This window comes from Chloroflexota bacterium, from assembly GCA_016219275.1.
GTDB lineage: Bacteria > Chloroflexota > Anaerolineae > UBA4142 > UBA4142 > JACRBM01.
Map to the genome: position 1 here is coordinate 1 of JACRBM010000045.1, position 57671 is coordinate 57671.

The window sequence follows — 57671 nt, forward strand, 5'->3', positions numbered from 1 at the left end:
CGTCATTTCACATAACCGATATGAGTAATTTTCACATAACCTCTGTTAGAATGAGTGTACCATTTCAATTCAGGAGGTTCACTCATGACGCGCACTTTAACTGTTCGCAAACCAACTCGGCGTGAAGTCCACGAACTCGAACTCATGCTTGAAGGTGATCTAACGCCCCAGGTCCGTCGGCGCGCCGAGACAATTTTGTATTACGGTCTCGGTTTGAATGGTCGGCAACTGGCGGAAGCCCTGCATGTGCACCCCAATACGGTCTATGCCGACTTGCAAGCTTTTGAACGTGAGGGACTGGCATGCGTGCGTCCCTTGCCGGTCGGTGGCGCACCCCGTCGGATTTCGGATCAGCAACTCAACGCGATCTGGAACTGGGCCGAATGCTTGCCGCGCGACCTGGGTTTGCCCGACCCGCGATGGACGTTGACGAACTTTCGGGAGTTCCTCATCACACGTCAGCGCGTGTTCAAACGAATCAGTCTGGAGCATTTACGCCGCGTGCTCAAAAAAAAGAGATTCGCTTTCGTCGCGTCGCGCGCAAACTCATCAGCAACGATCCGCAACGCCCAGCCATTTTAGCCCGTATTCGTCGGGTTTTTCAGCACTTGCCTGCCAACGGCGTCCTGGTCTTTTTTGATGTCAAGCCCGTGACGGTGAAAGCGTATGGGGGTCGGCGCTGGAGTTCCCAACGGCTCGTCTTGCGCAAGTATCAAAAAACGCGCGGACGCTTCTATCTCTTTGCACTCTATGATGTGAAGGAAGGTCGTGTGCGCTGGCGATATTATCATGGAAAAGATTCGGTCCAGGTGTGCCGCTTTATGCGGTGCGTCCGGCGTTGGTATCCTGGGTCTGAAGTCTGGGTCGTGTTAGACCAGGACAGTGCCCATCCGCGTAAATCGCATGAGACGCGACGCGTGATGCGTGAACTGCACCTGCATTGGATCAGTTTGCCCAAAGCAAGTCCCGATGATAATCCGTGTGAGACCCTGTTCAGTGATATTCAATCGAATGTGCAGGACAACAGTGATGATCCCGATGAACGCGCGATGCAAAAACACATCAGTCACCGGTTTGCACGGCGCAATCGTCGCCGGGATCGGTTCATTGAAATTCCCTATCTGTGGGATTCTCACAGAGGTTAGGTGAAATATATTCACATCGGTTATGTGAAATGACGGTTAACCAATGAACATCTCCAATCAGAATTTGGCGGACAACACACTGTTTCACGCATGGTCATCCAACGACCGGGACGATGAAAACCTGGTTGACAGGTCTAGCCACTGTGCTTATACTACAAACAGGATGGCTTGACACTCTGCTTGATGCCGCGCATTATTGTCCCTCGCAGTTACCGCTCACTTGACTAGCTACGCTCCATCCTTAATCTTGGAATCATCTTTGTGTGCCCGCCAAGCATCACACGGGAAAGGACCGGTTGTGGCAGACGTTAAGCATTTGACCTTGCTTCGCAAGGGCGTCCTGGTTTGGAACGAATGGAGGCGTAAAAATCTCGATGTTCTGCCGGATTTGTTTAGAGCAGAACTCAGCCGCGCTTATCTGCACAAAGCCAATCTGGCGCGCGCCAGTTTGTTCAAAGGAAATTTGACGGGCGCTGACCTCACCGAAAGCGATCTCAGCGGAGCGAATCTCAGCGGCGTCAACCTCAGCAACGCCGACCTGGGTCGTGCGAACTTGCGCCGCGCAATCCTGATCGAAGCCCGGCTCGTCGAAACGAAATTCGTAGACGCGAAACTCGTTGGCGCGAATCTATTCAAATCCGATCTCAGTCGCGCCAATTTTTTTAGAGCCGACCTGGGTAGCGCCGATTTGGAAGGCGCGATTCTCACGCGCGCCAATCTCAGCGAAGCCAATCTCAACGGCGCAAACCTCAAGCGCGCCAACCTCACCGGCGCGGACTTGATCAAAGCCAGTTTGGTTGAAGCGTACCTCAACGGCGTGTTGCTCAGCGACGCCGACTTGAGCGGCGCAAACCTCACCGGCGCGCTCCTCAGCGGCGCGAATCTCAGCGGCGCGGACTTGGACGAAGTCAACCTCAGCCGCGCCAATCTCGCCAAGACCAATTTCGCCGGCGTTGACTTGCATGGCGCGGATCTCAGCGGCGCGGATCTTTCCAGCGCCGATTTCGGCGACGCGAATCTTAGTCTGGCAGTCCTCGTCGAGACGAACCTCAGTCGCGCGCATCTTGGCAAAGCGCGCTTGAACCGCACGAATTTGAGCCACGCCGATTTCACTGAAGCCGATTTGAACGGCGCAGATTTGCGCGGCGCGAATTTGACCGGCGCGATTTTGTGCGACGCCAACCTCAGCGGCGCAGACCTCAGCGGCGCGAATCTCAGTGGCGTGAATTTGAGCGGCGCGGATTTGACGCGCACCAAAATTGTTGGCGCGGATATTCACGCCGCAAATCTGAGCCAAGCTCTGTTGTGGCAAACGGTCTTGATCGGCATCGAACTCGGTTCTGCCCAGGGCTTGGACGCGGTGACGCACCTCGGACCATCGCACATCGGACTCGACACCATCTATCTCTCCGGCGGCAAGATTCCATTGAGTTTTTTGCGCGGCTGCGGCGTGCCGGAAAGTTTTATCGCGTTTGCCCAATCACCCAGCGCCCACGTCAACGACTTTGAGTTTTGCGCGATCAGTTACTCGATCAAGGATCGCGCCTTCGCCGAGAAACTCCACGACTCGCTCGAAGAAAACGGCGTGCGCTGTTGGCTCGCCCCCGACGACTTGAAAACGAACGACCGCTTTCGCATTCGCATCGAAGAAGCCCTGAAAGTGTACGGGAAACTATTGATCGTCCTGTCCGAAAATTCGCTGGACAGTTTCTGGATCGAAGGCGAAATCGAAGCCGCGCTCAATCAGGAGCGCAAAGACAAACATAACGTGCTCTATCCAATTCGCCTGGATGATGCCGTCTTGTCCACCAAGCAACCCTGGGCGGTGAACATCCGTCAATCGCATCACATCGAAGACATGAGCACGTGGAGCGATTCCATGCGCTACCCAAAAGCATTCGACCAATTGATGCGCTCGCTCCAGACCCAGGAACCGCTTTCGGTTTAGACCGCGCGTCATGCCGCGCGGTTGAGAGGAACGCTCCGGCGAGCGTTCCCTACGCTGACCCATTGCGTGAATGCCACTCGGCAGAATTCTGACATCACCAACATTGCCGCTGCAAGGAATCCCTGCCCGTTTTCGTTTCGGAGGATTTATGGACGCGTCCTCGGCGCAAAAATTACCTGCCGAATCTCGCTCGGTCGAAGAGACGGGTCTCACGCTCGCCTTCCTTGCCGACCTGGCGCTCAAAACGATGTACACCCGCGGCTTTTTGCGCGGGCACGAAATCGCCGAGTCCATGCATCTGCCGTTTGCCAACGTCCTCGACAAGGTGCTGGACTATTTGCGCCGCGAACACCTGACTGAAGTGCGCGGTTCGACCGGCTTTGGCGAATCGTCGTACCAATACGTTATCTCCGACGAAGGGCGCGCGCGCGCGCGCGAATTGATGGAACAAAATCAATACGTCGGTCCTGCGCCCGTCCGTCTCGAAGCGTACACGCAAATGGTCAAATCGCAATCGCTCACCGGCCAAGCCATCACGGTGAACGCGCTCAAGCGCGTGCTATCGCACCTGGTCATCAACAACTCCATCGTCAATCGGCTGGGTCCCGCGGTCAATTCCGGCAAATCCATTTTTCTTTTTGGCGCAGCCGGCAATGGCAAAACCTCGATTGCCGAAGCGATTGGCGGATTGTTGCCCGGCGCGATCTGGGTGCCGTATGCCATCAGCGTCAACGAACACATCATTCGCGTGTTCGATTCTTTGCATCATCACGTCATCCCGGAAAAAACCGCCGGCGACAATTCGCCGGGCGGAATTCACCAAGGCGAACGCTACGACCGACGCTGGGTCATGGCGCAACGTCCGCTCATTGCCGTGGGCGGCGAGTTGGCGCTCGAAGACCTTGACCTGGTGCTCGACCCGACCTTAAAATGTTACGAAGCGCCGTACCAAATGCGCGCGAACGGCGGCGTGTTTTTGGTGGACGACTTTGGACGACAGCAAGTCGGTCCGCGCGAACTGTTGAACCGCTGGATTGTGCCGCTCGAAAAACGCGTGGATCATCTCACGCTCGTCACCGGGCACAAGATTGACATGCCCTTCGACGCGTTGATTATTTTCGCGACCAACCTCAATCCCAAAGAGTTGGTGGACGAAGCGTTTCTGCGACGCATTCGCTACAAAATCCATATCACCGATCCAAGCTGGGAAGAGTACCGCGAGATTTTCAAACGCGAAGCCGCCAAGCGCGCGATTCCCTATTCCGAAAACGGGTTGCGTCATTTGGTGATGGAACATTACATCAAAGCCAAACGACAACCGCGCGCCGTCCACCCGCGTGACGTTCTCGACGAGTTGGTAGACATTGCGCGTTTTCACGGCGTGCCGCCCACACTTTCAAAAGAGTTGCTCGACCTGGCATGTCAGGCGTACTTTATCGAAGGATAGTGATGCGCCGAATAACAAAAAAGTAGCCGGGAGGTTTGCTCCCGGCTACTTTGATTTTCACGCGCGCCATGCGCCTCATTAGTGAATTGTCCCTACCGTTTCACAATTCACTGTTTACTGTTTACTGTTCACTGCCCCACTACTTGACCGTCATCTCCACACTCGCGCTTCTGCCGAACACCTCTGGTTCGTACATCGGCGCGGCTTCGGCGGGCAACGCGCGGAACGTGCCGCTCGCCGTCGCGCGAATCAGGTATGCGTACGTGTGCTTGCCCTTCCACAACATCGTCGTGAAGAATATCGCGCGGTCATCGCGCAGATCGGGACGCGACCAGTAAAAACTCGATTTGCCGGTCGGCTCGATCCCGCTCGTGTTGAGCGAATAGTTGATCGCTTCAAAACCGGCGGGAAGCGGATCGGTGATCATCATGTACCAACTTTCGCGCGGCGCGTCGACCGTCAACTTGACACGCACCATATCGCCAACCTTGAACGACGACACCGGCTTGTTCGTCTTGGGATCAAGATACTCGCGCGTCACGTTGAACCCATCGAGCGATTTCGCCGCGCCAACCGTTTCGACCGATGCATAGTACTGCATCGCGCTGGCATAGTACACGCGCCCCGCGCCATTCTTGACGATGCGAACCGTGTGGTCACCCGGCGTGACCTTGAGCGCGATCTCTTTTTGTTGCGCGATATTTTCGCGCGTCACGGTTTGCTTGGCGATGCTATTGCCGTCAACGAACACTTCGTACGTCAGTCCGGCATCGAGTTCACCCGATTGCGCGAGAAAGTCGCTCAGCGCGATGATCGTCTGCGCGGTCTCTTGCGTCGAGCGCCAATAGCCACCAACGCGATTGAGCATCAAGTACCGCACCGTCTTGGGAATCAGCGGCGATTGCGGATCGAGCGCGAGCAACGCACGCAAGATCGTCGCGGTCGTGCGACCGTTGCTCGTATAGTAATCCCAGCGATAACGCATCGCGTCCGATTCTTTCCATGACGCAAGCTGCGTTGTCTCGACGACTTGCTTTTCGAGCGCGGTCACAATTTCTTTTGCCTTGGTATCTTCGGCAAGCATCTTGAGCGTGAGCGCGAGCGTCGCGCGCGAGTTCAACGACATCTTGTCCTGTTTGTCGAGCATTGCGCGCGCAAGCGCGGGGTCGCCCTGCCCCGCTTCGGCGAGCACGTACGCGATGTACACTTTCAAATCGTAATCGGTCGTGTTCACGACCGGCGTTTTCAAAAATTCGACCGCGCGTTTGATCGCGTTGGCGTCCACTTGATAACCGGTTTTTTTCGCTTGCAGCAAACCGTACAGCACGTACGCGGTCTCGTACTCGAGCGAATCGTCCGACTCCCACCAGCCCCAACCGCCATCGCCGTGTTGAAACGCATAGAGACGCGTCAATCCATCTTCAACTTGCTTGGGCAATTCCTTTTCGATTCTCTCATTCTTGAGTTTCAATTTGTCGAGCGATTGCTTGACGAGCACCGTCGGCAAGAACCGACTCATCGTTTGCTCGACGCAACCGTACGGATATCCGGTGAGATATTCGAGCGAGTCAATCAACCCTGCCGCGAGCGACGGCGACACACCCAGCTTTAACGACGCGAATGTTGCGTCGCGCGGCACATTGATCGTGAACTGGGATTGCGCGTCGTCAATCTGTCCCGCGTTCGCCACAACACGTTTTTCGCCAAACGGTTGAATCGGCAACGACAACTGCACCGCGTCGCTGACACCTCCGCCGCCCGCGCTCAACGTGATCGTCGTCGAGATCGGCATTGCGGAAACCGGTGAGAATGAATTTGCAAACGCACTCGCTTGCGGAACCGTCACGTTCCAATTCACGGTCGCCGATTGTCCCGCGCTGATCGTCAACGAACGCGTGATCGGCGTAGCCGTGTTCAACTGCAAACCATTCGTCGCGCTGAACGACACGACGACAGTTTGCGTTTGCTCGGTTGAGTTGCGGACAATCGCGCCGAGCGTGACCTTGTCGCCGACGTTCAAAAAGCGCGGCAGCACCGGACGCACGATCAACGGTTTGGTCACGATCATGTCGCTCGTGCTCTTACCGACCTGGGTCTGCGCGGTCACGCCGTTCGCAATCGCCGTCCACGTCGTCAGGTTATCGGGCAACGGCACTTGCACTTTCGCGTCGCCGTTCGCATCGGTGACAATCGCCGGATTCCAGTACGCAATGTCCGGAAAACTCTTGCGCGGCTCTTCGCCGCCGCCGCCGCCGCCGCCAAAGTCCTCGCGCTGATTCACGCGCGCGAGAAACACGGTGAGCGATTGCGACGTTTTCACCGCGAGATCGCGTTTGCCGTAGAATGCCTCGACGATGTCTGCGCCAAAATTTTGCGCGAGCGCGAGCACGGCTTTATCCACAACCGAGAGCGATACCTCGGCGCTCACCGGTTTACCGTTCGCGTCCGTCGTCTTGATGGTGTACGTCGCCTTGTCCTGCGGTGCGTATTGATCCTTCGCCGATGCGACATTCACGTTCAAGTTTTTTGCGGAGGACACGACCTTGATATTTCCCAGCCCCATCTTGAAACTGGGAATGCCATCCGCAAATCCGCCTCGCGGAATCAGCATGACGCCTACGTACACGTTGGGGAATTGGTCGTTTGTAATTGGAATTTGCACCGTCCCGCTATTCGAATCGAGCGCGACGAGTTGGTGCGAAAGAATCTTGCCGCGTTCGAGCGTGACGAGCGCGGTCGCTTTTTGGTACGGCGATTGAATCAACACCTTCGCCGTGTCGCCGATGACGTACTCTTTTTTGTCGAACACGAGCTCGATGCGATCGTTGTTGTCGAAACGCCACGACAGGAACTGCGCGCGGTCGCTGACCCAGAGCCAGGTATTGCCCAGCACGCGATTGCCGCGTGCGTCCTTGCCTTGCGCGTCGAGACGATACGAACCGCCCTTGGGCGGCGTGAACGCGAGTTGATACTTGCCGTTCGCGTCGGTCGTGAGATCGCCGCGTTGGATTTCCGTTTTTACTTCATCGCACTTCCAAATGTTGCGTCCTTTGTCGTCGCGCGTGCGGCGACAATTCCAATCAATCAAATTGATCGCATAACTCAGCGCGACACGACTCGCGGGCTTGCCATTCGTGTCGAGCGTCTGCACATCGAAACGCGCTTCCTTGCCTTTATCGGCAAGATAGTTCGTCGGTTTCATCCCGACGTAGAAATTGCCGCGATGAACCAACACCGCCGCTATCGCCGACTGGGGCTGATTCGATTCGTCAGTCACTTCAGCTTCGATGGTGAATATCTGACTACGTTCTTCCTGCGAAATGTTCGCGGGCAACTTGATGACGAATTCGCCATTCGCGTTCAGCGTTGCATCGCCCGATGAAACTTCGCGACCGTAACCATAGTAACGTTGTTCCGCCGCGTTGCCGAAATCCAAGTCGCCGCCCGCCCAATAGAAATAATAATCGTTCGCGTACAGCGTCCAATGCGTATTTGCGCCCGTCACCGCGCCGCCGAAAAAGTAATTCGCGCGAATCGTCGCGGTGATCGTATCGCCGTTGATGTACGCGTCGCGATCCGTCTTGACGCTGACGGCGTACTCGGGTTTGCGATATTCTTCGACCTGGATTTCGTTCGAGTACGTTTCGTCGCCGAGGGAGGCAGTGATTTGATATGTGCCCAACCCGGCTTCGGGATTGATGATGAACGAATCCGCGAGCGAGCCAAACGCCGTCGTCTTGAGCATCTTGTCGAACAGCACACGGTTTTGCCAATCGCTCACCTTGACGCGCACATCGGTGCCCGCCGGTGGTTGCGTGTACACTCCATCGTCGTCATTGCGGACGATGCCCTTGAAGTACACCGTTTGACCCGGACGATAGAGCGGGCGATCCGTGTAAACGTACACGCGATACGTGCGCTTGAGCGGATTCCATTGCCACGACACGCCATCAAAGCGCCACGGCTCGATGCCTTGTTCCCAGGTATCGCTCACCGCGGCGACGTCATTCTCGCGAATTCCGACGACATGCAGATCGGTTTTGGTCGGCGTGATCGCGCCCTTGAAAATACCATCCTTGTCCGTCGCGCCAGTCCCGACGCGTTCGCCTTTTGAGTTGTAAAAGGTCAGTAACAATTTTTCGATGGGTGCGCCATCATTCACGCTCGTCGCCCAGACGAGCACTTGATCGGTCGTGCGCTTGAGCGTCAGCGCGGTTTTCGTCGCGACGAGAACCTGGGTATCGTTCACGCCTTCCGCCGATTTCGCGACGAGATAGTACGTACCCGCCGGCAACGCGTCGAGTTGCAAATCCTGGGTCGTGTATTGATCAATTTTCGTCGGCGGCGAAATCGTCCAGGTCTTGATCGGATCGCCTTGCGGTTTGAACGCGCGCCACGCGTCGTACGAAAACGCAAGCGATTTGATGTACGTCTCGGTATCGAATTTGTAGAGCGCGACATCCACGCGCGACACGTTGACCGATTGCACTTTGAGCGTCGTCGGTTTATCCGCCGCGGTCAACCCATAGCGACCGATGTTGATGATCGCGAGGTACGGATATTGTTGCGTCGTCGTGAACGACCACGCGAAATCGTTTTGCGTCACCAATCCTTTAGAATCTTTCGCGCCGCTCGGAATCGAAATCCGATACGTCGTCGAGGGGCGCAGATTGCCGCCGACGATCAGTTGCTTGCCTTGCCACGCGAGCCGCATATTCGAAATCGCCGGCTCGATTTTCAGCCGCTGTTCAACCGATTGCGAATCCATCTCGCGATTGAAAATGATCGCCAAACGATTTTCGAGGTACGCGAATTGCGCGCCTTGGCGCGGCTCGGTTGCGACGACCGTCGGCGGAGCCAGTGTAGTGAACGACCACGCGAACTCTTTTTCCGCGCGGCGTTGCAGCCAACTGCGCGCCTCGCGCGTCACGGTGACGCTGACCGTCGTGCTGAGGGGCAATGATTCGGCTGGCGTGAATGTCACCGCGTTGCCGCTCCACGCGAACGAACCGCGAATGTTTGGCGAAATGCTGATTGCCGCATCGTTCGCAGTCATCGGCGTCAAAAAGGTAATCGTGATCGGCGCGGTCGGCGAAATCTCTTTCGCGTCGAACGCGGGACCGAACGCGAGCACTTGGGGCGCGCGCAGTGGACGCAAAACATCTTTGATGTTAGACGGCGTCATGCCGCGCAAGGCGCTCGTCACCGGCGCGTCGAGTTCGGTGAATTGGAAGAGAATCGCGCAAATGCCGAGAAGCACGACCGCGAGAATTGGAACGAGTAACAAACGTGGCGAAAGTTTCATTCAAACTCCGTAGGGGATTTTCGATTTTTGATTGGCGATTGGCGATTGACGATTTGGGAATGTTCTATTTTATCCGTCATCCTGACCATCATCGTCCGCGTCCATCTCGGTTGGGACAACCACTATTTCCGCGAATCGCGGGTCATCGCGAATCCACGCCAAGTCAGGATCGCGTTGCGCCTTTGCCGGATCAAACTCATCTTGCTCAGTTGCACGAAGCAGATACTCGAATGCAGTATCCGTATTCCCAAGGATGGACTCTAAACGCGCAAGGTTGTACAAATCATTGGGTAAAATCAGTTCACGCGCTTCGTCGCAATACTTGCGCATTGCCTCCGTATTGCCAATCTCTCTGTGAACGGAGGCGGCAACAAGTCGAGCATCGAAATCGTCGGGCGCATGCTGAATGATTATTTCAAGGAACGGTAAAGCATTACTTCTGATATTGCGCGGTGCAAGTTTACCGTCACTCTCGGTCATGATTTTATCTTGTACAAGGTATTTCAACGCACGCTTGATCCGTCGCTGTCGCGTTGCCTTCTGTTGCCGTTTGCCTTGCCACAACAACAAGGTAGTTGGCTCAACGATCCAAGGATACAACTCGATGCCAAAGTACTGTAACAATTCTATTGCATCGTACACATAGCACACTGCAGGGTACTTCGCAACCGCGCGTTCGTACACATCGCGCCACGAGCCTTCCAGTGTAGCAATGTAATTTGAAAGCGTCAACGATTGTTCCATCATTCGCACACGTCGAAGATTTGAAACAACATTGGCAAATGTGCCATCATTCTCACGAGCGATTCCGTCAAAGTCATTTTTCTCCGCTTGCACATTTCCGTTTGCCAACTCTGCGCTGAGCAGGTCAACAACCGCGCTATCTTTCGGAACAGGCAAATCGAATCGCGTAAAACGTTTCCAAAACCGATCTTTTGGGCTGTAGTTCAGCACTTGCCATGATTCTGTATCATCGCGCGCGGTTGCAATGACTCGAATTTCACTCTCGCCACACCAATCCTCAAAAGCATCTAGCGTTTCAAGCAAGCGGTCGTGATAAGACGCCAAAGTTGGCATAGGTAATTCGTCCGCTCGCCGCGGCTTCACCGACTCGCCAGTACGAAACAGGAAATTCAGGTCATCCACCAAAATCAAAATCCGCCGATGATTCTCCTGCAACCCGCGCGGAAATTCGCGCGGCACTTCAAGCAATCCACGTTTGATGCGAACGACGCGATAACCCTCCAACATCAACGCGCGCACCAGCATTGCGGCTTCACGCGTCTTGCCTAAGCCAGAGCGCCCGGTGATGAGTAAGTATCGGGTTTGACTCAAAGCCGCGCGGAGATCAAGTTGAACATCACGTTCGGGGTCGCGGGGTTGGTACGGGATGCGGTGATACGCCAACGGGTCGCCGTTGTTTTCTTCGTTGTAGAGTTTGGGCAAAATAAGATTGGAATCCGTAATCAATTCCCAGGATTGATCTTCTTCGCGCGGCTCAACCGATTTTTCCCAAACCGTTGCCGAACGTCGTTTATCGGCGAGAATCGCATCGCGTTCTTGTTGCGTCGCTGGTTGAATTTCGTCGCCACAACGGATAAAAACTGTCTGCTCTTGAAATCGTCGCTTGGGAACCCGGAGCGATGTTTTGGTCTCGTACAAATGCGGAGTGGGTGAAATTGTAATGACCAAGATTTTCGCACCGTCCAATGTCACCCAATCAGATTCGAGGTTCGGCAAACGCGGAGTACACGCACCGTTGATTTTGGCGAGCAAATCTTTTTTCTTGAGCAGGATGTGGCTCGCATCTTTCAACTCACGCGAGCCATCCAGTTTTCTCGTGTCACTCGCACCGATGACGAGATAACCGGGCAGATGCGAGAACCCAACGTTGCCGTTTGCCAGCGCGAGAATATCCTTGATGAGTTCATTCCATTCCTCATCGCGCGCAGGAGAACAGTCAATCTTGAAATCGAGTTTGGGATGTTCGTCTTGTACAAGGAGTTTACGGAGTTCGTTGGGCGTCATTCGTTCTCACCGAGAACAAGCAAGTATTCGTCAGGTGCAAGAATCACAAATCGCAAATCGTCAATCGCATATTCCGGTTACGCGCACTATGGTTACGCGTCCTCGTATGCTTTCAGGAAATCATCTCTCGATATACCGGACTGGGTGAGTATCGCGCGCAAGGTGGAGCTTTTCAGTGTGCGATGATTCGGTATCGTCAGCGGCGTGCGCGTTCCATCAAGATTCTCGCGCACAATCGCAATGTGGCTGCCTTCGCGAACGGTACGAAAGCCCAACGATTGGAGTGCCTTGATTACCTTGGCTTGAGGCGCGTGAATCGGGAACTTGGACGTTACACCGTCACCCCAGCTTCGGCTACAAATGCTTCCAGCACGACCGGCTCGCCGGCAATGACTTATTGACCAAACGTTTCAATGTGAAATCGGATCGCCGATTTCACATCGGCAAGCGCGTCCTCGTACGTGTCCCCTTCGCCAATCACAACGCCCTTCAAACCGAGCGGATATGCGATATAACCATCGGGATGTTTCTCAACAATTATCTTGATTTGTCTCGTCATCGTTTCCCCCTGAATGCCGGATTGCTACCAGCGTTTACCCAAAAGACGTCAAAACCCGCGAGCAAGTTCCAAAAATGGACTGCACATGCACTCGCGCAATTGTGTGACGATTCGCGAGCGCATCTTGTAGTGCCATCCGATCTCATCTCGCCGCGATTATACACCCGAAGCGCAACTGGCAAAAATAGAGGCATTCCTCCCGCGCGGGTATCGCGAGGTGGTCAAGCCAGGTCGCGCGCTCGCACCCGCGCCAACGTTTCGCGCGCTTGCTGTTCCACATCGCGCATACCATCGGCGATGAACGGAAACCACGCGAGTACGGTCGTGATACCAAACGCGATTCCCGTCAACCAACGCATCCACGAGTTGAACGAGCCGAACGCGTCACCATAATAAAACGACGCGGGAAAAAGGTTGCCGGTCAAAAACGCGAGCCACGCGTTCGTGTCGCGAAAACCCAAGCCGCTCGTGCCCGCGACTGCGTCGTTAATCATGTGCGTTACACCATCCACGCCCACCGGCAGGATGCCGAGAAAGAGCCACGCCACGAGTGACAATCGCCATGCGCTTTTTCGAATGCGCGCGAAGATAAGCGCGCCAAGCCATACACTCCCGTAGAATGAAATCATTCGGTCGCTCCACGCAACTTTCCAGCCCATCGCCGCGTTCCCGTTGAACTGACGCAAACCCAGGAAACCGTCGAGCGCCCAAACGGATTTGATCTGGTCGAGACTGTACATCGGTTCGGGACCGAAGAGAAAAATCGATCGCTCCGGCAATTGATGGCAAAAGAAACTGTAGAATGTGTAGACGCCATCTGCCGCGCCTATCGCGCCGGATTGCATAAAGATTGGCGCGAGGAACGGCGTCCACACCCACGCGCCGTACAACACGACGAACACCGCGAGCCAATGCCCGCCAAACCAATACGCGAATTTATCAATCGCGATAATCACATCGCGTTTGCGTCCAGTCACTCTCGTTTGTTGCATCATTACTCCTTGCGCGCACGAATTATACTGCGGTTACCGGCAGTCGGCAAGCGGAGCAGCCGCCTCGCTCCCCACGTGTTTGAATCCGCGCGGTGAAATCGAAAATCGCCGGATAGAAAAACGCTCCGCGGCAAATTGCCGTGGAGCGTTTTCGTTTGCGCGTGTGCGCGAATTATTTGATCTCGACGGAAGCGCCAACGTCTTCCAATTTCTTTTTGGCTTCGGCGGCTTCTTCCTTGGTCGCGCCCTTTTTGATGGACGCCGGCGCGGACTCGACGAGGTCCTTGGCTTCTTTCAAGCCGAGACCCGAGACGATTTCACGGACGACCTTGATCACCGGAATCTTTTGCGAACCGGCTTCCTTGAGGACGATTTCGAATTCGGTCTTTTCTTCCGCGGCGGCGGCGGGTGCTGCGCCACCAGCGGCAGGCGCGCCACCCATCGCTGCCATCGCGACCGGGGCGGCGGCGCTCACGCCGAGTTTTTCTTCGAGCACTTTGACCAGTTCGGAAGCTTCGATGAGCGTCAAGCCCTGAATGTCTTCCGCAATCTTGAGCAATTTTTCAGATGCCATGTTTGTATTCTCCTTATTTGATTTCCGTTTTCGATTACCAATTACACGCACTTGACGAGGTATTGGTAATTAGTAATTACGCCGCCGCGCCTTGCTTTTCGAGTTGCTCCGCGCGCGCCTTGAGCAAGTACAAAACCTGGCGGATGCCAGACGCGACCACCCCAGCAATCTGGGTGCCGGGAGCGATGATCGTACCGAGCAAGCGACCGAGTGCTTGTTCGCGAGTGGGCAAGTTCGCCAGCGCCGCGGTTTCCGCACCGCGCATAACGGTTTGACCCATGATCGCGCCGCGCACCTTGACTTCGCGATCCTTCAAGAAATCGTTGATCGCTCTCGCCGTGCCAGCGATGTCGGTGTAGCAGAACGCGATCACGTTCGGACCTTCGAGCAGATCCTGGGGCACGGGCAGTCCCGCACGTTCGAGTGCGAGCGCCACCAACGTGTTCTTCGTGACGTGCAAACCGCTCTTCATTCCGCGCAGTTGATTGCGCAACTTGGCGAGTTCCGCCGTCGGCACGCCGCGATAATCGGCAAAGATGAGTGCCTGCGATTTCTTAAACTCGGCGGTCAGTTCGGCGACCATTTCCTCTTTGATTTCACGAGTTACGGGCAAGTGGATTCACCTCCTTACGATTGGAGATTAGGGATTGGAAGTTGGAGGTTGGAGGTTAGAGGTTGGAAATTGGAGGTTGAAGGTTGGAGATCAGATTCCAACTTCCAACTTCCGATTTCCAATTCCAACATCCAATTACTAATCTCTAGAAATTGAAAAGTCTTTGTGCCATGCCGACACAAAGACTCGTTGATCAGTCAACCTAGATGACTGGACTATCTTTGCCTCGGCAGGCGCTTGGCATTAAGCGTCTTGCGACGCACCTGCGGTCATTGGCGATATGTGATTGTTACGACAACAGAATCGTTATTCCACCGCTTTGACGTTGGTCGCTTCGTTGACGTTGAGGCGGATGCCCGGTCCCATCGTATTCGTCACGACCATCTTTTTGATGTAGACGCCTTTCGCCGCGGCGGGCTTGGCGCGTACGATCGCTTCGATTATCGAAGTCAGGTTTTCGTGCAGTTGCTCTTCGGTAAAGTTCGACTTGCCGACGACGGTGTGAATGTTGCCGGTCTTGTCGGTGCGAAACTCGACGCGACCCTGGCGCAGTTCCTTAAGAATACGCGGCAGTTGATCCGCCGCCACGACCGTCCCAGCTTTCGGGTTCGGCATCAAGCCGCGCGTGCCAAGCACTTTGCCGAGACGACCGACCTTCGCCATCAATTGCGGTACCGCGACCGCCACATCGAAACCGAGAAAGCCGCCTTCGACTTGCTTGATCAAATCATCGCCGCCGGCGAAATCCGCGCCGGCTTCTTTCGCGATGCGTTCAGCATCCCCATCTGCAAACACCGCGATACGAATTTGCTTGCCCGTGCCGTGCGGCAGGAGCGTTACACCGCGCACCATTTGATCGGCTTGCTTGACATCTACACCCAATCTCAGGTGCAGTTCGACTGTCCCAGGAAATTTAGTGTACGCCGTCTTCTTAAGGAGGACGACCGCTTCCTTGGTCGAGTACTCCTTGTTAACATCCACGTGCTTGAGCGCTTCGAGATACTTTTTGCCGCGCTTGGACATGTTTGCCTCCAGTGGTTTTGGCGCGCGTTGTCGCGCTCCCACGTTTTGGAAGTTGGACGTTGGAAGTTTGATGTTGGATATCTAGACTCTAACTTCCAATTTCTAATCTCCAACTTTTACTCTTTTATTTCGATTCCCATACTGCGCGCAGTGCCTTCGACCATGTGCATCGCGCCTTCGACATCCACTGCGTTCAGGTCTTTCATTTTCATTTCCGCGATTTCGCGCACTTGCTTGCGCGACACCGCACCCACCTTGTTGCGATTTGGTACGCCCGATCCTTTTTCGATGCCCGCCGCTTTGCGCAGCAACACTGGCGCGGGCGGCGTCTTGAGGACGAACGAGAACGAGCGATCCTGGTAAATCGTAATTTCTGCCGGAACGACCATCCCCGCCATAGTCGCCGTCTTGGCGTTGTATTCCTTGCAGAACTGCATAATGTTGATACCGTGCGGACCGAGCGCCGTACCCACCGGCGGCGCCGGCGTCGCTTTGCCGGCTTGCACTTGCAGCTTGACGATTGCTTTGGCTTTCTTACCCACTATTCCTCCGAGTTTAGTCGGCTAGTCGCTCAGTCGCGTGGTCAATTCGTCGGTTGACTAGTTGACTACGCGACTAGGCGACTACCAGACTATTAAACTTTTTCAACTTGCAATAGATCGAGTTCAACCGGCGTCTCGCGTCCGAAGAACGAGACCATCACGCGCACCTTGCCCTTTTCCATGTTCACTTCGTCCACGGTGCCGCGAAAATCGGCGAACGGTCCGTCAATGATATGAACGACTTGACCAGGACGATACGTGACGCGCACCTTCGGTTGATCGGCTTCCATGCGCTTGAGAATCTTGTTCACTTCTTCTTCGCGCAGCGGCGCGGGCTTGTCGCCGGAACTGACAAAGCCGGTTACGCCCGGCGTGTTGCGCACGGCGTACCACGCCGCTTTCGCCGCCGGATCTTCGGCGCGATATTCGATCATCTCGACAAGCACGTAACCGGGAAACACGCGGCGTTGCACGACCTTGCGTTGCCCTTCGCGCAAATCGAGTTCTTCTTCGGTTGGCACGACAACGCGAAAGATGAGATTGTGCAATCCCGGTTCGGTCAACAGGCGTTGCTCCAATCCCTTCTTGACCTTGTTCTCGTACCCGGAGTAGCAATGGACGACGTACCACGCGCGCTTGGTCTCTTCCACTTTCGCCGGTTCGGTCGCTGGCGCGCTCGATTCCGGCGCGGGCGTAGTCTCAGTCTCCACCACGAGATCGCTCGGCGCGCTCTCGGTAGATTCTGACATCGGTTTTTGTTCTTCGTCGTTCAACACGGGGTCATCCACGAGCTCAACTCATCTTTCGGCGACGCGCGTTAGCGTCCCAGCAATACGCGCATCAACGCGGAAAACAAATAGTCCACCGCGCCAAAAAAGATACTCATCACAACAATCGTCATGACGACAATCGTCGTCAGATTGATGGCTTCCTCGCGCGTGGGCCACACCACTTTGCGAAGTTCGGCGCGCGTCTCGCGCAAGTATTGCGTAATTCGATTGTCTTTGCGAATTTCTTTTAACACGATCCACTCCCGACGCTAGAAAGGACATCCCACGCTAACAAACCAAGACACCGCCACGCGCCTGTCTCAGCGGAAGACGGTGCCCTGAAAAATCCAGTCCGATCTAAACGTTACTTGGTTTCGCGATGCAACGTATGCCGGCGGTCGTGCGGGCAATACTTTTTCAGTTCGATACGCGCAGTGTCGTTCTTTTTGTTTTTTACGCTCGTGTAATTGCGATTCTTGCACTCGGTGCATTCGAGCGTGACCACCAAGCGATTCTCTTTTTTCGCCATTCGTCTTTCACCCTCTCCGCAAAATGGAGCCTTCGCTGGGACTTGAACCCAGGACCCCGTTCTTACCAAGAACGTGCTCTACCAACTGAGCTACGAAGGCGAACGAAATTTTCGATTTGGGATTGCTGATTTTGGATTTGAAAAATCGAAAAGCAGCAATCGAAAATCCAAAATAATGTGTGGGGAGGGAGAGATTCGGACTCTCATAGCCGTACGGCATCGATTTTACAGACCGACGCGACTCACCGCCTTCGCCGCCTCCCCATGTTCGATTGTGGATGTGCCTTGCCGACCCAAGCCGGCGCTCGGACTTGAACCGAGAACCGACGGTTTACAAAACCGTTGCTCTGCCAATTGAGCTACGCCGGCAATGATAGTCTACGTATGTTTTTGAGCGGGTGCGATTATATACGTACTTGGACAAATTGTCAAAACGATTCGCACATCAGGGTCATTCAACCCCGCGAAAGTTTGCAGACCGATTGACAACTTTTGCAAGGATGGGCTGAATAGCGAAATGTGGTATAATCCGAGCATCTCATCTACCGGAGGTTCTCATGTGTATGTTTTGTGCGGCAGTCCCAGCCGTCGCGGCGATGGGTGTAGCCGCCGCCGGCGAACACCGCAAAAAAATTCAAGCCGCAGAAACGCGCGGCGAAACTCGACCGCGTCGCGCGTACCACATCGGCTCGCTAACCGTCATCACCATGATCGGCTTGTTCATCGTCTCCGCCATTTATCACTCTCAACGACTTGCGTGAACCAATGTCAACTCTTTCCAATTTGAAACAACGCGCGATCGCCGCGATTGACGCGCAGCGCGAGGAACTTGAACAACTCAGTATCACGATTCACACGCACCCCGAACTTGCATTTCAAGAAGTCGAATCCGCCGAGTATCTGTGCGACGCGCTCGAACGCGCTGATTATAATGTGACGCGCGGCGTCGGTACGCTGATCACCGCATTTCGCGCGGAACGCCGCGGCAAATCCGATGGCGCAACCGTCGCATTGCTCGCCGAGTACGACGCGCTGCCCGATATCGGTCATGCGTGCGGACATAACATCATTGGCACTGCCGCGATTGGGGCGGCGATAGGCGTGCGCGCCGTGATGGATCATCTGCCCGGTACGCTCGTCGTCATCGGCACACCAGCAGAAGAAGGCGGCGGCGGCAAAATTATCCTGCTCGAAAACGGTGGGTTTGCCGGCGTGGACGCGGCGATGATGACGCATCCTTCTGGGCGCACGATGGTCAATCGCGGCTCGCTCGCCTCGGTGCGACTCAACATCGAATTTTCCGGCAAAGCCGCGCACGCTGCCGCCGCGCCGGAGGATGGCATCAACGCACTCGAAGCCGTCATCCTCACCTTCAACAACATCAACGCGTTGCGTTTGCATTTGAAACCGGAAGCGCGCTTGCACGGCATCATCACGCGCGGCGGCTCGGCGGCAAACATCATTCCCGATTATGCCGCCGCGCAATTCAGCGTCCGCGCGGCGTCGCAAAAATACTCCCACGAGATTCTCGCGCGCGTGATTGAATGCGCTCAAGCCGCCGGTCTCGCGACCGGCGCAACGCTCAAACACTCGGTTAAACCCGGTTACGCGGAGATGATTCCGAACAGCGTGATGGCGCGCCTCTTTGCCGAAAATTGGAACGCGCTGGGCATCCAAGTTAAAGACGTGCGCCCGAACGAACGCATGGGCTCGACCGATATGGGCAACGTGAGTCAAACCGTACCGGCGCTGCACGCGTACATCGCGATCGGTCCCGAAGGCATCCCAGGTCACACCACCGAATTTCGCGACGCGGCGATTTCACCGGCGGGACATGCTGGGTTGATTCACGCGGCAAAAGGCATGGCGCTAACCGCGATTGATTTGCTGAGCGACGCCGCGTTGATGCAAGCCGCGCGAGACGAATTCGTTGCAATGATGAGCAAGTAGAGACGTTCGCGAAGCGTGCAATGTCTTTACCGCGTTCTTTTGACGAACCAGTTGTCACTGTGCTATAATCGCCACGCTTTGACGCTATGAATCATCGCCCAACCCTTTCCGTTGTTATTCCCACGCACAACGGCTCTGCCACACTTGCGGCGTGTTTGACCGCTCTCCGCGCGTCGTCTCTCCCGCCCGATGAAATCATCGTCGTGGATGATGCGTCGTCCGATGATTCGGCTCGCATCGCGGAACAGTTTGAATGTCGCATAGTACGACTGCGCGAAAACATCGGCGCGGCGCGTGCGAAAAATCGCGGCGCGGCAGTGGCGTCGAGCGATGTGCTTTTCTTCACCGACGACGACGTGATGGTCGCGCCGGACGTCATCGCCAATCTGGTCGAGAAATTCACGGACGCGCGTATCGCCGCAGTCGTCGGTTTGCTCGACGGCAGAATTCCGTTCAAGGATTTTGCCAGCAACTTTAAAAATTTGTGGATGCGCTTTACATACGAGCGCGTGCCGCGCGCTCGTATCGGCTTGTTCTACACGAGCATTGCCGCGATGCGTCGCGAGACGTTCGCGCAACTTGGCGGCTTTAACGAAAACTATCGCGGCGCGAGTATCGCCGAGGACACCGAGTTTGGTCAGCGCGCGTGGGGCGCGGGATACAACATCGTGCTCGATCCGCGCGTGACCGCCGCACATCACAAGCGTTACACCTTGCGCGAGGTCTTGCGAACCGATTATCTCCGCGCGCGCGCGCTCATGTTGATGCGCTTGCGGAAACGCGGACAACCCTTTTACACAAGCGTCCCAGTCTTTTACCAACTCGCCGTGCCAACCTTGTTCGCGGCGCTGGGTGCGTTGATGGGGGGATTGGTAATTGGTTATTGGTTATTGGCAATTTTGGGCGGCGTATTACTTTTAGCTTTTAACTTTTTATTTTCAACTTGGTTTTCGTATCTCGCGCGACAACGCGGCGCACCGTTCGCATTGCTCGCCGCGCTGTTTCAACCGATTGATGTGTTCGTCGTTGGGCTAGGAATGATGATCGCTGCCGCAGAGTTTGTGCGAGGGAGAAAATACTGATGCCTTCTCCATTTCCTGGCATGGATCCGTTTCTCGAAGGCGAGATGTGGCAAGAGTTTCATGGCACACTCGCCAACGCGATTCGCGCCCAGTTGATTCCACATCTCAAGCCGAAATATGTCGCGTTGTTGGCAAAGCGGTTCACCTTTGGCGACCCAGTTCTGAGTATAACCAGAACGATCTACCCGGATGTTCACGTCGTCAAGCAAACGCGCGCAGCGTATGCGCCCGCCGGCAATTCGGTTGAATTACAAAATCCATTGCCCGAACCTGTCCCGTACCTCGCGGTCGAGATTCGCGATGTCGCCGAGCGGCGATTGGTCACCGCCATCGAAATCCTGTCGCCTGAAAATAAACGCGGCAGAGGATTTCGCGAGTACGCGTCCAAGCGCATCGAGATTTTGGAGACGGACACGCATCTGCTCGAAATTGATTTGCTACGACTGGGTCAACGCCTCGAATTGATCGGCGAACTGCCGCGCGCGGCGTTCTATGTTTTGCTCAGCCGCTGGACGCGCCGACCAAACACGCAGGTCTATCCGATTCAATTGCGCGACCGATTGCCCATCGTCCCGGTGCCGCTCTTGCCACCCGACCCAGATGTGACGCTCGATTTGCAAGCCGCGCTCGACGCGTGTTTCGATCTCGTCGGCTACGAACGCCTGCTCGATTACACCCAGACACTCGCGGAGTTGAGTGAGGAAGAAACATTCTGGGTAAACAATACTGTCTTTGCGATGAAAACAGCATAGAGTTGGGAGTTGCACCTTGCCCATCGAAAACATTCGCTACTACATTGATCCAGAAACCGGATTACCACATATCTACAATCACAATGTTTCCGAAGACGCGATAGATGAGATTCTATCCAAGCCCACCGAAGATCGTCAAGGCGCAGAAGGATCACGAGTCGCGATAGGTCAAACTGAATCCGGTCGCATTTTGCGTGTGATCTGCAAGGAAAGGCGTTGACGGCATTTCACCGTCGCAGACGCAGGAGGTAACGATGAAAACGAATCGCTTTCCAAAAGGTTGGGATGAAAAACGCGTTCGCAAAGTTCTGCGACATTACGAAACCCAGACGGAAGATGCCGCTGCCGCCGAAGACGAAAAGGCATTCAAAGGACAAACGACGATGCAGATTCCTCGCGAGTTGTTGCCAATTGTCCGCGAGCTAATTCGTATATACCAAGCGCGCCCCACTAGCAAATCCTAAATCATAAATCGAAAATTCCCGAGGAGTAATCCTCGCCACCATAAGCACGACCCAGAAGGAGCACCGACCATGTCCCTGATGAACTATGTGAAATTCGCGCCGCGCATCTTGTACAAAAAAGGCGCGTCGCCACTCTACTTTGTCCTCTTCATCACCAAAAACTGCAACGCGCGCTGCGGGCACTGCTTGCTCGGCTCGCACGAACGTCACACCGGCGAATTGACGATAGACGAAATCGAAAAAGTCAGCCGCTCGATGGACGATATGATTTTCTTTACGCCGACCGGCGGCGAGCCATTCCTGCGCAAAGACCTGCCGGAGATCGTCAAGATTTTCCACAAGAACAATCACGCGCCGAACGTCGGCATTCCGACGAACGGCTCGCTCACGAGTCGCGTCGTGGACGGCGCGCGCGAAATGCTCGACGCGTGTCCTGATATGGATTTGCACATTGACATTTCGATTGACGGCGTCGAAGAAGACCACGACAAGTTTCGCGGCTTCAAGGGCTTGTTCGACCGCGCGATTCGCACATACCGCGAACTGCGCGTCCTCGAAAAACACTACCCCAGTTTTTCCGCGTGCATCCAAATCGCGGTCAGCGCGTACAATCACGATCGCCTCGAAGAGATTTACGATTATCTGCGGACGTACGTCGGCGTGAATACCGTGTTCACTCTCCTCTTGCGCGGCGGACCGAAAGACCCTGCCGCGAAATTCACACCGCCGATTGACCCGAAGGCGAACCAATTCGACATTGACAACTATATGAACTTTCACTATCACCTCGAACATGCGAACAAATCGCGCGAGTTGTCTGGGTATTACAAGCTGCCCTTCGGCGATTTCATCAACGCCAAACGCATCATTCGCCCCAAGCTCATCACCAAGATGGTCAAGGAACGCCGGTTCGTGATTCCGTGCTACGCCGGTTCGCTCGGCGGCGCGATGTACGCGAACGGCGACGTGCTCGCGTGTGAATTGCTCGAAGAAAAAATTCTCGGCAACGTGCGCGATTACGATTACGATTTCAAAAAGATTTGGTTCTCGCAAAAAGGCGATGAGGCGCGCGAGTGGATCAGCAAGACCAAGTGCTACTGCACGTACGAATGTTTCCTCACCGTTAACATTCTGTTCAACCCGCTGATGTATCCGGTGATTCTAAAAGAGTGGGCGAGTTTGAAATGGGCGCAGTTGCGGCATGGTCTCTCGCCCGAGGTGATGCAGTCCGCGCCGCGCCCGGCGGAAAGTTATCGTGTGGAAATATAAAAAACGCAGTACGCGAAACGTGTTGCGAAATTTGTGAGGGAGTCAATGCGTCTACAAGTATTCCTGCATGCAATTTTGCTCGTCACGCTCACCGCGTGCGCCGCGCCGTCAACGCCGACCGCGACAGCAGTCCCACCGACCGCAACGGTTGCCGTGGCAACCAAGCCAGCGGCACAAGCCACCACTCCAAGCAACGCGTCCAGCGCCGCGTCGTGCGCGATGACGAACGCCGCGCCGCTCGATAGTTTTCGTTCCGACGATCCGAAAAAACTCGACGCGTCGGCGAAACCCAAACTCGTCGAGTTCTTTGCGTACTGGTGAGGCACCTGCAACGCGTTGAAACCCGTCGTGCACGGGCTAGAAGCCAAGTATGGTGGCTGTGTAGATTTCGTCTATCTCGACATTGACAACACCGCGACCCAGGACGCGAAACGCAAACTGGGTTACAGCGTCCAACCGCACATGTTCCTGCTCGATGGCAAAGGTCAAGTTATCTGGAAGAAACTCGGTTTTGTCACCGCGCAGGAATTGGAAGATCAACTCAAGGCGGTCACAAAACCGTAATGTACAAAAATCATCGCATCTCCCTCGTGATGCCGTGCTACAACGAAGAGCACGGCTTGCCAGAAGTCTTTCGCGACCTGCCCACCATCGTGGATGAAGTAATCGCGGTGGACAACAACTCGACCGATCGTACATCCGAGGTCGCGCGTCAACTTGGCGCGACGGTCATCCGCGAATCCAAACAAGGATACGGCGCGGCGTACAAAACTGGGTTGCGCCACACGACCGGCGATATCATCGTCACGATGGATGCCGACGGCACGTATCCGCGTAATTTCATTCCGATTCTGCTCGACGTGATGATTGACGAAGGTTTCGATTTCATCACCTGCGACCGCACGGGTCACAAGGACAAACCAAGTAATTGGCTGCGCGTGTTCGGCAACGACGTGCTCAATTTCTTCATCTGGATTCTGTTCTGGTTTCGCGTGCGCGATTCGCAATCGGGCATGTGGGTGTTCCGCCGGTGGGTGCTCGAACACTTGACGCTCACAAGCGACGGCATGGCATTCTCCGAAGAGATCAAACTTGAAGCCATGTCGAAAAAGAAACTCATTCGCGGCATCGAATTGCCGGTCTATTACAAAGAGCGGCACGGCGTTAGCAAGCTCCGCATCTGGCGCGATGGATTTTACAATTTGTTTTTCCTTTTCCGCAAACGTTTCGGTTTGCTCGGCAGCGCGCCGCCCTTGGTCGAAGCACGCCGCGCGAATTTGCCAAAAGAATCGAATGTATAGAAAATGAGCGGGCAGTCACGCCCGCTTTTTGTTGTCACGCAATTCCCGCCATGTTATTTCAATCGCGTTGGATTACGCCACTCGCTCTCGCCGCCATCATCGCGCTCGGTATCCTGCCATTATTTCCACCGTCGCATTTTCTCTTTCTCGACGACGGCAATGGACATCTCTTCCGTTTCGCCGAATTCGATTGGATGTTGCGCGCCGGCGAGGTCTATCCGCGCTGGGCGCCCGACCTGGCTTATGGCTATGGCTATCCGGTTTTCAATTTCTATGCGCCGTTGACGTACTATCTCGCCGAGATTTTTCGCGTGATGGGCGCGGACATTCCAACAGCGCTTCAACTCACGCTCGCGCTCTTCGTCATCATCGGGACAACCGGCGCGTACGAAATGGGACGCGCACTATTTGCGAACACCGAATCGCCGCGTCTCGCCGGCATGATCGTCGCCCTCGCGTACGTATTCTTTCCGTACTTTCTGCTCGATATTTTTCTGCGCGGCGCGCTCGCCGAGGCGCTCGCCGCCGCGATTTTACCCTGGCTCATCTGGTCACTGCACCGCGTGATTCATCGTCGCACGTCCGGTGCGATGATCGTCGCCGCGTTCGTCGTCGCCGCGATGGTACTCGCGCACAATCTCACCGTCGTGTTGAGCGCGCCCTTTCTCGGCGTGTTTGTGCTCTGGGAATTATTTCGCGTGCCAAAGCCAAAACGCGTTCGCGCGTTCGTATCACTCGCCGTCGCGATTCTGTGCGGCGGTGTGCTCGCGGCGTTTTACTGGTTGCCCGCGGTGACCGAAATGTCCTTGGTCGCGGTGAGTCGCGCGAACAAACCACTCGTCGCGTTACTCGACGGCAGTTTCCTTTCGGTGTCCCAGGTCGTGCAATTTACTCTGCCCTACCAGTACACCGATCAACCGTATCCGCTCGGCATCGTGTCACTAATTCCGGTCGCGCTCGCATTGATCCTGGGATGGCGTCGCCGCGCGACGACCTGGCTTTTTGGCGCACTCGTGATCATCGCCGGTATCTTATTGCTCGATGTCACGCGCGAATTTTGGAAAGCGATGCCCCTGCTCAAGACGGTTCAATTCGCGTGGCGCGTGTCGGTCTTGATCGGCTTGGGCGTCGCTGTCACGACCGGCGGATTGATCGCGATGATTCGTCACACCGCGCTGCGCGTCGCGTTGGCGATTGCGTGCGCGGCGATCCTCGTATGGAATGGACTGGGGAACCTCGCGCCACAACGACTCGATTATCCGCGCGAGGAATTGACGCGCGGGCAGATGGCACGCGTCGAAACCAACACGCGCGGCTTGGGCTTTGGTTCGTTCGGCGAATTTCTGCCGCGCACCGTCCAGTCGCTCGTCACGCGCCTCGACTCGACGCGCACTGGCGCGACGCCAACAATTACGCTTGAGGAATTCGGAGCGACACGCTTCACCTTTCGCGTCGCGACAAGTGAAGCGCTCACGATCACACTGCGCGTGTTTCATTTCGCCGGGTGGCAAGCGACGGACGATGGTCAACCAACGGCAACGTTTCCCAACACACCGCTTGGTTTGGTCGCGATCAACGTGCCGGCTGGCGAACATCGCGTCGTGATTTTTTTCGGCGACACTCTCCCACGACAGATCGGCGCGCTCGCGTCCGGTATCGCCGCATGCGCGCTCGTTGGCGCGATGGTTATCGCGGCGCGTCGCCGCGGCGACGATTGGCGCATCGCGATGATGACGGGCGTGTTCGCATTGGTGGTCGCGCTTCCATCCACGTTTGTCGCGTTCACCGCGCCGGCACAAACGATGCAAACGAATCCGACCCAGGTCGCGCGCGAGTTGCGGTTGATCGGCTGGCGCGCCGAGCGCGTGAACGACACGCTGCAAATAAATGCGATTTGGCATGTCCAACAACCGGCGCGCGACGATCCCTTTACCTGGCGACTCGTCGGCGACGACAATCGTGTGTGGTCACAACGCGCGCAACATTCGCGTTACAACACCGGTTTTCCCGAAGCGTGGATCGCCGACGAAATCGTCGCGGATTATTTCGATGTGCCGCTCGCGCCAGGAATGCCAGCAGGAAAATATCAAGTTCAAGTTTCTTTCGGCGCGAACGCGTCCTTCACGCGCGTTGGCGAAATCGAATTGACGCGCGCAGTGGATACATCGCCCGAACCGACCTTCTCGCGCCGCGCGGACGCCCTCGTCGGCAACCGCATTCGCCTGCTCGGCGCGAACATGCCCGCGCGCGTGAACGCGGGCGAAGCATTGCCAGTCACCTTGTTCTGGCGCGCCGAACGCGATGTGTTCGAGGATTACACCGTCTTCGCGCAATTGCTCGACGCCGACGGCAACGTACTCGCGCAACGCGATAGCATTCCCCAGGATGGATTTTTGCCGACGATGTTGTGGATGCCTGGTCGCGTCATTGATGATTCGCGCCTTTTGAAAATCCCGCGCGATGCGACACCCGGCGTTTATCGTTTCATCGCCGGGATGTATCGTTTTGAAACGCTCGAACGATTGCCGGCTGGCTCCGAGGAACGTGTGGATTTGGGCGAAGTGATCGTGCCGGTGAACGCATCAAGCAAGCCGCGCGTCGCGCTGAACGCCACACTCGGCAACACAATTCGTCTCGAAGGATTCGACGCAGAACCGCGCGTGCGCGCCGGAAAATCGTTCGCGTTGACCTTGCATTGGCAAGCCATCGCGCCGCCGCAAAAAGATGTTCACGTGTTCGTGCACGTTCTCGACGCCCAGGGAAACCTGGTCGCGCAACAAGACAACACGCCGCGCCAGAATCGTTATCCGACGCGCATCTGGGACGCGGGCGAACGCGTGCCCGACTCGTACGCGTTTACGCTCAACACGCCGGGCGCGTATCGCATCGTTGCCGGTATGTACGATCCGCCAACCGGCGAACGTTTGCCGGCATTCGACGCGCAAGGCAACGAACTTGTGAATCGCCAAATCGTAGTGACAACATTCGAGGTGACGAGCCAATGAGCCGCCTGCCAAAATCGCTTGCGGTGTTGCTCGTCGTGTTCGCATTACTCGCCGCGTTTTACTCGATCATCATTCCGATCTTTGAAGGTCCGGACGAAGACGATCATTTCCGCTACGCCAAATTCATCGCGGACCATCGTGCGTTGCCGGTGCAGTCGTTCGAGCCAGGCGGCGGCGCGGCAGGACACCAGGGCTGGCAGCCGCCGTTGTACTATTCGCTCGTCGCGCTCGTCATCGCGCCGATAGACACATCGGATCACGAACAACAGTTGTGGCGCAACTACGAGGCGACGTTCGTCGGCGACCCAGCATGTTGCGGGCGAAACATTTATTACCATCCCGATTCGCAAAACTTTCCGTACACGCGCACCACACTCGCGGTGCATCTCGCGCGCCTGCTTTCGATTGCATTCAGTCTCATCACCGTCGCCGCAACCTTTTTCATAACTCTATCCATCACACGCGCTGCGCCCGAACTACAAATTACAAATTACAAATTACAAATTTCGCTTGCCGCCGCTTCCATCGTTGCGTTCAATCCCAGTTTCCTCTTCGCGAGCGCGCTCATCTCGAACGACGCACCGCTCACCGCGTTCTCGTCGCTCGTGTTGCTGATGTGGACACGTTGGTTGACTGAACGCGCAACACTCAACACGAAATCCGCCGCGCTCGCCGGCCTGCTCATCGGATTGGGCGTGCTGACCAAGACAACGGCGCTCGGTCTCATCCCATTCACGCTTCTCATTTTCGCGTACCTCGCGTTTCGCCGGCGATCCATGCGTTTATTCGTTTCTACTTCGACAATCCTGGGTGCTGTCATCGCATTCGTTGCCGCTTGGATGTTCGCGCGCAATCAAGTTTTGTACGGTGATCCGCTCGCACTCAGACTGATGACTGCGACCGCGCTCTTTCCGCGATCCGGCGAATTAACTCCACTAGAACTCTTCCAGATTTCGCTGCCCTGGCTTTGGCAAACCTTTTGGGGCGGTCCGACACCTAGCGATTTTTCGCCGATCATTCTTCTGGCGCTCGGCGCGCTCACTTTGATTTCATTGTTCGGCTTTGTCGTTTGGTTCTTGCGAATTACAAATTACGAATTACGAATTACGATTCTCTCCCTCGCCGCCTGGCTCGCCTTCATCCTCGTCGCGCAACTGCGATTCATCACGATGACGACCGGCGCAGACCAGGGTCGTTACTTGTTCCCGGCAATCTCCGTCATCGCATTGGTCATCACACTTGGCTTGCAAGAAATCACGCATCACGCATCACGCCTGACTCATTACCATTTACCAATTACCAACCTACTCATTGCCGCCTTCTTCACGCTCGCCCTTTTCGTTCCCTTCGCCTACACGCGTCCCGCGTACGCGCGTCCCGCGCTCGCATCCGCGAATGATCTCGCGCGCATCACAAATCCGGCGCGTGTGAATTTCGCGGACCAGATCGAATTGCTTGGTTATGATGTGGACGTGCGCGCGGTCAAACCGGGCGACACGTTGCGCGTGACGTTGTACTGGCGCGCACTCGCGCCGATGAGCGAATCGTACCGCGTGTTCGTGCATCTCATCGGACATAACGACCGCAGCGCCGGCGGCGCAGACGTGATTCCGGCACGCGGCGCATTTCCGACGGTGTACTGGAAACCCGGCGACGCGTTGCGCGATGAGGTGCGCGTACCGATTGACGCGAACGCGACGCCGGGCAAGTACGCGCTCGAAGTCGGTTTGTATCCGGTCGAAAAGAACGGCGAACGCTTGACCGCGATGGAATCTGGCGAAGATCGCGCGATGTTGGGCGCGATCAAGGTCGCACCGAGTACCCAGGTCGCGTACACGCCACGCGTGCGTGTCGCCGCACCGTTCGGCGACGCGATTGAGCTTGCTGGGTATGATGCGGACACGACCCAGGATGAAATTCGAATTGTGTTGTACTGGCGCGCGCGCGCGGCAATCGAGAGCGACTACAAAGTGTTCGTCCACGCGCTCGACGCGAACGACAAGATCATCGCGCAAGCCGACCGTCAACCGCAAGACGGCAACTATCCAACCTCAATTTGGAGTGCGGGCGAATTGATAAGCGACGAGTACGTGTTGCGTATGCCGGCGCAACCCAGTTATCGTCTCGCGCTGGGTTTGTATCGTCTCGATACCGGCGAGCGTTTGCCGGTTGGCGTGAGCGATCATCTTGAGTTGACCATCGGAGCGACGCGATGACACGCGCGGTGTGGATTCTGCTGCTCACGATTTTGCTGTGCGCGATCTGGCTGCGCGTCGCCTGGCTCGACGCGATTCCGCCCGGCTTGTATCACGACGAAGCGTTTAGCGGACTCGATGCGCTGGGAATTTTGAATGGCGCGGGGTTTCCGATTTTCTTCGAGGGCAACGGCGGACGCGAACCCTTTTTCATTTACGCGCACGCGCTCTCGTTGATGCTGTTCGGCGCGTCGCCCTGGTCGCTGCGGATTCCTGCCGCGTTTGTTGGAGTGCTCACACTCGCCGCGTTCTTCGCGCTCGCCCGCGCGATGACACCGGGCAAACGTTCGACCTGGGTCGCGCTCGTCGGCACTGCCGGGCTTGCGGTATCGTACTGGCATCTCAACTTTAGCCGAATGGGTTGGCGCACGATTTCGCTTCCGCTCTTCGCGACGCTCGCGTTCTACTTTTTCTGGTGCGCATGGCGCACACAGAAAACGCGCGATCACATTCTTGCCGGTTTGTTTCTCGGCGCGAGTTTGTACACGTACTTGTCCGCTCGATTTCTGCCGATTGTCATCGCGTTGTTTTGGTTGACCGAATGGTTCATATCATTGCGAGCCGCGAAGCGGCGAAATACTCAACCCCTCCCTGTCCCTCCCCTGGGCAAGGGGAGGGACACGGTAAAGACAATCCTCGAAATGACAACAGTCGTCGCGTCCGCGCTCGTCGTCTTTGCGCCGCTCGGCTATTATTTTGCGACGCATCCGAGCGCGTTCTTGTTTCGCGTGGGCGACGTCGCGCTCGCCGGCGGCACGAGCGATTTGGTTGCGAATGCGTGGCGGGTCGCGCAAATGTTTTTCGCGCGCGGCGATGCCGAGTGGCGGCACGGCATCGCGTATCGCCCGGTGCTCGATTGGTTCACCGGTATTCCGTTCGCACTGGGTTTGCTCGGCGCGTTATGGCAATGGCGACAACCGGCGAAACGATTCGCGCTGATTTGGTTTGTTCTCTTGCTCGTGCCGACGATCCTATCCCAGGACGCGCCCGACACGCAACGCGCGATTGGCGCATTGCCCGCGATGTTCGTGTTCGTCGCGTGGGGCTGGGAGATGATCGCGACGCGTTGGTCGCCACAGCGTGCGCTCGCACTCGGCACACTCGTCACGCTGCTTGGCAGTGGCGCGTGGAGCGCGCGTGATTATTTCCTCGTGTGGGCGAATCACCCGCGCGCGTACTATGACTATCAAGGCGACCTCGTCGAACTTGCCAAGTGGATTATGACGCGTGACGAAAACGTCATCGTACCGTTTGAAACGTTCGCCCATCCGACGATTCAGTTTTTGATTCGCTCGCGGTCTCACTCGCAGAGGACTCTGCCATCTAGAGATCGCACACAACTCGAAAGCGAACCGGCGCTCGCTATGATTCCATCCACATTGCCGAATGGTGGGCTGATTCTTTTGCGCGGACAAGAGGCGATTTGGTTGAATCCGATGATTACCCTCACAGCATTGAACAATGCACAAACACTGCGGGATCAGTACGGCAAAGTGGTTGGTTCATTTTGGCGCACAGATGAATCAACGAGAAAAACCGTACTCAGTTACCCGGCAAGTCGCTCCATCGCTCTCGCGCATTTCGACAATGGGCTTTCATTGTTTGGTACCATTGACTCGCACGAAATCACGCCGGGCAAAACATTTCCACTCGGTTTACTTTGGGAAACTCGCGCGCCGATTCAATCAAGCGTCAAGATGTTCGCACACATCCTCGACGTATCCGGCAATCCCGTTGGCGGCACCGATACGGAAATGTTTTTCGAATATCCGCTCGCGCTTTTGCCGCGCGATCTAACCTTGCCGGCGCGGTACGATCTCAAAGTGAATGCTGGGCTACCGCCGGGCAAGTACATGCTCGAAATAGGATTGTTCTCGCCCGCGCAGAACGCGCGCGTGCCGGTCGAAATTGATGGCAAACGCGCGGAGGATGATCGCGTGCTATTTGGTCCGCTCAAAGTAAAGTTGAATGTGCCAATCGTGACGCCCGCGCGCGCGAGCAATGCGCGGTTCGGCGATGCGATCACGCTGGTTGGATTTGACGCGGCATCGCAGATCAAACGCGGCGAGGAATTGAAATTGACTTGGCTGTGGCAGAGCAATCAATTTATTCGACACGATTACACCGTGTTCGTTCACCTACTCGACAACACAAATCGCATCGTCGCGCAAACCGACGTGCAACCGCGCGGCGGCACGTACCCAACTTCCATTTGGGACGGAGGCGAACTTGTGGCGGACGAAATCGCGGTCACAATTCCGGCAGATGCGCCGCGCGGAAAATATCGAATTGAAATCGGCTGGTACGACGCGCAAACCGGCGAACGGTTGCCGACGCAGAACGGCGATTCGATTGTCTTGGGCGAGGTGAGCGTTGAGTAATCGCGCGCACTGGTTCGCGTTCGCGTTCGTCGTCGCGCTTGCCGCGTTCGCGCGACTGTACGCGCTCGATACGCTCGCGCCGGGACTCAAGTACGACGCGGCGTCAAACGGCATGACGATCCTGGGAATGCTGTACGACGGCGCGCGTCCCTTCTACGTCAACGCGATGGGCGCGCCCGAAGCGTTGATTCTGTACTTGCAAGCGATTACCGTTTGGATGTTTGGACCGACGACCGCGTCGTTGCGCGTCGTCACCGCGCTCGGCGGCGTGTTGAGCGTCATCGCGCTATACGGCTGCGCGTACGAATTCACGCGCGACCGGCGCGTCGCGCTCGCCGCCGCGCTCGCGCTGGCTGGCTCACTCGAACTCATGACGGTCGCGCGCTATGGCATCCGCTTTGTGCTCGTCACTTTGTTTGAAGCCGCCGCGCTCTATTGTTTCGCACGCGGGTGGCGCACCGGCAGTTGGCGCGCGTTCGCGCTCGGCGGCATCGTGATCGGCGCGAACGTCTACGTGTACCTCGCCGCCGTATTCGTACCGATTGGAATCGCGATGCTGTGGGCGTTCGCGTTTTTGTTTGATCGCGCGCGTTGGCGCGCGCGCGTCAAACCGATGATGTTGTTGTGGGTCATCGCGGCGATTGTCGCGTTGCCGCGCATTTTGTTTCATGTCTTGTATCCACACGTTGCGCTCGCGCGCGTGAATCAGGTGAACCTGTTTCAAAATCCGAACGCGTCTAACCTGGGGTGGATCAACCTGGTGCTCGAACGATTTATCGCGTACGCGAAAATGTTCGGTGTCGAATGGCAAGGCGCATCGTTTCGCCAACCACTGCTCGATCCAATCCTGTTCGCGTTTTTCGTGATCGGCGCGATCGTGATTCTCGTGCGCTGGAAGCGCATCGAATCGTTCTGGGCAATCATCATGCTGGGTGTGATGCTCCTACCCGATCTGCTCGCGGCGGATGAACCGACGCCAAACAAGGGACGCATCATCGGCATCATGCCGCCGGTCTTTTTCTTCGTCGGCGTCGGCGCAGGCGCGTTGGTCGAGCGTTTCAAATCGCGCGCGATCATCGCGATGGTGAGCGCGTTGTTACTTTTCAGCGCGGCGAATTCGCTCAACGCGTATTTCGTTCAACGCATCGCCGCTTCGCCGGCGAATCAAGAGTTCGACGATTTCAACGTCAGCCGTGTCGAAGTCGCCGAAGCGACCTGGGTCAATCGGCAGACCGATCCGGTGTTCGTGCCGCTCAACGAGTTCGCGCGCAGTCCGGTACGTTATCTCTCCGGCGCGCGCGCGCCGCGTTTGCGTTCCGCGCTCGATGCGAACGGCGCGCTTGTGCCGCCAGCCGCGCCAGCGCGCGCCTGGGTCTTGTTGCCCGAATCGCTCGAGCGCGGTCGCTCCGAGGGTCGCCTCTACGTTCACAATCCCGCCGCGTACGTGTTGATCACCGACGGCACGGTGTATCTCATGCCGCCGACGCGTGCAAACGCGTCCACGGTTGAATCGCAATTGCAAACGCGTGCGCCCGATGAAACGATTGACGATATGCGCGGGGCTCGCGCCGCGCGCGCGTTCAGAGTGGATCCGCGCGTGGTGTTTCAATTTGAATCGGTCGGCACAACTCCGCGCGCGCAATTCACGCAGAACCTCGTGCTGGTATCTGCCGCGATTGGCGAGAAACGCGTCCAGCCGGGCGAAACGATTTCGCTCTCGCTCTTTTGGCGCGCGCTGCAACGAACTTCGACCGACTATACAGTTTTCATTCACTTGCTGGATTCGAATGAAGAGGTCACGACGAGCGCCGACATCTTTCCCGCGCTCGGCGCGTATCCGACGTATTTGTGGAAGACCGACGAAATCATCCCGACGCATCACCCGATCAAAGTTCCCGCGCGCACGCGCCCAGGTAAATATCATATCGAAATCGGTCTATACGATTTGGAACAGAATCGGCTGGATGTGCTTGACGCACAGGGACGCCCTAGCGATAATCGCGTCATCGTCGGCGCGCTCAAAATCGCGCCGCGCGTCGCGACAACGTTCGCGCCATCGCACGCGCAACGCGCCGATTTCAACGGTGTGATCGCGTTGACCGGTTTCGATTTGCCGCGCGTCGCCAGCGCGGGCGCACCGATCGAGATCGCATTGTATTGGCAAGCGATCAGCGAGATGGAGCGCGACTATACCGTGTTTGTGCATTTGCTCGACGCGAACGGCAACATCATCGCGCAAGCCGATCATCAACCGCAATCTGGCGCGTACCCCACTTCGATCTGGGATGCGGGCGAAGCGGTGCGCGATCCATTCGCACTCGCGTTGCCGAGCGAGTTGTCGCCGGGCAAGTACACGCTTCGCGTCGGCTGGTACGATTTGCAAACCGGCGCGCGCTTGCGTTTGCGCGACACGAATGATGATGCGCTCGTACTCGACACCGCGTTGGAGGTGACGCGATGAAATGGCGCGAACATCGCGGTGTTATCGCGTTGCTGATTGCGTTCGTCACGCTCGGCGTGTGGTACAGCGTGACGACACCGCTCTTTGAAACGCCGGACGAGCGCGAGCATTTCGCGTTCGTGCAGTATCTCGCAACTGGGCGCGGCTTGCCAGTGCAGTCCGAACAGCCTACGCATCTCGCAAAACAGGAAGGTAGTCAGCCGCCGCTGTACTATGCGTTGTCCGCCGCGCTCACATTTTGGATTGACACGTCCGATTTTCCGGCGCTCGCGTGGGAGAACCCACATTACGGTTACAATGTTCCTGGCATCGTCAACGACAACAAGAATTTGTTCATTCACACGTCCGCGGAAAGTTTTCCGTACCGCAACGCCGTTCTCGCGATGCGGCTTGCGCGTTGGCTCTCGGTTACGCTGGGGGCGCTCGCGGTGCTGTTCACCTACTTACTCGCGCGCGAAATTTTTCCGGCGCGGAATTTCCTCGCGTTGAGCGCGGCAGCCATCGTCGCGTTCACGCCGCAGTTTCTTTTCATCAGCGGCGCGGTCAGCAACGATTCGACGATCACCGCGTTATCCGCGCTTTCCTTGTGGCTGATCGCGCGCGTGATGACCGCCGACCGCCGACCGACAACCATCGAAATTGCTTTGCTTGGAATTTCATGCGGACTCGCGGCAATCGCGAAAGTAAGCGGCGTGGGATTGTTCGCTCTGGTGATTTTTTCGCTGGGGCTAAAAATGTGGAACAAGCACAAGGAACCGAACTGGATTCGCGTTTCCACTTTTTACTTTTGCCTTTTTACTTTTGCCTTTTCACTTGTCGCCGGTTGGTGGTACATCCGCAACCTGATGTTGTACGGCGAACTGACCGGCACCGAGATGATGTCGCGCATATTCTTCGAGCGGCAAGCGGTATTGTCGTTCGATCAATTTCTCGCGCAACTGAACGAAGTGTGGGAAACGTTCTGGGTCGGTTTCGGCTGGGGCAACATTCGGGCGCAACCAGCAGTCTATCAGATGATTAGTGTTTTCGTCTTGGTCAGTTTTGTCGGACTGTTGAAATTTTTGATTTTTTATTTTCGATTTTCGATTGGGCAACTGTCGCGCAAGGATCAATCGCAAATCGCAAATCGCAAATCGCAAATCCTCATCCCGCTCGCGTGGCTCGTCCTCATCTTCGCCGCACTCGTGCGCTGGATGATCGTCACACAAGCGCCGCACGGACGATTGATGTTTCCGGCGCTCCCTGCAATTGCGGTACTGCTCGTCTTTGGACTGACACAGTGGCAGATAGCAAATAGCAAATGGCGGATGGCGCGTGTTTTGTCATTGGTTCATTTGACATTTGTCATTTTCCTGTTTGCACTCGCATCACTCGCACCGCTGATGATTCTGCGTCCGGCGTACGCGTATCCGCAAACGTTGAGTGAGAGTGACGGCGCGCAAATTCCGAATCGCGTGGACATTGCGTACGACGACAAAATCAAATTACTCGGTTACGTTGTTTCCTCGCGTACCGCTTATCCCGGCGGCGCGACCGAACTGACGTTGTACTGGCAAGCACCTGCGCTGATGGACGAGGATTACTCGATTGGCATTCGCGTGCTGGACACAAACCAACGCGTCATTGGAAAGCGCGACACTTATCCGGGGCACGGTATGTTGCCGACACGTTTGTGGCGCGCCGGGCAAATCATCCGCGATGTGTACTGGTTGCCGATCAACGCGGATGCGCCCGAATTTTCCATCGCACAAATTCAAATTGTGGTTTATGATCGAATCAGCAAACGTGATCTCGTCGCACGCGATCCACGCGGAGAAATCATCACACCATTTATCGGACAGATCGAGATCGCATCAAGATGAAAACTCTTGCACGCATGACGCAATACGCAATTCGCAATTCGCAATCCCGCGACTGGCTCATTGCCTTAGCGCTTTTCGCCGCGTCGCTCGCGCTGTACGCGCGCACCGCCGCGCCCGGTTTGCTCGACGGCGACGAGGGCGAATTCCAAACGAACATCGGCATTCTGGGAGTGAGCCACACCGGCTATCCACTTTTCTTTTTGCTCGGCAAGTTATTCACGCTCCTCGCTCCGATTGGCACGGTTGCGACTCGCACGAATTTGTTCGCTGCGTTCTGGGGCGCAGTCACCGTCGTCGCGCTGTTCGGGTTCGCGCGCTGGCTCACCGGCAATCGCTGGGTCGCGCTCGTCAGCGCGATGCTCCTCGCCGCGTCGCGCGTCGAGTGGTCGCAGGCGGTGATTCCGCGGCCGTACACGCTCAATTCGTTTCTCGTCATCGTCGTGACCATGTTGTTTTTGATGTGGCGCGCGGGCAAGGTGGATTTGACCGTGCCGGTGTTTGCGTTCGGTTTGTCCCTCACCAATCATCGCACGATGATTTGGTTCGCGCCCGCGATTGCGATGCTCGTGCTGTGGCGCGAGCGCGGCGCGATCTTCCAGTCGCGCCGGCTCGTGTCCCTCGCGTCTGCATTCGTCGCACCGCTGTTGCTGTACGGGTACATTTTTTGGCGCGGCGAAAGCGATGTCGGCGTCGAGTTTCACATGAAGGATTTTGGCGAGATGGTGCTTGGCGGCAACGCGAGTCGTTGGATGCAGTACGGTCCGTTCGATTGGCTTGTCGCGCGCGTCACCGATCTGTACGTGCCGCTCCTCGTCGAGCAGTTCACGCCGCTCACGATCATCGCGGGCATTATCGGCATGCTCGCGCTCGCGCTCAATCGCGCGCCGCGCAGTTTTCCGCGCGCGTTGCCCGCGCGCGAGACGCTTATTTTTGTCGCGCTGGCGAACCTGAGCAACAGTCTCTTTTGTTTCTTCTTCAACACGTACGATGTCGAAAAATTTTTCTTGCCGTCGTACATCACATTTCTATTCTTCGCGGCAGTTGGGGTCGCAGTTATCTGGGAATGGCTTGCCGCGAAACCGCTGCACGTCATCACAACGAGCGCGCTCGCGTTCGTATTCATGGCGACGAGTGGTTGGCTTGTCATACAAAATTATACGCGCAACGATTGGAGTCAGCGCACCGAGGTGGCAACGGCGTGGCGCGATAATCTCGCGTTGCCGATAGAGCAACGCGCGTTGATCGTCGGACCCTGGGAATCGCTGACGCCGCTCGAGTACGCGCAGTACGTGGACGGACAGCGGCGCGACATTGAACGGTGGAAAGTTATCACGCAAAAACAGTACTTGACGCTCGCACAGTACGATTCGCGGCAAGCGGACATTGAGCGCGCGGTGCGCGAAGGTCGCGCGGTCTATCTCACGTTCGATCCGCGCGAAACCGAAACGCTCACCGCGCTCGCGGATGAGTTCCGCCTCGTGCGCGTTGGAGAGTTGTGGCGCGTGATAAATCTGCGGGTGGCGAATTGCGAGTTGCGAATGGTGAATTGCGAAATACCGGTGACAACGACACACGCCACGTTCACCGATCAGGCAGAACACTCTGTCGAGCTAGTTGGATACGCAATTTATCCGGCGACAAAATTGCGCGCGGGCAATTTTGGATTGCTCACGCTCTACTGGCGCGCGCCGCAAACAATTAGCGCGCGTCTCTCCGTCTCGATGCGCGTGCTCGATCCCGCCGGTCAAATCGTCTATCAGCGCGATGCGGAACCGGCGAACGGTGCGCGCCCGACCATCGGCTGGTCGGCAGACGAAATCGTGCAAGACGATTTCGCGTTCTTTTCTCCGGTGAACGGATCCGCCGGCGCGTACCGGCTTGCGCTCGTCGTCTACAATCCGGCAAGTGGTGAAGAGTGGACGACCGCGCAAAAGACGCCGTGGCTTGCGCCCGAGGCATTGTCCATCACACCACGCTGACAGTTTTTCCGAACATTACTCTTTGCGCGAACTTGTTTCGGCTGGCTTGGCTTGCGTAGATTTGGCGCGGATGTGCGTCTAGTTTTTGGGTGCTGAAAAAACCTTGCGAAGGTTGAACGGCAATCATATTTGATTTGTCGTCAAAACCTTCGCAAGGTTGAGTGTTCCAAAATTTTGACAGACACCCATTTGGCACGCGTAGATTGACAAAGCAAGCATCGCGAGATACAATCGCATCATCATCTCAAAATGGAGTCTTCGCTATGTTCCGCCTGCTGGGTCGAACCAAGCGCGCTTCGGACCCGTTGCATTTTCTAGCCAAATTAGGCGTCGGTTTATTTTTCGTATTTGTTTTTGGGATCGCAACGGCGCAATCTTCTGAACCGCCCGATCATTCGGCGACTTTGCCGACCCGTCGAGCGCCCACCGCTTCGCGCACCTACTCGCCCACCGCTTCGCGTACGCCCACGCGAACAAACCCAATCCGCGCGCCGCGCGCGCCCCATCTGATGCCCGGTCAAACGACCATGGATGCGTACACCGTCGCGCTTTATCATTTCGATTCGACCAGTGACATGACAGCCATTGACGAAACGGGCAACTACACGGGCACCTTCAGTAGCGGCGCGTCCGTCAGCGCCAATGGATTGTATGCCGGCGGGCTGTATCTTGATCGCGCGCAACAGGGCTATGTTTCGCTGGGGAACTATGGCAACCAGCCGCAAGGCACGGTTGAGATGTTCGTGGATTTCCTGCACGCGTGCACTCAAACATCCGATCACTTTACGCTGTTGTCTGCCGGGAGTGGATTTGGCGGCGCGCAAAATCTTTGGGTCGGAGTTGAGGGCTTTATCAAATTCAAGATATTTGTAAACGGTAGTTGGGAGTGGGTAGACAGTGGCATCAATCCTTGCCGCTATCTGATCGGTGGAAATCTAGCCCCATACTGGGCAGAGCTAACACCTTATCCAACCAATACGTGGCCCTATGAAACATGGCGCATGCATCACCTCGCGATCACCTGGGGCGCGCGGGGAATGGAACTCTGGGTGGATGGTGTGTTGCATGGCATCGGCGCAAGCACTACTCCTGAAGCGAACACGTATGCCTATCGTTGCAATCCACAAATGCAATTGTCGTCGTGGCGGTATCCTCTGTGTGCGACGCCGGTATTGAACGTCTCCGCGCCATATTCGTATAAAGGTGGTTTGCCGGCATATTCGACCATGTTGTTGGGCTGCGATGTGCCAGGTAATTGCTTCAACGGGATTATTGATGAAGTACGGGTGAGCAACCTTCAACGCACATTTGCGCCCAGCATCATTCCGACAACGACACCGCTGCCAACGAGTACGCCGGTTGCACCGGTCGGCGAGTATAGCGTGGATGGCTACACCGCCAGTCTGTTTCACATGAGCGATATCACGCCTGGATTGCTCAAGATGACCAAGAATGAAGTAACCCAGACCTATTCAGCGCGACTCAATGGCAACGCGATCATCACAGCCAATGGGCGGTTCAACAATGGAATCTATCTCGATGGTACGCTGGATCGCGATGGAGTGCCTTCATTTCTCGACGCGGGTCATTCGGATATTCAAGGCGGAGGCGCGTTCGAAATCTGGGTCAATTTCTCTAGTCTGCCGAATATCGGAACACTCGTGAATGGCGGTGGAGGATTTCAAGATATTGTGAATGTTGCGACTCTGCAACTCAATTTAGTGAACAAGGGAAATGGCACACATCAATTGGAATTCAGAATTTACGATCGAAATATTTCCGATTGGCGTATCGCGGGAACAACCGTGCCTTCCGCCACGTTTGCCGGAACGTGGCATCACATTGCGGCGACCTGGGGCGGTCGCGGAATGGAACTGTGGATTGATGGCGTCCGCGCCGCGACCTATCCCTATGGGGGATTTCCGGCGGGAGTTGAGAAATTCCTAATCGGGTCCGGTCAATCGGGTTACAATATCACCGGCACGATTGATGAGTTTCGTGTTAATACGATTCAACGAACCTTCGTGCCGCCCATCACGCCAACACCAAGCATCACACCAACACCGACTAACACACGTCCTCCCACTCCGGGTACTTATTATGTGCCCCTGGTCGAACGCTAAATGTTACACCAAGAGCGGGACGAGAGAAAAACTCGCGTCCCGCTTTTTTTGACGGTACCTCCCTCGGTTTTCTCGGAGAGTCAATGCCCAACAAGATCGTCTTGATTGCTGCACTCGTCGTCACCTGTGTCACCATCATCGCGTATCAGCCCGCGTATCGCATTCAGTTCTACGACGGTTGGTGGTATCTCGAATGGGCGGCGACGATGGACGTGCCACGCTATGCGATTCAGTTCCTCGACCCCGCGAATATTACGCAGGGGTATCGCCCCGTCCAGGGCTTGTACATGTTTATCCTCTACCGGCTGTTCGGTTTCAACCCTGACGGCTACCACCTCGCACATACCCTTTTGCATTCCGCAAATGCGATCCTGCTATGGCTCGTCGTCACGCGTATCGGCGCGTGCGCGATTGGTTCAGCATGCGCGTTTCGCGTCGGCGTGATCGCGGCGCTGGCGTACGCCGTGTCGCCGGTGATTACGCTTGCGGTATTCTGGCACGCGGTCGTAGACCCTCTTTCCGCATTCTTTTATTTGTTGACCATTCTGCTGTGGGCACGTTACATCAAAACCCGCGCGCCGCGCGACTGGGTGTTCGCGTTCGTCGCGTACCTGTTCGCGCTGTTCAGCAAAGAAGTCGCCGTGTTCCTCGCGCCGATTTTGTTTTTGATCGAGTGGTGGGTGTTCCGGCAAAAGATCAACTTGGCGCAAACCGCGCAGCGTTACGCGCTGTTTCTCATCGTGATTATTCCGTACCTGTTTCTCGTCGTCAGCGTGCAAAGTCACGGCGAGTTTTCGTCCCAGTTCGGTTTCAAGATCGGACCGCACATGCTCGCGAATCTGGTGCCGTACCTTGCCGTGCTCACGTTGCCGTGGACCGACGCAATGCCAACCGAGCGGTTTTATTTCGCGTGGCTCGCGCTCATCGTCGTCGCGTACCTGAGTGTCGCGCTCTACAAGCGTAGTTGGGTGGGGTTGCTCATCGGACTCGTCGCGCTGTTGAACATTTCGCCGCTCACCGGTTTTCCACTCGACTATTTCAACACGCGCTATCTCTACCTTTCACTCATGTCCACGGCGATCATCGCCGCGCTCGCGTTCGATTCAATCGCGCGGCGATTCGTTCCGCGCCGCGCCTTCACGATGATCGCGGCGCTCGTCGTCGCGGGAGTCGTTCTGGCGAGCAGCGCGCGCGTCGCCGATGCCGCCGCGACGCTCGCCGAGTACACGCGCCAGGTGCGCGTCCCCTTCCGCGATATTTCGCGCACGCACCCGACATTTCCGGATGATACGTATCTCTACTTTATCTATTCGCCGATGACAACAGTCTGGGATTTCAAGGGATTGTTTTTTGTGCGCTACGGCAAACATGTCCAGGTCGAGGCGACCGATTCCGGCGCACTGCCCGAACTGCACGCGCACGCTCAATCGTACATCTATTATTTTGATGCCGATGGCAAACCGATCGAATTGCCGGTCGAGAAAAATATCGCGACGCGTGTCGCGCCTACCTTGCCCGCGCAATTCGGAGACACGATAACCCTGGATAGTTTGGATGTATCGGGTGTGACACTCGCGCGCGGTAGCGCCCTCGTCGTGTTTCTGAATTGGCGCGCGACCGCGCGCGTAGACACCGACTATACGGTGTTTGCGAATCTCGTCAACGCGCAAGGCGAACTCGTCGCCGCGAGCGATGCGCCGCCTCGACGCGGCGAAATGCCCACGTCAACGTGGACGCCACATCGCCCGGTCGTGGATGTCGTCGTGATGCCGATTGACGCGCGCGCGCCAACTGGTATAAACTATCGCCTCGAGTTAGGATTGTACGATGCCGCGACGACCAAGCGCGTGCCCATTGTTGACGCGCACGGCGCGACGCTCGCGGACAAAGTCGTGATCGAATCGTTCAGCATCGCGCCGTGATACGTCACGGCGCGCGCCATAAGGAGCCAGAATGGAAAAACAAATCGCCACACTCGCGGGCGGATGCTTTTGGTGTCTCGAAGCCGTCTTCGACGAACTGAAAGGCGTCGTGAGTGTCGAGTCAGGATATTCGGGCGGGAGCGTTGCGAATCCGTCGTACGAACTCGTTTGCGCCGGCAAAACGGGGCACGCCGAAGTCGTGCAGATCGCGTTCGAGCCGGACGTGATTTCGTATCGCGATCTGTTGCGCGTCTTTTTCACGATTCACGACCCGACGACATTGAATCGCCAAGGCGCGGATGTGGGCACGCAATATCGCTCGGCGATTTTCTACCATGACGCGATCCAGCAACACATCGCACAAGAAGTGATACAGGAAATCAACGCGGCGAAAATCTGGGATCACCCGCTCGTCACCGAGGTCGCACCATTCAGCGCGTTTTATCGCGCCGAGGACTATCATCAAGAGTACTTTGCCAACCATCCCGATCAAGGGTACTGCCGCGTCGTGATCGCGCCCAAGGTCGCCAAATTTCGCGCACACTATCGCGAGCAGTTAAAAAAATAATCACCGGGAGAAACACGGATGCCAACTTTCGAAAAGATTTTGCAAAGCGCGACTGAATCATTGTACGGCGACGAATGTCTGCGCTCGAATCTGACCGATGACGAAGCGAACAGCGTACTCGATTGGGCGACGCAATGGATCGCGGAACAAGTGAGTGGCGCGAAAGACGAAGCCACCGCGAAACGCATCGCGCAGAATGAACTGGCGCGCGTATGCACAATCGTCACCGCGATCAATGGCATCGCGAAAAAACCCGGCGTGCCATCGTTGGGAGACGCGGTGCGCGCGCTCGAACTCAAAACACAACCGCCCCTCACCCGCATCCAAACTTTTCGATTGTTGACTGTGCTCTCTAGCGCGGCGTGGAAATTGACGAAAAAGTGATGCGGACAAATTATCCCACTACGCTCGAAAGGAACTGGCAATGAATTTCACGACCAAGATGGTACTGATCAGCGCCGTGGTACTGATTGGCGTCTGCCTCATAGCGAGCGCAGTGATCGTTCTCGCGCTGATACCCAGCAACCCACCTACGCCCGCGCCGCCAAGCGACGGCGGCGCAACCTGGTACCAGGTTTATTTCACAACACCCAAGTACCCCGACCGCGAAGCGGATCATCACGGCGGGCTGAACGACAAGTTGACGGAGTTTATCAACAGCGCGCAAACGAGCGTGGACATCGCGATCTATCAACTCGATTCGCCGAACGTGACCCAGGCATTGCTCGACGCGAAAAAACGCGGCGCGGCGGTACGCGTTGTCACCGACGTGAACATCTTTAACGATGCGAAAGAAAATCCGCCGTTCAAAAAGTTGCAACAAGCCGGCATCACCATCATCGCCGGCAACTCGAACGCGATCATGCACAATAAATTCGTCGTCATAGACAAACAAGCGGTGTGGACCGGTTCGTGGAATTTCACCGAGAACGACACGTATCGCTACAACAACAACGGCATCTTGATTCAGTCGTCGGAACTGGCGCGCAACTATACGGCGACGTTCGAGAAAATGTTTGGCGACAAGAAATTCGGTCCGGCGCGCAAAGCGGGCGGCACGACACCCCGTTTGACGATTGACGGCGTGCCCGTCGAAAATTATTTCGCGCCAGAAGACAAGGTGGCGGGAAAAATCGTCGCGCGGTTGAAGCAAGCGACGCGCACGATTGATTTTCTCGCGTTTTCGTTCACCGACGACGACATTGGCAATACGGTGCGCGAGCGCGCACAAAACGGCGTCCAGGTGCGCGGCGTGTTCGAGAACACCGGCTCGGAAACGCAATTCAGCGAATACGGCAAAATGAAACGCGCGGGACTGGATGTGTGGCAGGACGGTAATCCGTATCTGATGCACCACAAAGTGTTCATCGTGGATGGCAAGACGGTCATCCTGGGTTCCTTCAACTTTTCGCAGAACGCCGAGACCGAGAACGACGAGAATTTGTTGATCATTGACGACGCGTCACTCGCGCAGGCATTCACCGCCGAGTTTGCGCGCGTGTACGCGCAAGCGAAGAATCCGCCAAAGAAATAGATGGGCGATTGAAATCGCCTCGGCAGGGCGTTTCGCCGAGCGTCCACCTTCGTGGACGCATGTCTCGCCCGCGCAGGCGGGCGATCAGCCGTAGGTTCACACGGGGCAATTTCCATTGCCACTGTTGTAGCACATGCGTTGAGCCAGAAAATATCGCACCCGATTCGTGTGAACCGGGTGCCCAGTGTTCATACGATACAGATACCAGGTTTCTCCAAGAAACCTGGTATCTTATTGATAGCGCGCGAGAATCAGGCACGCGTTTTGCCCGCCAAAGCCAAACGAGTTGGACATGGCGATCGCGACCTTTGCCGCGCGCGCGACGTTTGGCACGTAATCGAGATCGCACACTGGGTCGGGTGTTTCGTAATTCGCGGTCGGGTGAATTTTTTGATCGCGGATCGTCAGTGCACACACCACGGCTTCCAACGCGCCTGCCGCGCCCATCGTATGCCCGATCATAGATTTCGTCGCGCTGATCGGAACCTGGTAGGCGCGTTCGCCAAAAACATTTTTGACCGCGAGCGTTTCGCTCGGATCGTTCAGCATCGTCGCCGTGCCGTGCGCGTTGATGTAATCTATCTGCTCGTGTGAAATGCCCGCGTCCGCTAACCCATCGCGCATGACCTGGGTCGCGCCAATCGCCTGCGGATCGGACGCGACAAAGTGATACGCGTCCGAATTCGCGGCATAGCCGATGATCTCGGCGTAGATGCGCGCGCCGCGCACGCGCGCGTGCTCCAAACTTTCGAGTATCACAATCGCCGCGCCCTCGCCGATGACCAAGCCATCGCGATTTTTGTCGAACGGGCGACACGCGCGCGCGGGATCGTCGTTGCGCGTGGACAAGGCGCGCATCGCGCCGAACGCGGTAAATACAATGTCGGAAATGATCGCGTCCGTGCCGCCGGCGAGCATCACATCCGCCGCGCCGCGTCGAATCACTTCGGTTGCCGCGCCAATCGCATCGGTGCCCGCCGCACAGGATGTGACGACCGTGTTGTTGAAACCGCGCGCGCGATGCTGATTGGCGACGTAGAACGCCGGCATATTCGGCAGGATCACCGCCGCGAGGAAAGGACTCACGCGCCCGGCGCCTTGACGCGTATACGCGTCGTGCTCTTTGATGGCTTCGACAAAACCGCCCAGTCCCGTGCCGAGCACCACGCCCGCGCGCGGATTCTCGCCGAGGTTCTGTTTCAACCCAGCATCGTCGAGCGCATCCTTCGCCGCCGCAAGCGCGAACAAGGTTGCCCGTCCCATTCGCCGCGCGTCTTTCGCTTCGATGTTGTACCGGGTCGCGTCGAATTGCTTGACCTCGCCGGCGATACGCGTGCGATACTGACTGGCATCGAACACGGTGACCGCGCCAATCCCCGATTTACCGGCGAGCAAGTTTTGCCAAAATCCATCGAGCGTCAACCCCAGCGGTGTGATCGCGCCCATCCCGGTAATCACAACGCGTGTGCGATTAGTTCGTGGTGGCATTTCAGTTGTAGAGTTTGTCATCATGTTGTTGGTCACTATGGCGAGATTTTGTTTCATTCTACTCGACATTAGATGAATCGGCAAAAGAGGCGCTCCTCTCAGCGGCGGGCATGCGCTCCGATACTGCCCACCTCAGTGGTGAGCGGGCTAAACGCGCGCGAATTCACTGTGGATTTCGTTCAGTTGATGATCCAGTCCTGCTTGTGTCGCAATTCTGGTTGATTCGCGAATCAAATACTTGAAATCATCCCCCGTGTCGCCTTGCGCCAGATGCAACCGAGCGAACGTGCGCAAGAAAATCACTTGATGCAACTGTCCGAGCTGGGCGATTTTGCTCATCCGCTCAAACTGGGGCGTCAGTACCCGTTGCGCGTCTTTGAGATTACCGTGCTGGATATACGCGCGTGCCAGCGATTGGGAGATCAGAAAAAACAGAAATTGGTCAAACTCGTCTGTCCGCGTTTCAAAGATCGAACGAACTTGATCGTACTGATTCTCGGCTTCGGTGATCGAAAACCTGGGAATGCCTTCCAGTGCGTTGAGCGCATCCCGATACAGGTGCGGTTTCCAGAATGCCGCATTGCGTTGCAGAGCTTGGCTTGCTTCTACCTCCTGGCATTTTTGATGCGCCTCCCGATAGAGTTTCATGTTGTGATAGGAAACCGCCTCGGAACGGATGGCATTGACCTTGAAAAAATCGAGCCGTTCCTGGGTCGTCTGATACTCGCGCGGGTCATTGATATTTTCCGAAATGAGTTTCGCCCGTTTAGCATACCAGAATGCTTCGTAGTTGCGATTCAGGATGCACAGCGCATCGTGGTTTAGCATACAGAGTTCAATATAATGGATCGGGTCCCGATTTGGATTGACGGCGCGAATCAACGATCCAGCCGCTATATCAACCTGGCGGTAATGCGCTCGCGCGATCTCTGGATCTCGCGCAAAGGTCGCGGTTCCATGCGCCTGCCTAATTTCGTTGACTAGCGCCTCGACCGATTGATCGCGAACTATTGAATCAACTTGTCTCCGCGCGTTCCGTTTGAGCGCCCAAATTTGCTCCACGTGAAATAGCCACGCCTCGCGTTCTTGCTTCGACAAGGGCAACGCCTCGGCAATCCGCTTGGCGGTCCGCAGGCGTGGAACACTGCGCCGCCCTCGAATGTAACTGATATAAATCGGCGTCACGCCGGCTTGTTCGGCGAAGGCGCGTTCTCCCCCACGTACGCGTAGGACGCTGTCGAGCGTTGCGACGACCACCTCTTGCTCAACGTCTATTTCCTGAGCCGCACTAATCAGAAACATCTCCCGCCTCAAAATTGATCGTGAAATTAAACAACCGTTTCCGTGAAGAGTCGTAGGATGGCTACAGGTGAAGGGAAAATTGGCTAGCCCACAAGCATCGCGATGGTGAAGCAAACAGCCCTTCTACCGTAACAATGTTTCGGCGATACGAACTGGGTCGTAAACAGAATCATGCCACGCGCGAGGTATGGTCCATGATTGAACTACCGGTCATGTGTCGTTCGAGACAACTCTCGATTCTCAAGGAGATGAAACAGATGAAAACGCTCACGGTGTTTCTCATTGTCGCTTTGGTGCTCGTTGGCGTTGGAGCACTGGCAGTCCAGGCGCTGACCATATCGAGCAATTCGACGGAACCTGCTGTCCCCGTGCTTTCGATCAGCGAACCGGAACCGCCGGTCTACATGGCTTGCGATCCGGTACCATGCGGTTGCCCAAACGGTTGCTAGGTCTGTAGTTCGAATCATGCTGAGAGGCATCGTACATGCCTCTCAGCTCTCAATCGCTACGGTCGCCCGATCAGAGAAAAAGATGCCCATTGGTGAGCGGCGTAACCCGCGCGAATCATTTCGACCTGGGCATTTTGTAGCGCGACCGCGGCGTTGCGCGTGTCATTGAGATGGCGATAGAACCGTTCGCTGAGTTCTGCCGTCGCTTGGTCTTCCACGTGCCACAAGGTCGCAAGAAGTGCCCGCGCACCCGCGTAGAAAAACACACGCGCCAAGCCGATCAATTCGTCCCCGCGTCCACCCTGGCTCAACGCCGTCTGACATGCCGAGAGCGTGACCAAACGCGCTTTCAGATTCAAGTCGAAAATATCCACCGTCGTCAGCGCCTCATCTGCCAACAATATGCGCGACCGATGCGGCGCAGTTTGATCGAGGATCGCGTGCGTCGCAAAATGTAGGATATCGAATTTTTGCAATTCCCCGGACGCATCCATCGCGAGCAACCTCTGCCGCGTGGCTTGCTCGCCCCAGAGAGATTGTGTGCGCGCGCTAAACATCCGGCTCACTCCATCCACTTCGCGCGCGGCGGCGGGAAGCGAACACATCTGACTTCCAAAATCGGACATTCCCAGGACGAGCACTTGCGCGATGTCGGATTTCATCGTTTCACTGCCCAGGACTTGGAACGCTTGGAGATTCGGCGCGTAGAGCACGGTGTGTCGCTCGATCAAATAGTTGCCCTCATTCGGCGCGACGAGCGCGTGAAATGGCAAGGCATGCAAAGACCCGTGCGGTGAGACGATCAGCGTCGTCCCCAGTTTTTCTGGAATGAGCAAGCGATGCAGATGCTGCAATGATTTGGCTCCGGAATTGGATGCCGCCGTGTTGTGTAACGTACCCCGATAAACAAGTTCTCTCTGGTCAGGTTCCGCGGACGCGCATTGAGCCAGGATGGCGCGGTCGTACGCCGAGAGTTTTCTTTGCTCGCTCCTCACCGCATCCGGAAAAATCATGACGATGGTCAGACGATCCTCGGTCAAGTAATAGTCCAAAGCCGTCCAGTCCGAATCGAAAGAAGAGTTTGCCGCCGCGCGAAATCGTTCCAAATCAAAAGGCGCCGGCTCGGAAACGCCCGCCAATCCAGCCGTCGCCAGGCGCAGTTGCGAAACGACGTCTTCGTACATTTGGTTCAACGCCGTCCATTCTTCCAACTCCGTTGCCGCCGCTGACTGCAGATCGCGTCCGCGCAAGGATTCGCCATTGCGCGGCGTTGTTTGTACGACGATGTGTTGACGCAGTTCGTCGAGTTTGTACCGCAAATCTTTTTCACGCGCGATCAAATCGGCTACGCGCGCATCGTCGCGATGCTCGCGCAGTTTCCACTCGCGCGGTTGTAACAGAGATAGAAAGGTGCGCGCCTTGCTCGCTTCGATGATTTCCAACGCGGCGTGCATCGCGTTTTGCGCGAGTGCGCACGCGAGCGCCTGGTCGAAGACGGCTTGACGCGGCGCGAAGAAATCGTTGCTGATCTGTTCGGTCACGAGGATCGCGCGCGAACTCGCGATCGTGCGGACGGCGCTCAAATAGTGATCGAGCGCGACGACCTGGTCGCCGGTCGCCATCGCGCAACGTCCCAAGCCATAGTCGGCGCGCCAGACCTGGTCGGGAAATCCCGGCGCAAGGACCGCGCGCGCGCGTTGAAAGAACTCGCGCGCCTCCGCAAATTCGTTCCACATCAAACGCATTTCGCCTTCGGTCAGGTCGCAGAGCGCGCCATCCACGATCTGGGAATGTTTAGCGAAAAGCAGCCGGGCATTTTCGATCCTGGCAAGCGCGCGTTTCCGGTCACCGCGCGCGGCGGTCGCTTGCGCCAACAAACGATCGCACAACGCGATGTACGAATCAAACTGGTCGGTCACCGCGACGTGACGCGCGCGCTTCAAGCACGTGACCGCTTTGGCAAACTGACCTTGTACTAGATAGAGATGCGCCAGATCAATTTGTTGTGAAACGAACCGGTCGCCCGTCGCTGGACCGGTCAAGTTCATTCTTGCTTGCAGATGCGCCAATGCTTCGGCAGATTGACCTAGTTGGCGATGACACGCCGCGAGCTGGGCGTGATTGCCCGCCGCAACGGACGTCAGTCCTTTCGCGTCCGCAATTTGCAGAGCGCGATAGTGGAGATCGAGCGCCTGAGCGAACCGCCCTTGCTTGGCATAAACCAAACCGATATTCGTGTAAATTCGCGCGACTCGCGCTTCGCGCCCTTCTGCCAGAGCCGACTGGGCGACTTGCTGATACAACGCCAATGCTTCATCATAGCGATTGAGCCGATAATAGACATTGGCTAGATTGATCGTGCAAGCCGAGAGGTGCCCGTGCAGATCGTGCGCGATAAAATAGTCGCGGGCTTGCTGGAGCACTTGGAGCGCCTCGGCAAAATGATTGAGGCGATCACATGCCATCCCCAATTCCATATTGCACGTCGCATGAAAGAATCCAACTTGTAGATCGGCGAATTGGCGTTGCGCCGCGATGAATAATTCTTTTGCTTGGGTGTACCGACCTGCCGCCCACGCGGCTGAACCACGTAACGGCAGGCAGAAAGCGGCATCAAGAGTGGCGTTCTCCGCTTCAAACCTCGATTGCAATTGTTCGAGGAGAGGTACGGCATCGCCCTGTTCGCAGAGAATGTAGGTGTGCGCCAATTCGCGTTCACACCGCGCGGCATCCAAGGGCAGCGCATGGGCTTGGAATGTATCGCGCGCTTTCTCGAACAGCGCGATGGCTTCGAGGTAAAACGACTGATCGCGTAAGGTGTGCGCTTGAATCCAGTCGCCGCGCGTGTGGATGAGCGGCGACGAAGTGGACGCGCGCGCGCGTTCGATCAACGCAAGCGTTTGTTCGCGGTCGCCGATAAAAACATACGCCCACGCCAATTCGCACAGCGCGCGCGCGGCGTGTTCGTGATCGCCGCATGCAGAAAACTGGGTCGCGGCGGTTTCGCAGAGAGGCAACGCCTCGCGAAATTCGCCTAGACGATTTAGGACGATCGCGAGCGTTAGCGCGGACTCGGTTTGAACGCGTGTGTCATTTTGCGTTTGCGCGAGTTGATAGGCGTGACGCGCGAGGATCAATGCCTGTTGCGGCGCTTGATCGAGGCAAGCCAGTGCATTGTCGTGGAGGAGCGGCATTTCTGTTTTTCTCATTTCGTAAAATAAACGCATCTCTTCTCACCAAACATTGTAGCAGGTTTTTGACACTCCTCCAAACCCAGAGTAGAATGATTTTGACGCTCCCCGCGTCTGGCTGTCCATCTCGCTCGAAAATCTCAGTGAGGAGTGCGTACGATGGATTCACTCATTCCCGATTTGGCGCTGGCGATCCAAGCCGCGACGCCGTTCATCCTTCAGAAACTCGTCGAGAAAGGTCTGATCGAACCGGCGGTCAAACCGTTGGCGAACAAGGTTCAAGCGCGCGCGACCAAAGGCGAGAAGGATGCGGCGCTTGAGCAAGCCATTCTCGCGGCAATCAAGGACGTTGCCCCGCGCAAAAGTGATTCGCAGGCGGTCGCGTACGCGCGCAAGATTCGCCTTCACGAAATCGTCGAACCTGGCAACGAAGCATTGCGCGATGAGATGATGCGTTTGGCGTTCCTCGCCACAACGAAAAGCCAGCGTCTTGTCCCGTTGAAACTGCTCGATGTTTTGCGCCTCAACCACGACCAGCGTCCGGCACTGGCAAGTTTCCTCTTTCATTTGCATCAGCGACTGAACGCGCTCCCCGACTATCAGCCGTTGCTTCAAGCCGCGCGTGACCAAGCCGTGATCAAAGAACTCAAAGCAATGGCGCGCGACCTGTCCGAACTAGTCGGCACAGTCGAAGAAACACGTAAAGGTAAGGCGGTCCGCGTGCGTGTCATCGCGGACGATTGGAGTGCCGAGCCGTACCTGCGCTACCTCGCGAATGTGTGCAACGTATTGCCTTTGCGCGTAATTGATCCACAGTACGCTTCACCGACCGGCGAGACCGCAACGTTGAGCGATGTCTATACCAATCTCGAAGTCACGACGACGGTTCAAGTCAAAGTGGACAAACGCAAATCTCGCGAAGAGCAACCACAACTTATGGAACGCGAAAAGACGCGCCGCATGACTGTGCTCGAAGCCGTGTCTGATTCGAAATCGCGCCGACTTGTTTTGCTCGGCGATCCCGGCGGCGGCAAATCCACGTTCGTCAACTATCTCGCGTTCTGTCTTGCCAAGCATCAACTCGAACCGAAAGACAAATGGTTGGAGCGGTTGCCCGCGTGGACAGTTGGCGCGCTGGTGCCAGTTCGCATCATCTTGCGCGACTGGGTCGCGTGGGTAAGCGCGAACAATTCGCATCAGCCGAACGCGCAATTGCTTTGGGATTTCCTCAAACACGATCTCACGAGCCATGGCTTGGAGAACGAATTCGCGCCGCTCAAAAAACATCTGCTCGAACACGGCGGGCTAGTTTTACTCGATGGCTTGGATGAAGTGCCGGATGCGAATGCGCGCCGTGCTCTGCTCAAATCGGTGATCGAAGATTTCGAGCGCGGGTGCGGCAAGTGTCGCATCGTCGTGACGTGCCGACCGTACGCGTACGAAAAACGTGAGTGGAAATTGCCTGGCTTTGCCGAGCAAACCATCGCGCCGTTCAGTGATGAACAAATTGAAAATTTCATTCGCGGTTGGTACCACGCGGTTGTCCAGGTGTCGGGGATGAATGCCGCGCTCGCGGAATCGAAAGCGAACGCCTTGATCGCAGCGTGCGGTCTGCCACACCTCGCCGAACTCGCGCCGCGTCCTCTGCTCCTTACGTTGATGGCGACCCTGCACACCTCGCGCGGTAAATTGCCGGATGATCGCGCCGAACTGTACGAGGATTGCGTACGGCTCTTGCTCGATTTTTGGCAACAGAACAAACGCGTGCAGATAGATGGGCAAACCGAATCCGAACAAGGGATTCTCGACGCGCTCAGCATTTCACGCGACCGCTTGGAACAAGTATTGAATCAGATCGCGTTTACCGCGCACACGCGCCAGGGCAAGAGCGCGAATCGCCAAAACGTCACGGCGGATATAAGCGGAGAGGAATTACGCAAGGTGCTTGTGCCGGCGTTCGGCGACGATTGGAACAAGGCGCAGACCGCGATTCACTATGTCCGCACGCGCGCGGGCTTGCTCATTGAACGCGAGCCGGACGTGTTCGCGTTTCCGCATCGCACGTTCCAAGAATTCCTGACCGCGCGGTTCGTCGTCAACTCGGAAGATTTTCCCCAGAACCTTGCCGAGTGGGTTTGTAATGACCGCGCATGGTGGCGTGAAGTGTTCTTGCTGGCGGCAGGGCACGCGCGTCCGCGCGCGTTTGGCAATGCGGTTGCGCTCATCAACACACTGTGCGACAAGCCGTATCACCCTGGCGACAAGATGGAGGACACGGACGCGTATGCCGCCGCGCTTGCCGCGCAAGCCGCCGCCGACATTCACTTGAAAGAACGCGCGACGAGTCCGGGACGTTACCAAGATACACTCCGCAAATTGCAGACCTGGCTCGTTGGCACGCTCCGCGTCGCGCAAGGTGCACTGCCGCTCGTTGAACGCGCCAATGCCGGACGTATCCTGAGCGCGCTCGGCGATCCGCGCCCGGATGTGAATTGTGCGATTCCAGCGATGGTAGATGTGCCAGCCGGCGAGTTTGTGATGGGAAGCGATACAAGTAATCAAGAGGACGAAAAGCCCCAGCATCGCGTAACACTGAACGCGTACCGCATCGGCAAATATCCGGTGACGAACGCGCAGTACCGCCGCTTTGTGGATGATAAGGGATACACAAAATTTCATCGCGATTGCTGGACGGATGCGGGATGGAGTTGGCGCGAAAAGGAGAACATTGAGAAACCACCCTATCTCGATCATCCCGAATTTGGTTTGGACAATCATCCGGTCGTCGGTGTTTCTTGGTACGAAGCACTCGCGTATTGCAACTGGCTCACCAAGACCAACCCAGGTCGCAAGTTTCGCTTGCCGACCGAAGCCGAATGGGAACGCGCCGCGCGACACACCGACGGGCGCGAGTACTCTTGGGAAGGCGAGTTCGATCCTGAAAAAGCGAATACCAGTGAAAGTAAAATCGGACGCACGACTGCAGTCGGTTCGTTCCCGCTAGGCGCGAGTACATGCGGTGCGCTCGATATGTCTGGGAATGTGTGGGAGTGGTGTAGTACGCGGTGGGGCAAAGGATACGAAAACCCGGAATTCAAATATCCTTATCAATCAGATGATGGACGTGAGAATTTACAAAGCACTGACATCCGTATCCTTCGTGGCGGGTCTTGGGTCATCCATCTAGTTTTCGCGCGTTGTGCGTACCGCGTCAGCAACAATCCTCATAGCCGTAACCTCAATATCGGGTTTCGCGTTGCCGAGTCTTTCCCAGGGCTTGGTTCTGCTTCCTGAATTCTGAGTTCTGATTTCTGTCCCCTGTTTTTCTTGGGGGGTCTGGGGGGCGGTTTTTGCCCCCCAGCGAAAAATTTTTTTGGAGGAGGCACATCCCCCTCTCCCTCACAGGGAGAGGCGATGGCGCGCCTTTGCTGCGGCGTCTATGCCACTTTAATGTCGCGCCATCGGGTGAGGGTCGGAATTTCCCGAACAGCCGCGCGACGCGGCAAATATTCTCGCCATGACAGGACACGATGAAAACCTACAAACACCTCTACCCGCGCATCTGCGCGTTTCAAAATCTCTACACCGCGTACCGCGATGCGCGGCGCGGCAAACGCGCCAAGCGCCAGGTCTATCAGTTCGAGTTCAACGCCGAAGCGGAATTACTGCGCCTGCAAGACGAGTTGCGCGCGCAAACGTACCAGCCCGGCGCGTACACCAGTTTTCGCCTGGGCGATGCGAAACGCCGCTTGGTCTCTGCCGCACCGTTCCGTGATCGTGTGGTACATCACGCGCTCTGCAATCTCATCGAGCCGATCCTCGAACGCAAATTCATTGACGACTCGTACGCCAACCGCAAGGAAAAAGGCACGCACCGCGCGATAGACCGCGCGCAGTATTTCGCGCAACGCCACCCGTACGTTCTGCAAGCCGACATCGTCCAGTGCTTTCCCTCAATTGACCACGCGATTTTGCGCGGCATTCTCGCGCGCACCATCGCCGACGCGCCAACGTTATGGCTGATTGACCAGATTCTCGCCAGCGGCGCGGACGTGCATCGCGCGCAGTATCGGATGCAGTGGTTTCCCGGCGACGATCTCTTTGCGCCAAGTCGCCCGCGCGGTTTGCCGATTGGCAATCTCACGTCCCAGTTTTGGGCGAACGTGTATCTCAACGAACTCGACCAATTCGTCAAACGCGAATTGAAGTGCGCGGCGTACGTGCGCTACGTGGACGATTTCGTTCTGTTCGCCGACGACAAAACCAGGTTGTGGGAATGGAAAGCGCGCCTCGTCGAGTTTTTGCAAGCATTGCGTCTCGTCGTGCATCCCGGCAAAACGCTCGTGCGCCGCGTCGCCGATGGCATTCCGTTCCTGGGCTGGCGCATTTTTCCAACGCATCGCCGGCTCAAGCGCGACAATGTGCGCGCATTCATGCGCCGCTTCCGCGCGCAAACCATCGCGTATGCGCGCGGCGAGTTGTCGCTGGAGAATTGGACGACGCGTACCCAGTCCTGGGTCGCGCACGCGGCGCACGGCGACACGTACCGCCTGCGCAAAAAAATTCTGACGGCTTCGCCGATTGCGCTGGCGGATTGACCGTGGCACGGGCGGCTCGCCCGTGCGGTAAACGAGGAGCTTTAAGTCGCATTAGCGACCCTCACCCTAGCCCTCTCCCTGGTAGGGAGAGGGAATTTGCCTCCACGCCCTACGGGGAGAGGATTGAGGTGAGGGGCGAACTGACTTTACGCCCGTGAGGAAAACGAGGTAGCCCTTGCCCGATTCACCGATCTTTGTCAAAATGCACGATCTCAACGCGTGGCTCTTGCCGCGCACGCTCAAGTTTCCGCGCGAGTATCGCTTTTCATTGGCGAGCCGCATCCAAACGTGCGCGTTCGATCTGCAACGCGCGCTCATCGCCGCCGCAAAATCGCGCACCGCCAACGCGCGCGGCGAGGCGTTGCACCAAGCCGACCTCGAACTCGCCGAACTGCGCTTGCATTTGCGGCTGGCAACCGATCTGAAATTACTCGATCCGCGCGGGTACGCGCGTGTCGCCCGCCTGACTGAAGAAGTGGGGCGGCTGTTGGGCGGGTGGCAAAAGAAATCGGCGTAAACCTGGCAAAGGTTTCGCGCAAGCGCCTTTGCCAGGAAATATACGCGGGGACGAACCGAACGCTAAACGTGGCGGGTCATGGAACAACCATCTAGATAACGCGCGTTGTGCGTACCGCAACCACAACAATCCTCATAGCCGTAACAACAATATCGGGTTTCGCGTTGCCGAATCGTTCCGAGATGCGAGGCAGAAATCCGGCGGGTCGTCCGCTTTGCGGCACACGACGCGCCGTCGCGACTCGCATTGGGAAGGACAGGTTCGTTCCCGGCTGAACCCCCGCTTTCGCCCTCTCCGCGTAGGAGAGGGCGGGGGTGAGGTGGTCAGCCAAATAACAATCGCTCTGCCCCCTCTGGTAATCTCGCGCGAGTGGGGTGAACGTTGGGGCAGGGCATCCCTCGAACAAGATAGAGGTGATGAATGTTCAATCAGTGGTGGAATGAGTTTGTCAAATTTCTTGAAGACTGGGGCAAAAATCCGCTTGTCGTAGGAATAACGGTTTTCATTATTGGATATCTTGCGCGGGATGTGTGGCCCTGGCTCGTGCGTCTATTGCAAAAGGCAAGTGAAGCAGTTGGCGCATTTGCCGGCGGACGCTGGCAAGATTATCAATTCGAGCGCAAGTACCTCGACTGGATCATTTTTCGCCATCGTTACCTGGGACAACTACCGTCGAATGTTGCGGTTACAACCGGCGAGCAAAAGCAACTTGCTGAACTGGAAAAGGTGTACGTCGCACTCGCGGTAACGCCGGGCGGCGCGGCTGGCGAGGGCGTGCCGGATGCCAAATCACCCGATCGCGTTTTGCGCCGGGACAAGCGCGTGTGGTGGTCGCGTTTCGTCCCCACACGTTATCGCCCGGACGATGAACGACCGTACAGCAACATCGGTCGCGCGATTGAACAACACCCGCGTCTCGTCATTCGCGGCGACCCAGGTTCTGGCAAGACAACGTTGATGAAATATATCGCTGTCACCTGTGCGCGTGCGCTCCGCAACAAACCGCGCGAGGGCGACGACCGCAATGCGGCGTATGATCGGCTTGGCTGGAAAGTTCGCCCTTTTCCGATCTTCGTTTCGCTCGGACGGCACGCGCACGTGGCAAACTGGGACAAGGCGCGCACACTATTGGATACTTGCCCCGAGGAATTTAGCCGCGAGGTGGTTGATCGCTGTCCGTCCGGCTTTTTCGAACGGCGATTGAAACGCGGCGGGTGCATCATCTTACTCGATGCGTTCGACGAATTGGGAAACCGCACGGCGCGCCAACAAATGGCGCAACACATTTCGGGCTTGCTCAATCAGTTTCCAAACGCAAAAAATCGCATGGTTGTAACGACGCGCATCGTCGGATACGAGGGACAACTCGATACGTGCGGGTTTACTGCGCTGAAGGTTCAAGAATTAACCGACAGGGACATTCAATCGCTCGTCCGCCAACGCTATCGCGCGATCGCGCTCAATGAAAGCCGCAACCGCTCTGCATCCGAAGCCGAACTCGCGGAACGCCGCGCCGCGACCAAAGCTAATACGCTGCTTGGCGAAATTCGGCGCAATCCACGCCTACACAGTCTCGCGGAAAATCCACTCTTGCTTTCGCTGATCGTGTTGGATCACTCGGTCAAACTCGCTCTGCCGGAAGATCGGCACATTTTGTACCGCGATTGCGTCGAAATCCTCGCGGCGAAATGGCGGAAACATTCGCGTGATGAGTTGAACATTCAAGCCAGCGATGATAGCGAA

At 56.5% G+C, this 57671-nt stretch carries 44 protein-coding genes, 3 tRNA genes and 2 other annotated features (1 of these 49 running past the window's edge); of the genes, 29 read left to right on the plus strand and 18 right to left on the minus strand.

Annotated features, from left to right (window positions below):
- Window positions 1-84: 84 nt before the first annotated feature.
- The 4 genes from HY868_11710 (at window position 85) to HY868_11725 (ending at window position 4540) form a co-directional block, all read left to right on the plus strand.
- A complete protein-coding gene (locus HY868_11710) occupies window positions 85-582 on the plus strand; it encodes a helix-turn-helix domain-containing protein (protein MBI5302796.1) in 498 nt (165 codons plus the stop codon).
- A gap of 26 nt (window positions 583-608) precedes the next feature.
- A complete protein-coding gene (locus tag HY868_11715; GenBank protein MBI5302797.1) occupies window positions 609-1145 on the plus strand; it encodes a transposase in 537 nt (178 codons plus the stop codon).
- Window positions 1146-1443: 298 nt separating this feature from the next.
- A complete protein-coding gene (locus HY868_11720) occupies window positions 1444-3093 on the plus strand; it encodes a pentapeptide repeat-containing protein (GenBank protein MBI5302798.1) in 1650 nt (549 codons plus the stop codon).
- 148 nt (window positions 3094-3241) lie between these two features.
- A complete protein-coding gene (locus tag HY868_11725; GenBank protein ID MBI5302799.1) occupies window positions 3242-4540 on the plus strand; it encodes an ATP-binding protein in 1299 nt (432 codons plus the stop codon).
- A 139-nt stretch (window positions 4541-4679) separates the two neighbouring features.
- Here HY868_11725 and HY868_11730 read toward each other — a convergent pair whose 3' ends face one another.
- The 15 genes from HY868_11730 to HY868_11800 all read right to left on the minus strand — a co-directional run bounded on the left by HY868_11730 (window position 4680) and on the right by HY868_11800 (window position 17844).
- Window positions 4680-9845 (minus strand): Ig-like domain-containing protein, encoded by a 5166-nt coding sequence (locus tag HY868_11730; protein ID MBI5302800.1) that lies wholly within the window; start codon window positions 9843-9845, stop codon window positions 4680-4682.
- A 69-nt stretch (window positions 9846-9914) separates the two neighbouring features.
- On the minus strand, window positions 9915-11873 hold the full coding sequence (locus tag HY868_11735; protein ID MBI5302801.1) for a putative DNA binding domain-containing protein: 1959 nt from the start codon (window positions 11871-11873) through the stop codon (window positions 9915-9917).
- Window positions 11874-11965: 92 nt separating this feature from the next.
- Complete coding sequence (locus HY868_11740; protein MBI5302802.1) at window positions 11966-12235, minus strand: type II toxin-antitoxin system HicA family toxin; 270 nt, start codon at window positions 12233-12235, stop codon at window positions 11966-11968.
- 32 nt (window positions 12236-12267) lie between these two features.
- The gene (locus HY868_11745; GenBank protein ID MBI5302803.1) at window positions 12268-12432 is read right to left on the minus strand and encodes a type II toxin-antitoxin system HicB family antitoxin; all 165 of its coding nucleotides are present in this window, start codon (window positions 12430-12432) and stop codon (window positions 12268-12270) included.
- Between the two features lie 221 nt (window positions 12433-12653).
- Complete coding sequence (locus HY868_11750) at window positions 12654-13424, minus strand: DUF2085 domain-containing protein (protein ID MBI5302804.1); 771 nt, start codon at window positions 13422-13424, stop codon at window positions 12654-12656.
- Between the two features lie 172 nt (window positions 13425-13596).
- On the minus strand, window positions 13597-13998 hold the full coding sequence (gene rplL, locus HY868_11755; protein MBI5302805.1) for a 50S ribosomal protein L7/L12: 402 nt from the start codon (window positions 13996-13998) through the stop codon (window positions 13597-13599).
- A gap of 76 nt (window positions 13999-14074) precedes the next feature.
- Window positions 14075-14611: a 50S ribosomal protein L10 gene (locus HY868_11760; GenBank protein ID MBI5302806.1), complete on the minus strand. Its 537-nt coding sequence runs from the start codon at window positions 14609-14611 to the stop codon at window positions 14075-14077.
- 41 nt (window positions 14612-14652) lie between these two features.
- Window positions 14653-14746: a sequence feature (possible 16S ribosomal RNA but 16S or 23S rRNA prediction is too short), on the plus strand.
- Window positions 14747-14755: 9 nt separating this feature from the next.
- Window positions 14756-14905 (minus strand) — a sequence feature (ribosomal protein L10 leader region).
- Window positions 14906-14917: 12 nt separating this feature from the next.
- Window positions 14918-15634 carry a 50S ribosomal protein L1 gene (locus HY868_11765; GenBank protein ID MBI5302807.1) on the minus strand — a complete coding sequence of 239 codons (717 nt, stop codon included), beginning with the start codon at window positions 15632-15634 and terminating at the stop codon, window positions 14918-14920.
- A 116-nt stretch (window positions 15635-15750) separates the two neighbouring features.
- Window positions 15751-16176, minus strand: a complete 426-nt coding sequence (gene rplK, locus HY868_11770; GenBank protein MBI5302808.1) for a 50S ribosomal protein L11 — start codon at window positions 16174-16176, stop codon at window positions 15751-15753.
- Between the two features lie 92 nt (window positions 16177-16268).
- Window positions 16269-16925, minus strand: a complete 657-nt coding sequence (nusG, locus tag HY868_11775; protein MBI5302809.1) for a transcription termination/antitermination factor NusG — start codon at window positions 16923-16925, stop codon at window positions 16269-16271.
- 68 nt (window positions 16926-16993) lie between these two features.
- Entirely contained in the window at window positions 16994-17188 is a 195-nt protein-coding gene (gene secE / locus HY868_11780; protein MBI5302810.1) for a preprotein translocase subunit SecE, read from the minus strand.
- 122 nt (window positions 17189-17310) lie between these two features.
- Window positions 17311-17475, minus strand: coding sequence for a 50S ribosomal protein L33 (rpmG, locus tag HY868_11785; protein ID MBI5302811.1), 165 nt, complete (start codon window positions 17473-17475; stop codon window positions 17311-17313).
- 24 nt (window positions 17476-17499) lie between these two features.
- A tRNA-Thr gene (locus HY868_11790) sits at window positions 17500-17575 on the minus strand.
- 80 nt (window positions 17576-17655) lie between these two features.
- Window positions 17656-17739 (minus strand) — tRNA-Tyr (locus HY868_11795).
- Between the two features lie 32 nt (window positions 17740-17771).
- Window positions 17772-17844: transfer RNA gene (locus tag HY868_11800), tRNA-Thr, on the minus strand.
- A 188-nt stretch (window positions 17845-18032) separates the two neighbouring features.
- Here HY868_11800 and HY868_11805 point away from each other — a divergent pair.
- The 20 genes from HY868_11805 to HY868_11900 all read left to right on the plus strand — a co-directional run bounded on the left by HY868_11805 (window position 18033) and on the right by HY868_11900 (window position 44383).
- A complete protein-coding gene (locus HY868_11805) occupies window positions 18033-18236 on the plus strand; it encodes a hypothetical protein (GenBank protein MBI5302812.1) in 204 nt (67 codons plus the stop codon).
- 4 nt (window positions 18237-18240) lie between these two features.
- Window positions 18241-19425, plus strand: coding sequence for a M20 family metallopeptidase (locus HY868_11810; protein MBI5302813.1), 1185 nt, complete (start codon window positions 18241-18243; stop codon window positions 19423-19425).
- 86 nt (window positions 19426-19511) lie between these two features.
- Window positions 19512-20507, plus strand: a complete 996-nt coding sequence (locus tag HY868_11815; protein MBI5302814.1) for a glycosyltransferase — start codon at window positions 19512-19514, stop codon at window positions 20505-20507.
- Entirely contained in the window at window positions 20507-21259 is a 753-nt protein-coding gene (locus HY868_11820; GenBank protein ID MBI5302815.1) for a DUF4058 family protein, read from the plus strand. The genes HY868_11815 and HY868_11820 overlap by 1 nt, the downstream gene beginning before the upstream one ends.
- Before the next feature lie 254 nt (window positions 21260-21513).
- Entirely contained in the window at window positions 21514-21723 is a 210-nt protein-coding gene (locus tag HY868_11825) for a hypothetical protein (GenBank protein ID MBI5302816.1), read from the plus strand.
- A 69-nt stretch (window positions 21724-21792) separates the two neighbouring features.
- Window positions 21793-22992, plus strand: a complete 1200-nt coding sequence (locus HY868_11830) for a radical SAM protein (protein MBI5302817.1) — start codon at window positions 21793-21795, stop codon at window positions 22990-22992.
- Window positions 22993-23037: 45 nt separating this feature from the next.
- Window positions 23038-23313: a hypothetical protein gene (locus HY868_11835; GenBank protein ID MBI5302818.1), complete on the plus strand. Its 276-nt coding sequence runs from the start codon at window positions 23038-23040 to the stop codon at window positions 23311-23313.
- Between the two features lie 15 nt (window positions 23314-23328).
- Entirely contained in the window at window positions 23329-23556 is a 228-nt protein-coding gene (locus HY868_11840) for a hypothetical protein (GenBank protein ID MBI5302819.1), read from the plus strand.
- Window positions 23556-24293 (plus strand): glycosyltransferase family 2 protein, encoded by a 738-nt coding sequence (locus HY868_11845; GenBank protein ID MBI5302820.1) that lies wholly within the window; start codon window positions 23556-23558, stop codon window positions 24291-24293. The genes HY868_11840 and HY868_11845 overlap by 1 nt, the downstream gene beginning before the upstream one ends.
- A gap of 50 nt (window positions 24294-24343) precedes the next feature.
- Window positions 24344-27298 carry a hypothetical protein gene (locus HY868_11850; GenBank protein ID MBI5302821.1) on the plus strand — a complete coding sequence of 985 codons (2955 nt, stop codon included), beginning with the start codon at window positions 24344-24346 and terminating at the stop codon, window positions 27296-27298.
- Entirely contained in the window at window positions 27295-29514 is a 2220-nt protein-coding gene (locus tag HY868_11855) for a glycosyltransferase family 39 protein (GenBank protein ID MBI5302822.1), read from the plus strand. Before HY868_11850 ends, HY868_11855 begins: the two co-directional genes overlap by 4 nt.
- Entirely contained in the window at window positions 29511-31934 is a 2424-nt protein-coding gene (locus HY868_11860) for a glycosyltransferase family 39 protein (GenBank protein ID MBI5302823.1), read from the plus strand. The genes HY868_11855 and HY868_11860 overlap by 4 nt, the downstream gene beginning before the upstream one ends.
- Complete coding sequence (locus HY868_11865; protein MBI5302824.1) at window positions 31927-34395, plus strand: glycosyltransferase family 39 protein; 2469 nt, start codon at window positions 31927-31929, stop codon at window positions 34393-34395. Before HY868_11860 ends, HY868_11865 begins: the two co-directional genes overlap by 8 nt.
- Window positions 34392-36257, plus strand: coding sequence for a phospholipid carrier-dependent glycosyltransferase (locus HY868_11870; GenBank protein MBI5302825.1), 1866 nt, complete (start codon window positions 34392-34394; stop codon window positions 36255-36257). The genes HY868_11865 and HY868_11870 overlap by 4 nt, the downstream gene beginning before the upstream one ends.
- A complete protein-coding gene (locus tag HY868_11875) occupies window positions 36254-38236 on the plus strand; it encodes a DUF2723 domain-containing protein (GenBank protein ID MBI5302826.1) in 1983 nt (660 codons plus the stop codon). The genes HY868_11870 and HY868_11875 overlap by 4 nt, the downstream gene beginning before the upstream one ends.
- A gap of 263 nt (window positions 38237-38499) precedes the next feature.
- Window positions 38500-40359, plus strand: a complete 1860-nt coding sequence (locus HY868_11880) for a hypothetical protein (GenBank protein ID MBI5302827.1) — start codon at window positions 38500-38502, stop codon at window positions 40357-40359.
- Between the two features lie 83 nt (window positions 40360-40442).
- Window positions 40443-42281 carry a glycosyltransferase family 39 protein gene (locus tag HY868_11885; GenBank protein ID MBI5302828.1) on the plus strand — a complete coding sequence of 613 codons (1839 nt, stop codon included), beginning with the start codon at window positions 40443-40445 and terminating at the stop codon, window positions 42279-42281.
- A 31-nt stretch (window positions 42282-42312) separates the two neighbouring features.
- Window positions 42313-42849 carry a peptide-methionine (S)-S-oxide reductase MsrA gene (gene msrA, locus HY868_11890; protein ID MBI5302829.1) on the plus strand — a complete coding sequence of 179 codons (537 nt, stop codon included), beginning with the start codon at window positions 42313-42315 and terminating at the stop codon, window positions 42847-42849.
- An 18-nt stretch (window positions 42850-42867) separates the two neighbouring features.
- A complete protein-coding gene (locus HY868_11895) occupies window positions 42868-43233 on the plus strand; it encodes a hypothetical protein (protein MBI5302830.1) in 366 nt (121 codons plus the stop codon).
- 40 nt (window positions 43234-43273) lie between these two features.
- A complete protein-coding gene (locus HY868_11900; GenBank protein MBI5302831.1) occupies window positions 43274-44383 on the plus strand; it encodes a phospholipase in 1110 nt (369 codons plus the stop codon).
- Window positions 44384-44614: 231 nt separating this feature from the next.
- Here the strand turns inward: HY868_11900 and fabF are convergent, their stop codons facing one another.
- A complete protein-coding gene (fabF, locus tag HY868_11905) occupies window positions 44615-45871 on the minus strand; it encodes a beta-ketoacyl-ACP synthase II (GenBank protein MBI5302832.1) in 1257 nt (418 codons plus the stop codon).
- A 147-nt stretch (window positions 45872-46018) separates the two neighbouring features.
- Window positions 46019-47173 carry a helix-turn-helix transcriptional regulator gene (locus HY868_11910; GenBank protein ID MBI5302833.1) on the minus strand — a complete coding sequence of 385 codons (1155 nt, stop codon included), beginning with the start codon at window positions 47171-47173 and terminating at the stop codon, window positions 46019-46021.
- Window positions 47174-47367: 194 nt separating this feature from the next.
- On the opposite strand from HY868_11910, the gene HY868_11915 reads away from it, so the two are divergent.
- Complete coding sequence (locus HY868_11915) at window positions 47368-47622, plus strand: hypothetical protein (GenBank protein MBI5302834.1); 255 nt, start codon at window positions 47368-47370, stop codon at window positions 47620-47622.
- A gap of 56 nt (window positions 47623-47678) precedes the next feature.
- Here the strand turns inward: HY868_11915 and HY868_11920 are convergent, their stop codons facing one another.
- Window positions 47679-50816 (minus strand): CHAT domain-containing protein, encoded by a 3138-nt coding sequence (locus tag HY868_11920; GenBank protein ID MBI5302835.1) that lies wholly within the window; start codon window positions 50814-50816, stop codon window positions 47679-47681.
- A gap of 156 nt (window positions 50817-50972) precedes the next feature.
- Between HY868_11920 and HY868_11925 the strand changes: the two genes are divergently transcribed.
- The 4 genes from HY868_11925 to HY868_11940 all read left to right on the plus strand — a co-directional run.
- The gene (locus tag HY868_11925) at window positions 50973-54107 is read left to right on the plus strand and encodes an SUMF1/EgtB/PvdO family nonheme iron enzyme (GenBank protein MBI5302836.1); all 3135 of its coding nucleotides are present in this window, start codon (window positions 50973-50975) and stop codon (window positions 54105-54107) included.
- A gap of 236 nt (window positions 54108-54343) precedes the next feature.
- A complete protein-coding gene (locus tag HY868_11930; protein ID MBI5302837.1) occupies window positions 54344-55411 on the plus strand; it encodes a group II intron reverse transcriptase domain-containing protein in 1068 nt (355 codons plus the stop codon).
- Window positions 55412-55586: 175 nt separating this feature from the next.
- Window positions 55587-55928: a diversity-generating retroelement protein Avd gene (avd, locus tag HY868_11935; protein MBI5302838.1), complete on the plus strand. Its 342-nt coding sequence runs from the start codon at window positions 55587-55589 to the stop codon at window positions 55926-55928.
- A 420-nt stretch (window positions 55929-56348) separates the two neighbouring features.
- Window positions 56349-57671: the beginning of an SUMF1/EgtB/PvdO family nonheme iron enzyme gene (locus HY868_11940; protein ID MBI5302839.1), read on the plus strand. It continues 1509 nt past the right edge of the window; the window shows 1323 of its 2832 coding nt (coding positions 1-1323); its start codon is at window positions 56349-56351; its stop codon lies beyond the right edge, outside the window.

What these genes read in the sequence shown, in the direction of transcription:
- HY868_11710 (MBI5302796.1), top strand. Translation starts at nt 85, where the DNA reads ATGACGCGCACTTTAACTGTTCGCAAACCAACTCGGCGTGAAGTCCAC.
- msrA (MBI5302829.1), top strand. Translation starts at nt 42,313, where the DNA reads ATGGAAAAACAAATCGCCACACTCGCGGGCGGATGCTTTTGGTGTCTC.
- HY868_11725 (MBI5302799.1), top strand. Translation starts at nt 3,242, where the DNA reads ATGGACGCGTCCTCGGCGCAAAAATTACCTGCCGAATCTCGCTCGGTC.
- HY868_11820 (MBI5302815.1), top strand. Translation starts at nt 20,507, where the DNA reads ATGCCTTCTCCATTTCCTGGCATGGATCCGTTTCTCGAAGGCGAGATG.
- HY868_11885 (MBI5302828.1), top strand. Translation starts at nt 40,443, where the DNA reads ATGCCCAACAAGATCGTCTTGATTGCTGCACTCGTCGTCACCTGTGTC.
- HY868_11900 (MBI5302831.1), top strand. Translation starts at nt 43,274, where the DNA reads ATGAATTTCACGACCAAGATGGTACTGATCAGCGCCGTGGTACTGATT.
- rplL (MBI5302805.1), bottom strand. Translation starts at nt 13,998, where the DNA reads ATGGCATCTGAAAAATTGCTCAAGATTGCGGAAGACATTCAGGGCTTG.
- HY868_11730 (MBI5302800.1), bottom strand. Translation starts at nt 9,845, where the DNA reads ATGAAACTTTCGCCACGTTTGTTACTCGTTCCAATTCTCGCGGTCGTG.
- rpmG (MBI5302811.1), bottom strand. Translation starts at nt 17,475, where the DNA reads ATGGCGAAAAAAGAGAATCGCTTGGTGGTCACGCTCGAATGCACCGAG.
- HY868_11810 (MBI5302813.1), top strand. Translation starts at nt 18,241, where the DNA reads ATGTCAACTCTTTCCAATTTGAAACAACGCGCGATCGCCGCGATTGAC.
- fabF (MBI5302832.1), bottom strand. Translation starts at nt 45,871, where the DNA reads ATGCCACCACGAACTAATCGCACACGCGTTGTGATTACCGGGATGGGC.
- HY868_11880 (MBI5302827.1), top strand. Translation starts at nt 38,500, where the DNA reads ATGTTCCGCCTGCTGGGTCGAACCAAGCGCGCTTCGGACCCGTTGCAT.
- HY868_11915 (MBI5302834.1), top strand. Translation starts at nt 47,368, where the DNA reads ATGATTGAACTACCGGTCATGTGTCGTTCGAGACAACTCTCGATTCTC.
- HY868_11870 (MBI5302825.1), top strand. Translation starts at nt 34,392, where the DNA reads ATGAAATGGCGCGAACATCGCGGTGTTATCGCGTTGCTGATTGCGTTC.
- HY868_11925 (MBI5302836.1), top strand. Translation starts at nt 50,973, where the DNA reads ATGGATTCACTCATTCCCGATTTGGCGCTGGCGATCCAAGCCGCGACG.
- HY868_11815 (MBI5302814.1), top strand. Translation starts at nt 19,512, where the DNA reads ATGAATCATCGCCCAACCCTTTCCGTTGTTATTCCCACGCACAACGGC.
- HY868_11930 (MBI5302837.1), top strand. Translation starts at nt 54,344, where the DNA reads ATGAAAACCTACAAACACCTCTACCCGCGCATCTGCGCGTTTCAAAAT.
- HY868_11895 (MBI5302830.1), top strand. Translation starts at nt 42,868, where the DNA reads ATGCCAACTTTCGAAAAGATTTTGCAAAGCGCGACTGAATCATTGTAC.
- HY868_11765 (MBI5302807.1), bottom strand. Translation starts at nt 15,634, where the DNA reads ATGTCCAAGCGCGGCAAAAAGTATCTCGAAGCGCTCAAGCACGTGGAT.
- HY868_11830 (MBI5302817.1), top strand. Translation starts at nt 21,793, where the DNA reads ATGTCCCTGATGAACTATGTGAAATTCGCGCCGCGCATCTTGTACAAA.
- HY868_11875 (MBI5302826.1), top strand. Translation starts at nt 36,254, where the DNA reads ATGAAAACTCTTGCACGCATGACGCAATACGCAATTCGCAATTCGCAA.
- nusG (MBI5302809.1), bottom strand. Translation starts at nt 16,925, where the DNA reads ATGTCAGAATCTACCGAGAGCGCGCCGAGCGATCTCGTGGTGGAGACT.
- HY868_11745 (MBI5302803.1), bottom strand. Translation starts at nt 12,432, where the DNA reads ATGACGAGACAAATCAAGATAATTGTTGAGAAACATCCCGATGGTTAT.
- HY868_11825 (MBI5302816.1), top strand. Translation starts at nt 21,514, where the DNA reads ATGAAAACGAATCGCTTTCCAAAAGGTTGGGATGAAAAACGCGTTCGC.
- HY868_11860 (MBI5302823.1), top strand. Translation starts at nt 29,511, where the DNA reads ATGACACGCGCGGTGTGGATTCTGCTGCTCACGATTTTGCTGTGCGCG.
- HY868_11735 (MBI5302801.1), bottom strand. Translation starts at nt 11,873, where the DNA reads ATGACGCCCAACGAACTCCGTAAACTCCTTGTACAAGACGAACATCCC.
- HY868_11845 (MBI5302820.1), top strand. Translation starts at nt 23,556, where the DNA reads ATGTACAAAAATCATCGCATCTCCCTCGTGATGCCGTGCTACAACGAA.
- HY868_11850 (MBI5302821.1), top strand. Translation starts at nt 24,344, where the DNA reads ATGTTATTTCAATCGCGTTGGATTACGCCACTCGCTCTCGCCGCCATC.
- HY868_11920 (MBI5302835.1), bottom strand. Translation starts at nt 50,816, where the DNA reads ATGCCGCTCCTCCACGACAATGCACTGGCTTGCCTCGATCAAGCGCCG.
- HY868_11805 (MBI5302812.1), top strand. Translation starts at nt 18,033, where the DNA reads ATGTGTATGTTTTGTGCGGCAGTCCCAGCCGTCGCGGCGATGGGTGTA.
- HY868_11835 (MBI5302818.1), top strand. Translation starts at nt 23,038, where the DNA reads ATGCGTCTACAAGTATTCCTGCATGCAATTTTGCTCGTCACGCTCACC.
- HY868_11855 (MBI5302822.1), top strand. Translation starts at nt 27,295, where the DNA reads ATGAGCCGCCTGCCAAAATCGCTTGCGGTGTTGCTCGTCGTGTTCGCA.
- HY868_11910 (MBI5302833.1), bottom strand. Translation starts at nt 47,173, where the DNA reads ATGTTTCTGATTAGTGCGGCTCAGGAAATAGACGTTGAGCAAGAGGTG.
- HY868_11750 (MBI5302804.1), bottom strand. Translation starts at nt 13,424, where the DNA reads ATGCAACAAACGAGAGTGACTGGACGCAAACGCGATGTGATTATCGCG.